The sequence below is a fragment of the Leptolyngbya sp. FACHB-321 genome (assembly GCF_014695975.1).
GTDB lineage: Bacteria > Cyanobacteriota > Cyanobacteriia > Leptolyngbyales > Leptolyngbyaceae > Stenomitos.
Map to the genome: position 1 here is coordinate 1 of NZ_JACJPI010000060.1, position 57,671 is coordinate 57,671.

General features: G+C 48.7%; 49 protein-coding genes and 3 pseudogenes (1 of these 52 running past the window's edge). 27 read left to right on the plus strand and 25 right to left on the minus strand.

Features of this window, described 5'->3' with window-relative positions; translation table 11 throughout:
* Positions 1-150: 150 nt before the first annotated feature.
* Positions 151-501: a response regulator gene (locus H6F76_RS14260; protein ID WP_190509139.1), complete on the minus strand. Its 351-nt coding sequence runs from the start codon at positions 499-501 to the stop codon at positions 151-153.
* A 488-nt stretch (positions 502-989) separates the two neighbouring features.
* Positions 990-1,703 carry a Crp/Fnr family transcriptional regulator gene (locus tag H6F76_RS14265; protein ID WP_190509141.1) on the minus strand — a complete coding sequence of 238 codons (714 nt, stop codon included), beginning with the start codon at positions 1,701-1,703 and terminating at the stop codon, positions 990-992.
* Between the two features lie 545 nt (positions 1,704-2,248).
* Here H6F76_RS14265 and H6F76_RS14270 point away from each other — a divergent pair.
* Both H6F76_RS14270 and H6F76_RS31520 read left to right on the plus strand, forming a co-directional pair.
* Positions 2,249-2,485 carry a hypothetical protein gene (locus tag H6F76_RS14270; RefSeq protein WP_190509143.1) on the plus strand — a complete coding sequence of 79 codons (237 nt, stop codon included), beginning with the start codon at positions 2,249-2,251 and terminating at the stop codon, positions 2,483-2,485.
* Complete coding sequence (locus H6F76_RS31520) at positions 2,473-2,583, plus strand: NAD synthetase (RefSeq protein ID WP_190449369.1); 111 nt, start codon at positions 2,473-2,475, stop codon at positions 2,581-2,583. Before H6F76_RS14270 ends, H6F76_RS31520 begins: the two co-directional genes overlap by 13 nt.
* Positions 2,584-2,619: 36 nt before the next feature.
* On the opposite strand, the gene H6F76_RS14280 is transcribed toward H6F76_RS31520, so the two are convergent.
* From H6F76_RS14280 to H6F76_RS14300, 5 genes are all read right to left on the minus strand, one after another.
* Positions 2,620-5,058, minus strand: a complete 2,439-nt coding sequence (locus H6F76_RS14280; protein ID WP_190509145.1) for an acyl-CoA dehydrogenase — start codon at positions 5,056-5,058, stop codon at positions 2,620-2,622.
* Positions 5,059-5,176: 118 nt separating this feature from the next.
* Positions 5,177-6,358, minus strand: coding sequence for an acetyl-CoA C-acyltransferase (locus tag H6F76_RS14285; protein WP_190509147.1), 1,182 nt, complete (start codon positions 6,356-6,358; stop codon positions 5,177-5,179).
* A gap of 103 nt (positions 6,359-6,461) precedes the next feature.
* Entirely contained in the window at positions 6,462-8,804 is a 2,343-nt protein-coding gene (locus H6F76_RS14290; protein ID WP_190509149.1) for a 3-hydroxyacyl-CoA dehydrogenase/enoyl-CoA hydratase family protein, read from the minus strand.
* Between the two features lie 20 nt (positions 8,805-8,824).
* Positions 8,825-11,002, minus strand: coding sequence for an AMP-binding protein (locus H6F76_RS14295; protein WP_190509151.1), 2,178 nt, complete (start codon positions 11,000-11,002; stop codon positions 8,825-8,827).
* Positions 11,003-11,934: 932 nt separating this feature from the next.
* Complete coding sequence (locus H6F76_RS14300) at positions 11,935-14,526, minus strand: cache domain-containing protein (RefSeq protein ID WP_190509153.1); 2,592 nt, start codon at positions 14,524-14,526, stop codon at positions 11,935-11,937.
* Positions 14,527-14,793: 267 nt separating this feature from the next.
* On the opposite strand from H6F76_RS14300, the gene H6F76_RS14305 reads away from it, so the two are divergent.
* The 7 genes from H6F76_RS14305 (at position 14,794) to H6F76_RS14335 (ending at position 21,932) form a co-directional block, all read left to right on the plus strand.
* Positions 14,794-15,585 carry a pentapeptide repeat-containing protein gene (locus H6F76_RS14305; RefSeq protein ID WP_190509155.1) on the plus strand — a complete coding sequence of 264 codons (792 nt, stop codon included), beginning with the start codon at positions 14,794-14,796 and terminating at the stop codon, positions 15,583-15,585.
* Positions 15,586-15,973: 388 nt separating this feature from the next.
* Positions 15,974-16,468 carry a hypothetical protein gene (locus tag H6F76_RS14310; protein WP_190509156.1) on the plus strand — a complete coding sequence of 165 codons (495 nt, stop codon included), beginning with the start codon at positions 15,974-15,976 and terminating at the stop codon, positions 16,466-16,468.
* A gap of 1,038 nt (positions 16,469-17,506) precedes the next feature.
* On the plus strand, positions 17,507-17,866 hold the full coding sequence (locus H6F76_RS14315) for a hypothetical protein (protein ID WP_190449361.1): 360 nt from the start codon (positions 17,507-17,509) through the stop codon (positions 17,864-17,866).
* Complete coding sequence (locus H6F76_RS14320; protein ID WP_190449360.1) at positions 17,863-18,771, plus strand: SPFH domain-containing protein; 909 nt, start codon at positions 17,863-17,865, stop codon at positions 18,769-18,771. Before H6F76_RS14315 ends, H6F76_RS14320 begins: the two co-directional genes overlap by 4 nt.
* A gap of 835 nt (positions 18,772-19,606) precedes the next feature.
* Complete coding sequence (locus H6F76_RS14325; RefSeq protein WP_190509159.1) at positions 19,607-20,344, plus strand: hypothetical protein; 738 nt, start codon at positions 19,607-19,609, stop codon at positions 20,342-20,344.
* Between the two features lie 41 nt (positions 20,345-20,385).
* Positions 20,386-20,943 carry a YtxH domain-containing protein gene (locus H6F76_RS14330; protein WP_190509161.1) on the plus strand — a complete coding sequence of 186 codons (558 nt, stop codon included), beginning with the start codon at positions 20,386-20,388 and terminating at the stop codon, positions 20,941-20,943.
* Between the two features lie 221 nt (positions 20,944-21,164).
* A complete protein-coding gene (locus tag H6F76_RS14335; RefSeq protein WP_190509163.1) occupies positions 21,165-21,932 on the plus strand; it encodes a hypothetical protein in 768 nt (255 codons plus the stop codon).
* A 323-nt stretch (positions 21,933-22,255) separates the two neighbouring features.
* Here H6F76_RS14335 and H6F76_RS14340 read toward each other — a convergent pair whose 3' ends face one another.
* Positions 22,256-23,065 (minus strand): SDR family NAD(P)-dependent oxidoreductase, encoded by an 810-nt coding sequence (locus H6F76_RS14340; RefSeq protein ID WP_190509291.1) that lies wholly within the window; start codon positions 23,063-23,065, stop codon positions 22,256-22,258.
* 416 nt (positions 23,066-23,481) lie between these two features.
* On the opposite strand from H6F76_RS14340, the gene H6F76_RS14345 reads away from it, so the two are divergent.
* Positions 23,482-27,114 (plus strand): NB-ARC domain-containing protein, encoded by a 3,633-nt coding sequence (locus H6F76_RS14345; protein WP_190509165.1) that lies wholly within the window; start codon positions 23,482-23,484, stop codon positions 27,112-27,114.
* A gap of 44 nt (positions 27,115-27,158) precedes the next feature.
* On the opposite strand, the gene H6F76_RS14350 is transcribed toward H6F76_RS14345, so the two are convergent.
* Positions 27,159-28,214 carry a transaldolase family protein gene (locus H6F76_RS14350; RefSeq protein WP_190509167.1) on the minus strand — a complete coding sequence of 352 codons (1,056 nt, stop codon included), beginning with the start codon at positions 28,212-28,214 and terminating at the stop codon, positions 27,159-27,161.
* 386 nt (positions 28,215-28,600) lie between these two features.
* Positions 28,601-29,749 (minus strand): hypothetical protein, encoded by a 1,149-nt coding sequence (locus H6F76_RS14355; protein ID WP_190509169.1) that lies wholly within the window; start codon positions 29,747-29,749, stop codon positions 28,601-28,603.
* 318 nt (positions 29,750-30,067) lie between these two features.
* Between H6F76_RS14355 and H6F76_RS14360 the strand changes: the two genes are divergently transcribed.
* The 4 genes from H6F76_RS14360 (at position 30,068) to msrA (ending at position 34,442) form a co-directional block, all read left to right on the plus strand.
* The gene (locus H6F76_RS14360; protein WP_190509170.1) at positions 30,068-31,258 is read left to right on the plus strand and encodes a GUN4 domain-containing protein; all 1,191 of its coding nucleotides are present in this window, start codon (positions 30,068-30,070) and stop codon (positions 31,256-31,258) included.
* A gap of 72 nt (positions 31,259-31,330) precedes the next feature.
* The gene (locus tag H6F76_RS14365; RefSeq protein ID WP_190509172.1) at positions 31,331-32,896 is read left to right on the plus strand and encodes a hypothetical protein; all 1,566 of its coding nucleotides are present in this window, start codon (positions 31,331-31,333) and stop codon (positions 32,894-32,896) included.
* Between the two features lie 365 nt (positions 32,897-33,261).
* On the plus strand, positions 33,262-33,885 hold the full coding sequence (locus H6F76_RS14370; protein ID WP_190509175.1) for an NUDIX hydrolase: 624 nt from the start codon (positions 33,262-33,264) through the stop codon (positions 33,883-33,885).
* 101 nt (positions 33,886-33,986) lie between these two features.
* Positions 33,987-34,442 (plus strand): peptide-methionine (S)-S-oxide reductase MsrA, encoded by a 456-nt coding sequence (msrA, locus tag H6F76_RS14375; protein WP_190509177.1) that lies wholly within the window; start codon positions 33,987-33,989, stop codon positions 34,440-34,442.
* 3 nt (positions 34,443-34,445) lie between these two features.
* Here the strand turns inward: msrA and H6F76_RS14380 are convergent, their stop codons facing one another.
* The gene (locus H6F76_RS14380; RefSeq protein ID WP_190509179.1) at positions 34,446-34,841 is read right to left on the minus strand and encodes a hypothetical protein; all 396 of its coding nucleotides are present in this window, start codon (positions 34,839-34,841) and stop codon (positions 34,446-34,448) included.
* 98 nt (positions 34,842-34,939) lie between these two features.
* Positions 34,940-36,289 (minus strand): guanitoxin biosynthesis MATE family efflux transporter GntT, encoded by a 1,350-nt coding sequence (gntT, locus tag H6F76_RS14385; protein WP_347276030.1) that lies wholly within the window; start codon positions 36,287-36,289, stop codon positions 34,940-34,942.
* A 90-nt stretch (positions 36,290-36,379) separates the two neighbouring features.
* Here gntT and H6F76_RS31525 point away from each other — a divergent pair.
* A pseudogene (locus H6F76_RS31525) lies at positions 36,380-36,852 on the plus strand (Coq4 family protein); the annotation flags it as partial.
* A 115-nt stretch (positions 36,853-36,967) separates the two neighbouring features.
* Here the strand turns inward: H6F76_RS31525 and H6F76_RS14395 are convergent.
* The 7 genes and pseudogenes from H6F76_RS14395 to H6F76_RS14425 form a co-directional block, all read right to left on the minus strand.
* Positions 36,968-37,345: a nuclear transport factor 2 family protein gene (locus H6F76_RS14395; protein ID WP_190509181.1), complete on the minus strand. Its 378-nt coding sequence runs from the start codon at positions 37,343-37,345 to the stop codon at positions 36,968-36,970.
* A 166-nt stretch (positions 37,346-37,511) separates the two neighbouring features.
* A complete protein-coding gene (lepB, locus tag H6F76_RS30515; RefSeq protein ID WP_190509184.1) occupies positions 37,512-38,606 on the minus strand; it encodes a signal peptidase I in 1,095 nt (364 codons plus the stop codon).
* A gap of 205 nt (positions 38,607-38,811) precedes the next feature.
* Positions 38,812-39,192 carry a hypothetical protein gene (locus H6F76_RS14405; protein ID WP_190509186.1) on the minus strand — a complete coding sequence of 127 codons (381 nt, stop codon included), beginning with the start codon at positions 39,190-39,192 and terminating at the stop codon, positions 38,812-38,814.
* A 162-nt stretch (positions 39,193-39,354) separates the two neighbouring features.
* Positions 39,355-39,740: pseudogene (locus H6F76_RS14410) on the minus strand (type II toxin-antitoxin system VapC family toxin); the annotation flags it as partial.
* Entirely contained in the window at positions 39,730-39,957 is a 228-nt protein-coding gene (locus H6F76_RS14415; protein WP_190509188.1) for a hypothetical protein, read from the minus strand. The gene H6F76_RS14415 and the pseudogene H6F76_RS14410, both read right to left, overlap by 11 nt.
* Before the next feature lie 188 nt (positions 39,958-40,145).
* Positions 40,146-40,532, minus strand: coding sequence for a type II toxin-antitoxin system death-on-curing family toxin (locus tag H6F76_RS14420; RefSeq protein ID WP_190509190.1), 387 nt, complete (start codon positions 40,530-40,532; stop codon positions 40,146-40,148).
* Positions 40,529-40,726 carry a DNA-binding protein gene (locus H6F76_RS14425; protein WP_190449345.1) on the minus strand — a complete coding sequence of 66 codons (198 nt, stop codon included), beginning with the start codon at positions 40,724-40,726 and terminating at the stop codon, positions 40,529-40,531. The genes H6F76_RS14420 and H6F76_RS14425 overlap by 4 nt, the downstream gene beginning before the upstream one ends.
* Positions 40,727-40,961: 235 nt before the next feature.
* On the opposite strand from H6F76_RS14425, the gene H6F76_RS14430 reads away from it, so the two are divergent.
* Both H6F76_RS14430 and H6F76_RS14435 read left to right on the plus strand, forming a co-directional pair.
* Positions 40,962-41,180, plus strand: a complete 219-nt coding sequence (locus H6F76_RS14430) for a hypothetical protein (RefSeq protein ID WP_190449344.1) — start codon at positions 40,962-40,964, stop codon at positions 41,178-41,180.
* Positions 41,173-41,565, plus strand: coding sequence for an aspartyl protease family protein (locus H6F76_RS14435; protein ID WP_190449343.1), 393 nt, complete (start codon positions 41,173-41,175; stop codon positions 41,563-41,565). The genes H6F76_RS14430 and H6F76_RS14435 overlap by 8 nt, the downstream gene beginning before the upstream one ends.
* A gap of 193 nt (positions 41,566-41,758) precedes the next feature.
* Here H6F76_RS14435 and H6F76_RS14440 read toward each other — a convergent pair whose 3' ends face one another.
* A complete protein-coding gene (locus tag H6F76_RS14440; RefSeq protein WP_190509192.1) occupies positions 41,759-43,357 on the minus strand; it encodes a hypothetical protein in 1,599 nt (532 codons plus the stop codon).
* Positions 43,358-43,698: 341 nt separating this feature from the next.
* On the opposite strand from H6F76_RS14440, the gene H6F76_RS14445 reads away from it, so the two are divergent.
* The 6 genes from H6F76_RS14445 (at position 43,699) to H6F76_RS30520 (ending at position 48,246) form a co-directional block, all read left to right on the plus strand.
* On the plus strand, positions 43,699-45,207 hold the full coding sequence (locus tag H6F76_RS14445; protein ID WP_190509194.1) for a thioredoxin-like domain-containing protein: 1,509 nt from the start codon (positions 43,699-43,701) through the stop codon (positions 45,205-45,207).
* Positions 45,208-45,736: 529 nt separating this feature from the next.
* The gene (locus H6F76_RS14450) at positions 45,737-46,162 is read left to right on the plus strand and encodes a hypothetical protein (protein ID WP_190509196.1); all 426 of its coding nucleotides are present in this window, start codon (positions 45,737-45,739) and stop codon (positions 46,160-46,162) included.
* 186 nt (positions 46,163-46,348) lie between these two features.
* Complete coding sequence (locus H6F76_RS14455; RefSeq protein WP_190509197.1) at positions 46,349-46,879, plus strand: NUDIX domain-containing protein; 531 nt, start codon at positions 46,349-46,351, stop codon at positions 46,877-46,879.
* A gap of 58 nt (positions 46,880-46,937) precedes the next feature.
* The gene (locus H6F76_RS14460) at positions 46,938-47,411 is read left to right on the plus strand and encodes a hypothetical protein (protein WP_190509199.1); all 474 of its coding nucleotides are present in this window, start codon (positions 46,938-46,940) and stop codon (positions 47,409-47,411) included.
* A gap of 199 nt (positions 47,412-47,610) precedes the next feature.
* A complete protein-coding gene (locus H6F76_RS14465; RefSeq protein WP_190509202.1) occupies positions 47,611-47,838 on the plus strand; it encodes a hypothetical protein in 228 nt (75 codons plus the stop codon).
* Between the two features lie 207 nt (positions 47,839-48,045).
* Positions 48,046-48,246: a PIN domain-containing protein gene (locus H6F76_RS30520; protein WP_242036663.1), complete on the plus strand. Its 201-nt coding sequence runs from the start codon at positions 48,046-48,048 to the stop codon at positions 48,244-48,246.
* Between the two features lie 111 nt (positions 48,247-48,357).
* Here the strand turns inward: H6F76_RS30520 and H6F76_RS14475 are convergent, their stop codons facing one another.
* A complete protein-coding gene (locus tag H6F76_RS14475) occupies positions 48,358-50,022 on the minus strand; it encodes a GUN4 domain-containing protein (protein WP_190509204.1) in 1,665 nt (554 codons plus the stop codon).
* A gap of 247 nt (positions 50,023-50,269) precedes the next feature.
* Between H6F76_RS14475 and H6F76_RS14480 the strand changes: the two genes are divergently transcribed.
* Both H6F76_RS14480 and H6F76_RS14485 read left to right on the plus strand, forming a co-directional pair.
* Positions 50,270-50,515, plus strand: coding sequence for a hypothetical protein (locus H6F76_RS14480; protein ID WP_190509295.1), 246 nt, complete (start codon positions 50,270-50,272; stop codon positions 50,513-50,515).
* Positions 50,505-50,882: pseudogene (locus tag H6F76_RS14485) on the plus strand (type II toxin-antitoxin system RelE/ParE family toxin). The gene H6F76_RS14480 and the pseudogene H6F76_RS14485 overlap by 11 nt, the downstream one beginning before the upstream one ends.
* A 5-nt stretch (positions 50,883-50,887) precedes the next feature.
* Here H6F76_RS14485 and H6F76_RS14490 read toward each other — a convergent pair.
* Entirely contained in the window at positions 50,888-51,553 is a 666-nt protein-coding gene (locus H6F76_RS14490; RefSeq protein ID WP_190509206.1) for an SDR family oxidoreductase, read from the minus strand.
* Positions 51,554-51,685: 132 nt separating this feature from the next.
* On the opposite strand from H6F76_RS14490, the gene H6F76_RS14495 reads away from it, so the two are divergent.
* On the plus strand, positions 51,686-52,195 hold the full coding sequence (locus tag H6F76_RS14495; protein ID WP_190509208.1) for a nucleoside deaminase: 510 nt from the start codon (positions 51,686-51,688) through the stop codon (positions 52,193-52,195).
* 25 nt (positions 52,196-52,220) lie between these two features.
* Here the strand turns inward: H6F76_RS14495 and H6F76_RS14500 are convergent, their stop codons facing one another.
* The 3 genes from H6F76_RS14500 to H6F76_RS14510 all read right to left on the minus strand — a co-directional run bounded on the left by H6F76_RS14500 (position 52,221) and on the right by H6F76_RS14510 (position 56,109).
* Positions 52,221-54,698, minus strand: coding sequence for a prolyl oligopeptidase family serine peptidase (locus H6F76_RS14500; protein WP_190509210.1), 2,478 nt, complete (start codon positions 54,696-54,698; stop codon positions 52,221-52,223).
* A gap of 140 nt (positions 54,699-54,838) precedes the next feature.
* A complete protein-coding gene (locus H6F76_RS14505) occupies positions 54,839-55,108 on the minus strand; it encodes a hypothetical protein (RefSeq protein WP_190449330.1) in 270 nt (89 codons plus the stop codon).
* Positions 55,090-56,109: a ParM/StbA family protein gene (locus H6F76_RS14510; RefSeq protein ID WP_190509212.1), complete on the minus strand. Its 1,020-nt coding sequence runs from the start codon at positions 56,107-56,109 to the stop codon at positions 55,090-55,092. Before H6F76_RS14510 ends, H6F76_RS14505 begins: the two co-directional genes overlap by 19 nt.
* Before the next feature lie 343 nt (positions 56,110-56,452).
* Between H6F76_RS14510 and leuS the strand changes: the two genes are divergently transcribed.
* A protein-coding gene (gene leuS, locus H6F76_RS14515) for a leucine--tRNA ligase (RefSeq protein ID WP_190509214.1) crosses the window boundary here: on the plus strand, positions 56,453-57,671 show its start. 1,394 nt of this gene lie beyond the right edge of the window; only the first 1,219 of its 2,613 coding nucleotides appear in the window; its start codon is at positions 56,453-56,455; its stop codon lies off the right edge, out of view.

Here is a 57,671-nt window from a genome sequence, read left to right on the forward strand (position 1 = left end):
AAGTTGAAGGAGTTCCTTAGAGAGGCTGAAGCTCGTACCGCTGCAACCTTACATCAAGCCATTGCACAAGGCTTAGGGCAGATTACCTTAGACGATGTACGCAGTTGGTTTACCCATGCCTGCTACTGTACTTGATTAACCTGCTCACCGCTATAAGTGCCGACAAAATCCCGCCGTGAGCGCATGTATTTGATCATGCTCAGTCGTGCAGACGGTCAAGGCGATCGTTGGCAGTTGCACCTGATACATTGCTTCCAAGTCTTTTACCTGGCTTATGAGCGCGTAGCCATCTTCACCTGGCAGCAGCAGTTCGCTAATCAAGAGGTCGGGAAACGCTTGGTGCAGGCTGGCGATCGCCTCACGGACGCAGGTAGCGGTAGTTGTTTCAACCCCATAAAGCTCAAATAAGTTTGTCAGTAAGACTCGAGAATCGGCATGCCCATCAACGACCAGCACGCGTAAGCCTGACCTTAAGGAGGCAGCATCAAACATAGCAATCATCGCAAGCAGAGAAGGATGTAAGGCAACAGATAGCCGACCAGAGCTGCTTGCTTTATCCTCGGAGCCAGAGGCAAGGCGTTTCGTCCTAGCAAACTAAGCTCCAGCATAAGGGTTATGGTGCTGGCATTCAGTACGGTCTCGTACGATGACGATCCTATCTGGATTGTGAGCAAGGATTCCACTGGAATCCTTGCTCACAAAGCCCCTCAATCTCATACCAACTTAAACAGACCCTACGACAGAACATACCTCCAACCGATCCCCCTCAGTTCCCCTTGATAAGGTGGAGCTGAAGGCAGGGGGTTCGCCTCTGTCGCATTCACAAATCAAATTGGTATCACAACTGATTTAGGACTGCTATATAGAAGTAACGTAGGTGCATTTAGGGTTGGTAGTGCTGCAAGCGCTCAAACTGAGCCACATTTGTGCTCAAGGGAAGTGCTTTAAGGTGCTTCCCTGACTAGCTTTGGCTACCAACATGAGTGAGGTTACGGGAGTGCTCCAGGCTTTGTGCCAAGCAAGCGATTGTATTCCGCCTTGATCGCTTGAAAACACTCACAGGCTGAGCTTTCTAACCCTGTTGCCTGCAAGATGTGAATGTGCCCACGACGGTAACGCAGCAAACCGCGCTCTTGAAACCTGTGGGCGGCTAGCGTGATGCTTGAACGCGGTGCCCCTAACATGGTCGCCAGGAAGGACTGCGTGAGGATGACTTCATCCCCTGCTACACGGTCATGCACTTCCAAGAGCCAGCGAGCTAAGCGCCGTTCGAGCGCATGGCGGCTGTTACAGGCAGTGTTTTGAGCCATTTGCGCAATTAAGGCTTGCGTATAACGCAGCAGCACCGCACGCACGGCAGGATAGCGATCAAAGGCAGCTAGTAAGACCCGTGCCTCGAGCTTGATGGCGCTGCCTGTGACCTGCACCATGTAGGCAGTTTGTGTCATTGCGCTACGCCCCATCACGGCGTTTAGACCAATCATTTCACGGCTGCCGACAATCCCTATAGCGGCGCTAACACCATCACTCATGGTCAGTGTGATCGCCAGTACACAATCTAAAGGAAAGTAGAGTGCAGCGATGATGTCCCCTGGCTCGTGCAGGCGATCGCCTTTTGACAACACGACTGTTTCCATTGCAGGAGCCAACTCAGTCACGATCGCTGGTGGCAAAGCACTCAGCAGGTGGTTGGTCAAAGTCATGCTCAACTACTTCTTGGTCTTGCTTGGCATTGTAGGACTAACCAAGTACCTTGTCTACAAGAGACCTTCTGCACAAAGCATCGAGGTCTATTAACTGAAATCAGGGCTACATGAGCAAGATGTGCCTTGCATACTAAAGCGCTGCTATACCAATTCCCTTTTGGCACGCTATAGCAACAGGATGAGGGATGCATAGAAGCCCTTGCTTGAAGGACGTTTCAAGATTTATGTCTGTCCTAACGTTTTCTCCGACTGCGACAACACTCGAAAAGATAGGTTTCGCTTTCAGAGAAACAAGTCTGAGCGTAATTTGTAGCAAACTGACAACTATGCAAACGCTTTGATGTCCGGGTTGGTTGATGGGCTATGAGTGTGCCGGGCAGTCGAGACCCGAATACTGCTGTAGACAGCTACGAAGATCCACTGGTACTGCTGAAACAATACAATGAAGCGACAGTGTCGCCGACCAGTCACGGCTAGCGTTAATGCTCAATGATCGTTGGGCTGCACGCTTGATGCCGCGCGGTAAAGCCAGGTGAAGAGCCTTGACAAGCTCGCTTCATAACGGTTCGGCTGGCTGTCCTGTTGTCGTTTTGGTGCCGCTTGCGATCGCCCTTACATTAGGATGCAACGCGTTTTTGACTCATGACAAGCTCAAGCAGGTGACTCACTGGTTAGACCACTCGATCGCACAACGCCCAACGAGCCTCAAAACGTCGCTCACGCATTTGATTAGAACAGTTAACGTAAGGCACAACGGAGAGAACCGATGGAACCACTGAATAGCATGGACATGGTGTTGGGAGGCTTGGCGATCGCCATTTTTGCAGGTGGACTGGTGATGCTGGTGTCGGGGGCGTGGTCAGCACGGGATAAGTAAGCACTCTAGCTCGTTCCCGTTGCAGTCCGCTTACAACTAAACCAGCATCATTGTGGCAGGAATGGGTTGTGTACCCGTCTGGTAATCCTCTAGCGAAAAGGCATCAACCTGAATGGCATCATTGCGGGCAGCCTCTGCTTCACGCACCAACTGTGTCTCCGCTTGGGTAATCACACCCGCACTCAAGGCGGCATCCAGCAATGTCTCTGGTTTCGCTTGAGGCAACTGTCCCGTATGACTGGCTGCTTTGATGGTTTTGAGGATTGCTTCGGCTTGCAGTGATAGGCGCAAGGCTTGCTCTAACCGTCCTAATGGTTCATCAGGATGAGATGGGATGTAGATGTTTGCCGTCAGACGATCGCGCGTTTCTCCCGGAGTCTGCAACAGGTGGGCAAGTTCATGCCCCAGGTCATCGGAGGGTGGAAGACCGATCGGATTGAGCCGCCACCATGCCATCACCAATCCTCGGAAGATACCGCCCAGTATAGGAATGGACAGATTGGCAAAAATGCCTTCAAAGGCTTGCTGGATCTGAGCAAAAGCATACCGCATCGACCAATGCACCAGAGGCAAGTCTGCTGGGTTGCGACCCTCTGCCTCAAAACGACGTAACGTCGCCATGCCCAAATACAGCCAGGACAAACTATCGGCAAAGCGTCCAGCCAGCTTTTCGCGCCGCTTTAAACTGCCACCAAAGGACAGCAGAACGAGATCGGTGAGAAAGGCAAATGTTGCCGATGCCCACGCCAGCTTACGGTAGTAGTTTGCTGTTGCGCCTCCAACCGGAGAACGAATCAATCCTCCATGCGAGAGGCTGAGCAGCAGGGTACGAAACCCATTGCGTACCATAAAACCAATGTGGTTCCACAAAGCCTGATCAAACGCGATCGTGTCTCCATTGTTTAACGCCTGCACTTCTTGATAAACATAGGGATGACACCGAATGGAGCCTTGCCCAAAAATCATTAACGTGCGGGTGAGAATGTTAGAGCCTTCCACCGTGATGGGAATGGGCATGGCGGTGTAAATATTTGCCAGCAGGTTGCGCGGACCCCGACAAATACCCGACCCACCCAAAATATCCATGCCATCATTCGTGATTTTGCGAGCGAGTTCCGTGAACTGATATTTGGCGATCGCCGATACCACTGATGGTTTTTCTCCCTGATCCACTGCTCCAACGGTATAAAGACGAGCCGCTTCCATCAAGTAGGTCAACCCACCAATCCGTGCGAGCGGTTCTTCAATGCCTTCAAAGCGACCGATGGAAAGCCCAAATTGTCGTCGTACGGTGGCATGAGCGCCAGTCACTCGCGTCACTAATTTAGCCACGCCTGTACAGGTCGCCGGAAAGCTAATGCCTCGACCCGCCGCCAGTGCCTGCATCAGCATTTTCCAACCCTGGCCCGCTTGCTCAATACCACCAATAATTTGATCGATCGCAATAATCACATCACGCCCTTCAATCGGCGAATTGTAGAAAGGAACGCCCATCGGGTCGTGCCGTTTCCCTAAAATAACACCGGGGGTTTTGGCTGGCACCAGAGCGCAGGTGATGCCAACGTTTTCAGTGTCACCCAGGAGATGGTCTGGATCGCGCAGTTTAAAGGCAAGTCCAATTAAAGTGGCGATCGCGCCGAGCGTAATGTAGCGTTTGCTGAAATTCAAGCGCAGGTACAGCTTGCCATCGTCGCCGCGAAACACCACTCCGTTTGATGTAATACTGGCTGCATCGGAGCCAGCGTTGGGTTCTGTAAGGGCAAAGCACGGAATTTCGTCGCCACTGGCTAAACGCGGCAGGTAGTAAGCTTTCTGTTGCGGCGTGCCGTAGCTGAGCAAGAGCTTGGCAGGACCCAGAGAATTGGTCACGCCAACGGTGGCTGTATGGGTAAACGATCGTGACGCTAGTTTTACCATCACTGCACTGTATGCCAAGTTAGAGAAACCTAACCCGCCATACTCTTTGGGAATCATCATGCCAAAGAAGCGTTCTTGTTGCAGGTAAGCCCAGACCTCTGGTGGCAGGTCTTTGCGACGCTGAATGTCCCAATCCGTTGCCATGCGGCAGACTTGCTCAACAGGACCATCTAGAAATGCCTGTATTTCGGGCGTTACTTGAGGGTAGGGTTCCTGGAGTAACCGCTGAAAGTTTGGTGCACCTGAGAAAAATTCACCTTCAATCCAAACGGTGCCAGCGTCGATCGCGGCTTTTTCTGTAGCAGAAATGTTTGGTAGAAGATGGAGTGTTTGAATGCCCTTCATGATGGGTGCCGTCAGCAGGCGACGACGGAGCATTGGCACGTTTAACATCAATGCCAAAACAGCAAAGATACCCCATCCCCAAAGGGGGCTATGAAAAGTCATCAGGGTTGCTGCACCGTACAACGTCCACACCCAAAGTGGAACCCCCACATACCCCAACAGGAGCAACAAGAAAAACAGACCTGGAATTGCGATCGCCAATGGTAGAGACATGATCGTTCACCAAATCAATAACGGATTTATGGTCAAAGAGGCAACTTTGCGTAGAGATGGGTTTTAACCAAAAATTGAGCCTTTAAGCGATGTCATGGTCATCAAACCCACCCTTGCGTCAAACCATCAAATTCTCGAACACACCAGCAGCACCCATGCCACCGCCCACACACATGGTGACCAGTCCATAGCGAATGCCCCGTCGCTTCATCTCATGCAGTAACGTAGCGGTGAGCTTTGCGCCGGTCATACCTAGTGGATGCCCCAGAGCGATCGCGCCACCATTGACATTGGTGATGTCTTCGTTCAAACCCAGCTTACGAATGACCGCAAGGCTCTGTGCCGCAAAGGCTTCGTTCAGTTCAATCAACCCAATGTCATCAAGCGTTAAGCCGACCTGCTGCAACACTTTTGGTATAGCGGCTACAGGACCAATGCCCATAATTTCGGGTGGTACGCCAGCGACAGCAAAGCCCAGCAGTCGCCCCATTGGCTCTGCACCCAGTTCATCCACCATCCGCCGATTCATCATGACAGTCGCGGCGGCTCCATCCGACATTTGAGAAGCGTTACCTGCTGTCACGGAGCCTCGGCTGTGGAAAACGGCAGGCAGTTTGGCAAGGGCTTCTAGACTGGTATCAGAGCGAGGACCCTCATCAACCCGCAGCACCGTTTCAATGGTTTGGGGTTTGCCATCAACATAAAGCGTTTCCTTTACCGCGATCGGAATCACTTCCTCATCAAAGCGTCCGGCTTGAATTGCTGCCAGTGCACGTTGATGCGATTGCAGTGCAAAAGCATCTTGATCGGCACGAGAAATGTGATATTGCTGCGATACATTCTCCGCGGTGATGCCCATCGTGCAATAGACTTGGGGCGTTTCTGCCAACAGCTCTGGGTTTGGAGCCATCCCATGTCCCCCTATGGGAATCAAGCTCATGGATTCCGCTCCTCCTGCCACCATCACTTCCGCCTGCCCTGTTTCAATCGCCTGTGCTGCTAGGGCGATCGCTTGCAGCCCAGACGCACAGAAACGATTAACCGTTGCTCCAGCAACGCTGTCGGGTAGCCCAGCACGTTGGGCAATGACTCGTCCAAGATTGAAACCCTGTTCAGCTTCAGGGAAGGCACAACCCATCACGATGTCATCAATCAAGTCAGGTTCTAGCCCTTTGACGCGATCGATGGCGCTTTTCACGGCGATCGCACCCATATCATCGGGGCGCATAGTGTGAAGTACCCCACGCGGGGCTTTACCAACCGCCGTCCGAACACTGCTAACAATATATGCATCTTTCATGACGCTCTCCTAATATGTGTTGGGTAGAAAGGGCAATGAGAAGTTCTAAGTTGGTTGAGTGGTCAGCTTTTAGCCTTCATCCTTTATCCCCCTCCCCCATTTCCTAATTCCGCAATGGTTTTTTGGTCTTCAACATATGAGCGATCCGCTCCTGGGTTTTGGGCTGGCTGAGAAGGGGCAAGAAGTGTTCCCGCTCCAGTTGCAGCAGGTAGTCTTCATGAACCAACGCAGGAGCTGTGAGGTCTCCACCCGTCATCACGTAAGCCAACTCAGTGGCGAGGTGGCGATCGTAAGCACTGGCAAACCCACCTTGTTCAAACACGTACGCCATGTGTTCTAAGACCGCTCTGGCAGGACGACCGAGCACCATGATGGCGGTCTGTTCGGGTGGTGGAGTATAGCCCAGACGATCAAGGTGAAGCACTTCGGCTTTCGCTGCAAAGAGACGGCGATTGCCATTCATTAAAATCCGGGTATCGCACGGCAGATAGCCCATTTCCTGTGCTTCATAGGCACTCGAAGAAACTTTCGCTGTGGCGATCGTTTCAAACGCTGATTGCAAAAATGGCTGAATTTGGCTGGCTGAAAGGCTCGCAGTTCGTTCAGACACACGCGCAACCGTTCGCATGATGCCACCGGCACCCGGAATCAGACCCACGCCTAATTCCACCAAACCAATGTATGTTTCTGCGGCTGCAACCACGTGTGGACACGCCATCACCAATTCACAGCCTCCGCCCAGCGCTCGCCCTTGAATGGCTGCCACGATCGGTTTGGGTGCATAGCGGATACGCTGCAAAATGGCTTGAAACTGGACAATGAGATCTGCGATCGCATCGAAGTTGCCAGACTGCGCCATCATGCCGATCTCGGCGAGATTAGCCCCACCCGAAAAATGAGCGCTATCGTTTCCAATCACCAGCCCTTTGAAAGGTTGGGTTTCCAGCAGATCTAGGACTTCGGCTAAGCCTTCAACTACCTTTAAGCTGAGCGTATTTCCTTTAGAGCGAAACTCATACAAAACCACACCATCGCCCAAATCCAATAGCGCCGCTTCTGAGTTTTGCCAGAGTGTATGGGTTGGATTCGCTTTGAGGGCAAGCAAATCGATTTCATCCGTTGGCATTTCCATCGGCACATAGTGTTGTCCAGGCTCATACACATGATGCTCATGCCAGTAAAAGCTTGTAGCACCGTTGTGATGCATCGTTTCTACCCGTGAGGGTACGCTCATATCTGCCGCTTTCATGTCAGCTAGCACCGTCTCAAAGCCTAAAGCATCCCATAGCTCAAAGGGACCTAGTTCCCAACCAAAGCCCCAACGCATGGCGCGATCGATTTCCACCGGGCTATCGGCAATTTCAGGTAGGCGGCGCGCACTATAACTTAACAAGTCCAGGGTCATTTGGCGGAAGAGGGTTCCGGCACGACCAGTATCCTGGTACAGGGCACAAAGGCGTTCCTTCAAAGGCAATTTGCTCAACGCCTCGATCGCGCCCAAAGCCATAGGTTTTGCGGGTTCATATGCCAGCGTTTCAAGATTCAAGGAAAGCAGTTCACCCGACTGTTTTTTGTAAAAGCCCTGTCCTGACTTAGCGCCCAGGGTTCCGGTTGTCACCAATTTTTCCAGCACAGGGGGAACACGGAATAGCTCTCGGCTTTCATCATGGGGAATTGCCAGATACAGGTTTTTGATGACATACAACAACGTATCCAGACCTACCAAGTCGGCAGTACGGAAGGTTGCAGATTTTGGGCGACCCACAAGTGTGCCAGTGAGCGTATCAATTTCCTCGATCGTATAACCCATCTCAGTCCAGGCTTTTAGCCCCAGCATGATGGCATAGGTGCCAATCCGGTTGCCAATAAAGTTGGGCGTATCCTTAGCAACCACTACACCCTTACCCAGATGCAACTGTCCAAACCACCGCAGGCGCTCCAAAACCTGTGGATCAGTGTCCGCCGTGGGAATGAGTTCCAGCAACCTAAGATAGCGTGGTGGATTGAAAAAATGCGTACCTAAAAAGCGTTGTCGGAATGATTCTGAGCACCCCTGAACGATCGCGTGAATCGGCAAACCACTCGTATTGGTGGACACGATTGTGTCCTCGCGGACTACTGCTTCCAGTCGTTCCATCAACTGTTGCTTCACATCAAGCTTTTCCACTACTGCCTCAATGACCCAATCAACCGTCGCTAAGCGATCGAAGTGGTCATCAAAGTTACCTAGAATAACGCGATGGGCAACCTTGGCAGTAAAGAAAATGGGCGGTGAAAGTTTGAGCGCTTTCTTAAACGACGCTTCTACCAGAGCATTTTTGTCACCCGCTTGAGCAGGAAGATCCAACAAATGGACGGTAAGGCCCGCATTCGCAAGGTGAGCGGCAATTTGGGTTCCCATCACTCCGGCACCCAGGACAGCGGCGGTTCGGAACGGTTTAAACATGGTTCTAAAACCCATTTTTGTTAGGTGGTTAATCGTGGATTTAACGATTGGGCAAAGGCAGGACAATCCGATGTGGAAACAGAAACGATCGCCACGGCTGCGGTATCGCGCTCGTTGACCCGTCGTTCCAAATCATCTTGATAGAGGGCAGCTATGTCGGTGACGAACATGGCGATCGCATGCGCCCGATCAATGTTTCCGTTTGATGTGAGCAGCCCATTTTCCACAGAGACTGTGGCGTTGATGAGCCGAAACCGTTTCACAGTAGCCCAATACGGCAAATGACAATTAGCAGCATCAACGACGGCTCGATACAGTGCCAGAATGGCTGGATGCTGCAACAATGTTTCCAGCGACCCATCAATACCGTTTTCCAGGGCCTGCACATGCAACGCCTCTAGATTCGGTACAAGCAGCACGGCACAGAATTTTTGCTCAGAGCCAACGACGACCGCGTGTGCCACCAGTGAGGATCGTTTCAAGCGCTCCTCGATCGGCTGTGGCACAATATACTTGCCTGTTGAAAGCTTGAACAATGCCTTCTTGAGACCTGTAAGCTTGAGCATTCCTTCATCGGTAAAGGTGCCCAAGTCACCCGTATGGAACCAGCCTTCAGTGTCAATGGCTTCCTGTGTCATAGCAGAATTCTTGTAGTAGCCCTGCATGACATACGGACTACGCACCAAAATCTCACTATCGTCTGCGATCGCCACTTCCACTCCAGCAATGGGAACACCCACTGTTCCGGCTCGATTCCACTGCCCACGATTGCAGCAAACGACAGCACTTGTTTGCGTCAAACCATAGCCTTGAAAGATCATCATGCCTGCGGCTGCAAAGGCATTGACAATCTCCGCGCTAAGGAACGCCCCGCCACAGATAAGATACTTCAGGCGATCGCCAAAGGTTGCCCGCCACTGGGAGAGCACAAACCGGTCGGCAACCTTTAACAAAAGCGCATATAGCCCGGTCGGTGCCTGTCCTAATTCATAGCGTTGAGCTAGTTTCAGCGCCCCCTGGAGTAACAACTGATTGCATCGCACTGGTACCAATTGCAGTAAGGATAGAGTAAGACGAAGGTACGCTTTGAGCGAAACAAGGAGCGGAAAAAGTAACGATGTGGTTCTGTCGTTAATAATCCCTTCGCTGTAAGTTTGCTCCTTCACTATGATTTGTGGCGATCGGTAGCTTCTTTCTAAAATCTTGTCGTAAATCTTCTCCAGAAAGAGTGGCACAGTGACTAAAACAGTGGGTCGAACATCTTTGAGATGTTTAAATACGCGCTTTGGATTTGAGAAATAGATGCAATGACCATAGTGAATGTGCCCATAGAGCATGACTCTGGCAAGCACATGATTTAGGGGCAAAAATGAAAGCACAACTTCCTGTTCGCCACGCTTTAAGTTCTCAATGCCTGAAAATGACGCGATCGCGTTAGCAGAAAGGTTTTCGTGACTGAGCATTACGCCCTGCATCTGCCCCCTTTCATCTGGAATATAAATGATGGTGGCAAGGTCATGGGGCTTTAATGCCGCACGCAGTTGTTGTAGACGATCGACTGAAACGTTAGTCTGTCCTTGCTGTTTGACAGTTTCAAGTACCAGCACTTGAATACACTGGGGCACCGTTGCTAACGGTTGATCAGCATAAACCGAATGAGACACTAACGGAATTTCTAGACAAGCAGATTCAGGAATCGCACTGCCGCTTGCCAAAGCGCGATCGTCCGTCGTTGTACCGACTGATGACATCACACAAGTCAACTGCGCTGGCAGCCAGCCGGATGGTGCTTCAGCCACAATCACCGTCTGCAAATGAGGTGTCTTGCCAAGATAGGGCGCAATTTGCGTCAGCAGATCCACATTCGAGACAATGAGTGCTTTCGCTTCACTGTGCTGTAGAACAAAAATAATGTGTTCCAGTGTTTGGGTTAAATCAATGGGCACGTCAACTAAACTTGCTAAAAGACATGCCATATCAAGCAGGCAAAAATTGAGATCACTATGCATTAAAAACGCAACGCGATCGCCCTTCTCTAGCCCCAAATCTAACAATCCCACTGCCACCGCTTCAGCAAGCGAGCGGAAAGCCTGATTTGCCAAAGGTTGCCAGCCTGTTTCTGTCCATTGATGGAATGCATGTTCATTCGGAGTGTTATTACACGCTTCATCCAATAAAGAGGACAGTGTTCGACCCAAAATGACCGCCCCCGAGTGCGGAGGCGCTGCGTAAATTCTTTCAACGCATGACATTTCTTTAAAGTACTAAAGTGTATTGATGTCAATTTCGTGGAGATTAATTACTCCTCCACGCAACGCACTGGGCACAAAGCCCTTGCTATGAAAGATCAATCTTTAAGACAAAAACCTTCTCTGCGCTGTTTCTTGCACTGGGGGATGCTCAAATCTTCCAGGGTAGCGATCGATTAAAGAGACATTCATGTAGGGAGAGAATGAGCAAACGAACGCCTGACTCGCTTCAGTTACTCTAGAAGCTAGACATCCAATTAAAGTTAGATCAGTATGGGCAATGAACAGTTCAACCTCTAGATGAAGCGCGAAAAGGAAGGTTGATAAATCTCTAGGAACAGAAATTAAATCAGTTGGAATTTGTTAGAACCACAGCACTTCGGCAAAGCTCGCTGGGATAATTTCAAGTTGGCTTGCCAAAGGTTACGCTCCTACAGCCAAATAGCCGATGTGATTTAGTTTTCGCTCCTCAAAACGCCAAATTTTCAGAGTAAAACCTTACTAATTTTTTGTGCCTCCTTTAATAGGAACACTAGCCTCACACATTGCAAGTCAACAGTCTTCGGGAAATAACCACCCCTGCAAGTACTAGCTGAATACTATTAAGTGTAGCCAACTGAAAATTGAGTTTGTTGATTTTTATACAATTCTTGAACAAACCAGGTGCAGGTGAGGTGTTAGCCTGCCCTAGGAAACTTTAGCCTGTAAGCGTTGTGATCGCACTACGGCACAAGTTTGTAAGTAGCTGGGCGTAAATCTATAAGACGCATTGAGCGAAGTCGAAATGCTCTCAGTCTTGTGTGACGGCAGGTTGAGCGCAGTCGAAACTCGGTCTCTCAGTAATACTTAATTTAGCCCTCCTACTTAGCTAACATTAAGAATTACAGCAAGGCACTTCGGAGGCTTACTTTAAAGGTTGTCCAACCATCTTCGCTGTTGACTGTTATTTCGCCCTCCAGTTGCTCAACCAGCTTCTTTACTAAAGCCAGCCCCAAACCAGTGCCACCTTGATTCCATAAATCCGAATTGGGTATGCGGTAAAACTTCTCAAAAATGTGGGAAATTTCTGCTTGGGGAATCTCTGCCTGGTTACGAACTTCAAATTGTGTGATCAGCGAAGGAGGTTCATCAGCATGAGAGGCATCGAGGTCTTGGTGAAGCGTGAAGCAAATTTCGCCGTGAGACGGAGTATATTTGCAAGCATTGTTGAGTAGTTCTGCTAAAAGCCGTCCCAAGTTGTCAGGGCTGGAGTGGAGGATGTGTGTTGTTGGAGGTAGATTTAACGTGAAGGCTTGCTGACGATCATGCAGTCGCGATTGAAACGATTGGATGATGGGAGGCAGCCACTCTTGTAAATCAATGGGTTGTAGAGTGATTGATTGAGCGCTGGCTTCCAAGCGCTGTAGGTCGAGTAGATCGTTAATCAGGTCAACTTCTCGTTTACACTCTGTTTCTAAAATGTTGAGATATTTCTGTTGCCGCTCCAAATCGGGTGCCAATCGCAGCATATAGATAGCTAATTTCATATTAGAAACGGGGGTTCGCAGTTCGTGAGACACCGTACTCAAGAAGTCATCTTTAAGACGATGTAATTTCTGCAATTCTTCAACTTGGCTTTGGGCTGCCTGGTACAGTCTTGCCTGACGCATGGCGATCGCACATTGATTTGTGACCTGTTGCACCAAGCGAATTTCCAGATCGCTATAAATATGATCGGATTGCTGGAATAACCAAATATCTGCCAAAATGCTTTGTTCGTCAAAAATAGGGCAGGCGAGGATGCTGGCGCGGGAGCGACCAAAATTGGGAAACAACTGACACAATTGGAGATCCTGTCCTCGCATAAGGGATTGATGGATGCCAAAAGGATCAGTATCTAGCGAGATCCGCTGCCCTCGACTAGCAGCCCAAGTGGGTTTCGCATATTCGTAAGTGATGTTTAAAACATTTTGCTCCAGGTCATAAATAGCTGTTGAGCAACATTCCACCCTAAGTACGGCGGTTAATTCCTGCATAACAGTTTGCAAAATTTGCGACTCGTCCAGGGTGTCACGCACACGATCAGTAATGCGTTTGAGCGTTGCCTCAAAATCAAATGCTTGCTTCAGTTGTAGCGATCGCTCCTGTAACTCTGCCGTTCGCTGTTCGACCCGCACTTCAAGTTCCTCATTGGCAGTTTCCAAAGCGGCAAACGAGGCTTGCAACTGCATGGACATCTGGTTAAAGGCTTGAGTGAGGCTATCTAATTCCTCAATGTTTCTAGCCGTGATGGTTTGATTTAACTTGCCATGTGAAATTTCTTGAGCTGCTGCAATCACACGGGCAATGGGACGGGCAATACATTGGGATGTGAGGATACCCATCAAGGTGGAGACCACTAATGCCATCAAACATAGCAAAATTGTAGTTCGGGTATTCGCCTCAATGTGTTCCATAAAGTCGGCTTCTGGAACGCCTACCACAATCAGCCAATCTAATCCATAGCGATCGCTAAATGGAGCGACCTGAATCAAGTATTGTTGCTGGTTAATAGTGTAGGCAAGTTGCTGACTAGCCCTGATATTACTGAAGTTGCCGAAATAATGTTCAAGGTATTGGGCAGTTTGTCGGGTGACTGGATCTCGACTGGCGATCGCTGGTATCCGTTCCCTCTTTTCCTCTCCACCCGCCCGTCGTGAGCGAAACGGTTGCTCAGAGGTAGAACTCGCGATCAGGTTACCCGATCGATCCACAATGAAGGTTTGCCCCGAACGTCCAATCTTCAAGTTGCTGAGAAAGTTGCCCAACTCTACTAGAGACAGGGTGGCATTGGTCACTCCTAACAGCTGCCCCCTTTCGTTATAAACAGGTCGGGTCGCACTGATTGCCAACCCCAACGATGAGAAGTAGGGATAAACGTTAGTCCATGTTGGCTGTTTGGCTTGAACAGCCTCGACATACCAGGGGCGGGTACGTGGATCAAAGGTAGTGTTGACCTTAAGCAGGCGATCGCGGTTGCCCTGTTGGTCGATACTATAGGTATGATATTTGCCATTCGTAGATGCATCAATCACCCGAATGACCAGCGAGCCATCACGCATACGATCGATCGAGTGGATGGTTCCTTGTTCACTGCCAAAGGCGATCGGTTGTGTGGCGTTAAAAATGTGCATTTGCTGCCAGAAATGTCGTTCCAGGCTCGCTGCATTCTGCAAATCTAACGTGCCAAATTGAGCGGCATTTGCATTGATTTGGGTCACAAGTTGGGGCTTTGCGACATAATCTGCCAGGTGTTGAGAGATCCGTGCTGTTACTTCATTGCGTAACTGTGATGCAACATCATTGACTGCCTTCTGACCATTGCGTAACGAGAAGAAAGCGGTTAATCCAACTGCAATCGAAATTTGCAGAATAAAGGGGATAATCAGGACAGCACGAAGCGGCACTCTAAGGCGAGGCTGTGATGCTGGAGGTAATGGTTCTTGCAGCCGCATTAATGCTCTTCAGCAGATTAAGCTGGGAAGTACAACTATTCCCTAGCGTACTTCTTAAAACATAGCCAGTGATTTTGTTTGAATAATTTCTCAAATAAAGAATAGAAGCTAATAAGCATGAGTAAACTCTAGAAAGACAAATATAGACTTGTGGTGTTGCCTCTTAATAAGTAACCTATAACCCCTTTTGCTGTACGACGATTCCTTTCCCCCCATTCTTGACCACTGCCTTGTAGCATAAGGAAGAACCCCACTTGTCTCGATCGCATGAGTGACTTTGATCGTTACTATCGAGTGCTAGGACTAAAACCTGGAGCGTCCCTTGAGGCAGTCAATCAGGCTTATCGCCAGTTGGCGTTTCAGTGGCATCCTGATCGCCTGCCTAAAGACGATCTAACGCTACAAGCGGAAGCGCAAGAAAAGCTCAAAGCACTTAACCAGGCACGGGATCAGTTGCGTTCGCGCCCGCTTCACCGCCAAGCGCAGACTGACCGCGATGCCGACAGAAAAGCAGACCGAAGCTATGCTGATCGGAGACAGGCTCGTGCTTACTATCACCAGCCACCACGTCCAGAGCCATCGCAAACTCAATCTTCTCAAGCCGCTCCACCGCGATCGTCTGCTAAACAGCCCTCCAATTTTGCGTCTTGGCAGCAGCCGTCGCCTCGACCTGCCTCAGCAAGCCGTCGGGCTACAACCGATTTAAGCGGTACTGATTGGCAAGGAGCCGATTTGCGAGAGAAAGATTTCTCCGGTCGTAATTTGAGTCAAGCCAATCTAAGCCACGCGAATCTCAGCGATGCTTTTTTGCATAAAGTTAATCTTTCCAATGCCAACTTAGCGAGTGCCAATTTATTTCGTGCCAATTTGCTGCAAGCTGATCTCCGCCATGCCAATCTTCAGGGTGCCAATTTAATTGGGGCTGACTTAAGTGGCGCTGATTTAAGCGGCGCTGACCTTCGAGGAGCCAAAGTTGGCTTTGCTGAGCGCATCATGGTCAAATTCACGGGTGCCATCCTTACGGGGATGATTATGCCAGATGGCAGCATTCACACTTAGGCTGCTTCAAACACCAAAACCTGGTCTTGTGAGGTGCTGCCATCTGGCTCAGCTTGCTAAAAACTGTATGAAGGGGATAACACCGTTCCTGACCATGAAGGAACACAGCACTAAAACCTTGATGAGGCAATGGTTTTAGGGAGTGGGACGGCGTAATGGCTGACGTGTAAAGCTTTGAGAACTTGTGCCAGTCGAGAGTAAGTTTGGAAGGGAAAGGCGATCGCCTGGTTAGCCGTGCTGATCAAAGGGCACTTTAGAACAAACAGAGCTATCGCCAACCTGTCACTGTTTGCCGTTGCTTGCGTTGTCATTAAGTGCAGCGTGTGTGGCAGCTTTGTCTGGGTATTTTAGGCAGACAGCCTTTTAATCAAAGTAGCACCAACAGCTTATGACAGGCATGATCGACAAGCTTTACGAAGAAACCTACAACGGGCGGTTGCTTGAAATTTATCGTTTTACGCAGTCGATGCCGGGTGTCGTAACTGCTTCTTCCATCACTGCCAGGGTAGATGGTTACGAATTGCCCAGCCAATTCGCCTGTTGCACTTATGAGCCTTTTAGCGAGTCTACGGCACGCGGCGGACTGCCCACTCTAGAATATGCGTCGGCACTCGCAGCCGCCAAAGCTTATTGTGATCACGAGGCGGAAACCCTGGCACAACGTGGCGACGAACAACTGGCGCTCCCGCTCACCTACCGCGAAGCGAAAACCTTGCTGCATGCCCTGGATGCTGCGCCGTGGCAAGAGCGCCTAGCGACGCGCGAACTGCACGATCGCCTGGACGCTTTACTGCAAGCACCAGCGGCTGTCAGAGAGACATATCCAAATAATTTACTCGCGCGTGCCCTTACGAAACTACGGCGTTTGGTGGGTGGCGAGTGACGTTATACGGAATCGTAGAAAGCAAGCTTTAGTAGCTATCGATCGGTTCTAAGTCTTTGCTGCAAACCATAATTAGCAAGGCTTATATGTACACTCATCGCCGAACCATTCGCTTGCATACCGACCGTCTTAAGATGATTAGTTGATTCCCAAAAACTACTAGCTGCGGGTGAAGTGGGTCGTTAGGTTGTCGTACGCAGTGTAATCCCATACCTTACTTTTAAGATGAGAAAGACACTAATCATTCTTTTCATATCTTCTCTCCACTTCGTAGTTACCGTAGTTGTCTTTTTTATTTCATTTGGTATAAGTTGGACGCGTCTCGCTGGCGCTCCACCTAGCGTTCTCGAGATTATCATTAATGCCGCAACAGCAATTCTGCACTTTCCACTTGTCATGTTGCTAGCTCCCATTTTTTCAAACTGGGAATCTAGCTTACTAATACAGTTTTTGCAATTTGTCCCCAATAGTATTTTGTGGGGTATTGGTTTGTATTTCTTAACTGCATTTATCAAAAAAAGAAGCCGAAACCGCTAAACAGCAAGCTAATAAATGTGTCGCAGTGGAATATTGTTTAGCTCTATTAATCTATTTGACGCTTACATTTTGGATGAGTATGCTTCTCGTGCTCCTTTAATCAGGAGAGCCTTATATGGGTAACTAAGAATGGCTTTCTCCAGCAAAGGTGGTGGTAGCGAGAGTACCTGTGAGTTGGCAATCGCCCTAACGCCTGCCAACTGCACTTTATGAGCGCCAAGGCCACCACTCTGTTGGTGCGGACGGAGCAGCGGTTATTGGTAGATGTTCGAGGTTAGCTGCAACCACTAACTTTTATCATTAGACCTTCAGTGGTAACGCTTTAGATCCGTAAGTAGCGTGCAAATTGTCCTTCGTAGCATGCTGTGATAGCGCTACGATCGCGCCACATTCTCAAGAAACTGGGTGTTAACAGTCGTGCTCATGTCATCGCGATCGAATTTTAGGTTGTGCTGTTAAAGCGAACCGGAATAGACCTACCGAATCTTGTAGTTCACTCTTATGCAGAAAACACTCAAAACCTGGATCATAACCGGATTGATTGGTGGTAGTTGTTCAATCGCTTTGTTGTGGAATGCGCCACAGGTGATCAACTCCAACTACTGGTGGGTCGGCTTTCTGATGGACGGTGCCGCGATCGTCTTTCCCATTGCTTTTGGTGCCAGAGTTTTCACTCGGTTGCAGCGAGCTACGAAAGTCGCCATGCTAATCCGTCGTGAGACGAAGGTACGGGTTTCAAGCTGGGAATGCTTAGATGTGCCCCCAATGTCTAGGGATGAGTGCTTAGAGCGGTTGGAAGTGTTTAAGTCCGATCGCCAATTGTTTGAATCACCACTAAATGTTCTTAAAGAGGAAAAATGAAATTGAATCTCGGTAACGTTGCGATCGGTGGTCTAGCTTTGGCTGCTACCGTTGGGCTGTCAGGCTGCAACGTGATTCTTGGTGAGTTGGTCGATCCTGGCTATGTTGCTTTACTGGTCGATAGCTACGGGCAAGAGAAGGGCATTGAGAACGCTCAAATCTTTGAAGGTGGGCGTGTCCGTTACAACACCGCTACACAACAGTTCTATGAATACCCAGTTTTCTTCCGTACTTACTCCTTTGCCAAAGAGGATGATAAGGATCAATCAGTCAATTTCTCGATCGGTGGTTCCTCAGTCAGCATGGACTTAGGCGTGACCTACCGCTTCCGCTACAGTCCCGTTAGCGACGATAAACCGAAGTACACTCGTCTACATGAGTTTTTTCGCTTGTACCGAGTCGCTCCAGATGAGTTTAATAATGGTGCCTTGCGAAATGCTTTGCGAGATTGTGCAAACGAAGCAGCCAGCGGTCTTGACCCTGTAAAACTGGCAAGCAGTGCGGCAACATTTGCAAAGCCTGTGCAGACGTGTCTCGCTAACAAGTTTCCCCAGCTAGACATTAAAGAAATCTCGTTGCTCAATCCACCACGACTGCCAGAAAACATTCAGGCTTCCATCAACCGTGCTTTTCAGTCGCAGCAGGATGCACAAACGGCAGTCGCTAACAAAGCGAAGGCAGAAGCAGAAGCAGGCGCTAACAAGGCGAAAGCGGAAGGTGAGGCTGGCGTAAAACGGGTGCAAGCTGATGCTGATGCTTACGCCAATGAGAAGCTGGCGAAGTCAGTCACACCTGCATTAATCCAATACGAACAACTACAAGTGGAGAAAGCCAGAGTTGAGAAGTGGAATGGTCAATACGCTCCCACTGTGCAAACTCCCAACGTGCAGTTAGGCAACAAGTAAAAGCAGGGCAGCGCAAACCAATCGTCAGCCAGCCAACTCAACCGCTATATTCTCTGATTACCATTGACGGGCAATTCTAGATTAGAAGCGGTTGTATCACTTCAATGTTGGAATAACTTTACCCACTCGTTGCCTCAATTAAATTAGACCTAGTAGGACTTTTAAGCGGTTCCATCTTTGGAGCCGCTTAAAAGTCCTACTTTAATAGATGGAATTGATTAGAAACACGTTTGAGTGAAAAGTTGCTCATCGTCACTTGTTGCAACTTGGCTCACACATTATTTATACTAATACTTCTTTTTTGGCAGCCAATGGCTTTCAATAGTAGACGATCGCTACCGAACAAAGTGAAGCAACTAACAAGCGACGCCCGAACCGCAGGCTGAAAACAACAAGTGAGGTTTTATAACCTGCTGCATGACTTGCTCTTTTACCCTTATTGTTCTCTTCACCATTCATAAAACGCACGACCACTTTATCAATTCAAACAGAAGCTATTCGATGGTAACTCTGTCAGCAACTCAAAGAGCCACTACTTAAAGTTTGTGCATAAGCCCTAATTAGATAACACCTACCGATGTGCTTCTATAGTATGAAGCTAAGTATACTACTCAACTACATTTGAAGCTGCAACTTTAGGTATACTCTTGCCTTAAAGATCTACATCCACAGATAAGGTAAGTAGCTAGTTATAAGTGCTTATATAGCGGGTATGCCACGCTTTGCTTCAGGTTAGGCTGAAGGCATTTTTAGCCTGAAGAAAGTAAGTTTTGATACCGAATTGATTTGCTTTCAAAATAACTAGTGAACCATCTTATATACAGGGGAAGCAACGATGATCAGTAACCAGCAGCCTGAAATGCAGGGTAGCGAAAAAATGCAGGATAGTACAAGTTTTGTACCTGATAGTACCAGCTCATCCTATGCTCCTTCAAGTACGACTGTAGAATCTGCAACCGTAACACCGTCGAAAGAGCCTATTATGCCCAACAGCAAAACTGAAACTAAATCAGCGGGAAAAGGCTTTAATCCTACCCTTGCTAGAGCATTAGTAGGAGGGCTGATTGGTGCAACCTTAGGAACATTAGCGGGTGCTTTAGCCAGTAAGAAAACGTCTAATGGTGTTAACCATGCCGTTGAAGGTGTAGGTAATGCGGCTAAAACAGTAGGTTCAGGGCTGAATCTCGCTGCTAGAGGTGTAGGAGATGCAGCTAAGAGTATTGGCGAAGGCGTCGGCTATGCAGTAGTTGGTAGCAGTGTAGATACCGCAAAGGGCATTGCTGATGGCGTTAAGCAAGTAGGAACTGTTACTGCTGAGGTAGCGCAGAGCGGTACAAAGAGCATTAACCAAGCGATAAAAGGTATGGCGAATTCAGTAGAAGCTTCCAGTGAAGCAGCCAATCAATCAATTGTTGAGGCAGCAGAAACAACTAAAGCTGTGGCTGATGATATCGAAGCGTCTATCAACCACGGGCTAGATGAAATGCAGGTCGAAGCTGATATCTCGACTCAAACTGAGTTTAGTGATCAAACTGAATTTAGCCCAACCCAAGGATACATCTCCAGTATGTAAGTCAGCTATTCCAAGGAGAAAAGAACGATAAGGAGATTAGGATGGCAAGTAGTAGCAAGCAGCGTTCTACAGGAGATGAAACCGCCCTTGATGAGCCTGCAAGAATCCCTTACGCTGACCCAGATTCTGAGATAACAGACAATGGCTTTGCTAGGGTTGCGCTCGGGGTGCTTATAGGAGCCACTTTGGGTGGAATTGCAGGTGCTTTAACAAACAAAAGGGTAGTCGATCGCATCAACCGCACTGTAAAAGACGTTGGCAATACCGTTAAAACGACGGCTGTAAGTGTCAATGATACTGTTCAGGAGGTTGGGGATGCCGTTTACAGTGTTGCTACAAGTGTTAACGACACGGTGAAGGATGCTGGTGGCACAGTTAAGGAGACAGCCGAAGGTGTTAGTGGCACGGTGCAACATGCGCTAGGTGCTATTAGAAACACAAGCAAGGATGTTAACGGTACTGTGCAAGAGACATTGGAAGCAGTCAAGAAAGTTTCTGAAGATATAAACACCTCAGCGCAACCGAAGGTTGAAAAATCAAGTGGTGAAACGCTCTACAAGCTAGTTCCTATCAACTCAGCTGATGAAGCAAACCTCTAAAAACTTTGAGAAGCCTAGAGTAATTTAGATGCTTCACGAGTTTTATCAATGTACAAAGGGGGTTTCATAATTATGCTACCTATTAACATAATGTTAATAGGTAGTTTCTATGAGTAAGCTTTCGATTAACCTACCTGAAGCCCTTAGCTTTACTCAAGGCTAGATCTGATGCAGACACTTACTAACAACCAACTTAATACTAAAAGAAGCAAAGAATAATTATGCATTGGCTCCAAGGACTACTGAATAAAAACAGATCTGAGCCTCCGCAGGTCACAAATATTCCAGAAGAACAAAGCTCTACAACTGTGCAACAAGTCATTGTTGAAGAAACAGTTATGGCTGTAGCGCAATGGTTAATTACTTTACTTAATCGGAGTATGAAATCAAAGCCCACTTCTGACAGCAAATCTGAGGAGAGCCCACCTACGGATCGCATTGCTCCGATCGAGGATTTGTTATCAAAGTTTGGTAATTTGATTGAACAATTACATAAACGTGACCAGGAAACAATTGCCTTGCAAAACCGCTTGGCTGCAATCGAAGCATCATTACAACAGAAGAGTAATTTAGAACAGGTCAAGGAACTTAATCAGCTGGTTGCAGGGTTAGATAGCCGTCTAACTCGTATTGAAGCCTTTGCAGAGTCTATTAATATTAATGCGATCGAAGCGCTTCTAAGCAAAGACACGAGCTTGGAGCAGCAAGTTAAGGAAACTAGCCAATTAATTGCCAATTTGGATAGCCGTTTAGTTCAAACGGAAACTTTGATAGCACCTGTCAATTTTTTGGTAGAGCAAAAAGAGCAAGACAACCGAACCTTGATTACTTTGAAGGAGCGCATCATTCAGCTAGAAGGTTTCATAGCTCGCTTTCGAGCTGTTCCCAGAATTGTGGAAGGGAACTACCGAGCCATTGCTTCATTACAAAATTACCTTGGTACTTCAAAGGCTCACGAAAATGGAAACTACAAAACTCCTCATCTTTAGAAAGGATGCTTCTCTTCCATTGGGTAGCCAGATGGTTTGTACTAAGAATCAAAAACAGTTAGCTAGCGATACCTGAAGTAGCCATTTTGTGAACATTAAACCTACTTGTGAAGAGTAAGAGCAGGCTTTTAATCTGGGATTGATGTGAAAGACTGGGTATTAGCTCATAGCAGCAGTTGCAACGGTCTTAACCGTGTTGATGGCTTCATTGGTAGGAAAAAGACAAGACACATGGCTCTTCAATCTCGGTCATTTCGGCATCGATGTGTCTTACCATAAAGCCTCAAGTTTAAGATTGAACGTGGCGATCGCAACTGCAAGGATTACTCCTGGATAGACGTTACAAGGCGATAGCGATTTGCGGAATGTACCTGGTTGAGATTGGGCAGCATGACCTGCCGAGCCGCGTCAAAGGTATTCCACTGCTCCGCATCAGGAAGTGATGGAATGGTAACAGTTTCGCGGCGATCGAAGCCAACTAGGGCGGCATCTACTAGATCATCCACTTCCATCACAGGCGGTAGCGCATTCAAATCCCAACCTGAGCGCTCCCAGATTTCCGTTCGCGTTGATGCTGGTAGAACAGCCTGGACATAAATTTCTTTCGGTCCAAGTTCGGAGTGGAGACCTTGGCTAAGAAAGAGGACGAAGGCTTTGGTTGCGCCATAGACCGTCAGACCAAATTCCAGTACTAACGCAACTGCCGAACTGATGTTGATAATCGCGCCATCGCCTGCTTCGACGAACCGTGGAGCAACGGCACTGGAGAGCCGCGTCAATGCTGTGATGTTGAGGCTAATGATTTTAGCTATTTCGTCCGAGCTTTGCTGGACGAAACTGCTGGCAACGCTGGCACCTGCATTGTTAATCAGGACACTGATGCGTGCATCAGTGCGTAGTCGCTCTTCTACCTGGGCGAGTTCACCCATTTCGGTAAGATCTGCCTGAAGGATGTCAACTGTCACCCCGGTTTCCTGGCGCAGTCGGTTGGCTAGAGCTTCCATTCGAGTGCGATCGCGCGCTACCAGCACAAGATTGTAACCACGCTTTGCAAAGCGATCGGCATAGACGGCACCAATGCCACTGGATGCTCCAGTAATAAGTACGGTCTGATTAGCTAGGCTGTTCGTGATTGATCCTGAGTAATGTGTGTAAGGGTTTATAACGTTTGAATGGTTTAGAAATACCTGGTTGTTCTAACTGTCTTGTCACAGGCAGCAAACGTTTGATACCTAGGTATTGGCTTCGGGGTCTCTTCAATCTCTATTAGATTGGTGAGCTTAATGCCCGCTTTGGTTACACTTCATTCTTCAGCGATCGCTTAATCCAGAACAGTCAAGTTCTTTGAGTTAAAACGCGATTTAATTGTTCTGCATTGAAGAGCAAGCAGTAGGAAGTGAGCCAGGAGCCGTCAAACCTGATATGCTTCAGATAAAATAAAATCATTTGCTGATTAGGCAATGCTTCCAAAATCCGTTAAGCTTTGATTGAAGAAATGCTTGGTATTTGAGGAAAGACTTACTCTGTCCTTTGCACCCTTAGCTGCTTTATGGATTCCAACCCATCAAAATCTGGACGGGGTCGATCGACTGGACGAGTGCGGGGAGTCATCCTCTCGCCTCAGGGGTGGCAGAAGTTTCAAACGGCAAAACAGCAGGTAGAAGCGAACGAAACCTGGGGTAAACACTTGACGCAGGAAGAACTGAGCGATCGCACCGGACTTTCGCTCAATACCCTGACTCGATTGTTCAAGCGCGAACAGGGGGTCGATCGCCAGTCGTTGGAGTATCTCTTTAAGACCTTTGGGCTGGAGTTAACAAAGGCAGACTTTACATCCCCGGTTGCAGCCAATGAAGCATCGGAAATTCGTCAAATAAATCCCCAACAGGACTGGGACACTGCGGTGGATGCCTCAGTGTTTTATGGGCACGAGGCAGATCTGGCGCAACTATGGCAGTGGATTGTGTCTGAGCGCTGTCGTGTCATTGGGCTATTGGGCATGGGCGGTATTGGCAAAAGTACGCTCGCAGTCAAAGCTGCACTTCAGATGCAAGCAGAGTTTGAAATCGTCATGTGGCGATCGCTTGCCAATGCGCCACCGCTAGATGAACTCCTGTCGAGCCTTTTGAGGTTTCTCATGCCGCTCTATGGGGAAGATCCCATCATTCCTACCACGCTCGATCAGCAGCTTTCCAAATTGATGCAATATCTGCGATCGCGTCGGTGTTTATTGCTTCTGGATAATGCTGAAACCATTCTGCACCGTGAGCAAGCAGGACAATGGCGATCGGGCTACGAAGGTTATGGACAGTGGCTCAGAACCATTGGCGAAACATCTCACCTCAGTTGTTTGCTGCTGACCAGCCGAGAAAAGCCACGCGAAATGGCGCTGATGGAAGATGAACGTGTGGTGCGAACGACTGGGCAACGCGCTTGTGCTTCGCTGCTTTTAGGTGGATTATCACCTGATGACGGACGCGCCATTATGCGGCAAAAAGGAGCGTTTACAGGCTCAGAAGCCGAATGGCAGACCTTGATCCATCACTACGGTGGTAATCCTCTAGCGTTGAAATTGGTAGCAGCCGCTACGCAGGATTTGTTTAACGGCAGTATTACAGAGGTGTTGCCGTATCTTAGTCAGGGCGTTGCTGTTTTTGAAGACATCTGCGATTTGCTCGATCGTCAGTTCAATCGCCTCTCTGAAGCTGAACAGAAAACACTGTGCTGGTTTGCGATTTTGCGAGAGCCAGTCCCGATCGCAGATATTCGAGCGAACGTGGTTGATTCTGTGGCTCAACAAAGTGTCCCTAATTTAATCAATTCACTACTGAGGCGATCGCTCATTGAAAAGACTGATGGCTTATTCTTCTTGCAACCTGTGGTGATGGAATATGTCACAGAGCGCTTTGTACAGAAACTTTGCATCGAGTTTGAGACGCAGCAGCTTAGTGTTTGGCAAACCCATCCCTTATTGCGAGTTCAAGCAAAAGATTATATTCGAGAGATTCAGACGCGCTTAGTTGTACAACCGGTGATGGAACGATTGCTGTCTCGCTTTGGCAGTGTGACAGCGATCGAGGCACAAGCTAGGCACTTATTGATACAACAGGGAAAAAAGCCAGGATATGTAGCAGGCAATTTGATTAATCTGCTGGTGCAATTCCAAGTGGATTTGCGCGGTTCTGACTTTTCTAATCTTGTAGTGCAGCAAGCTGATTTCCGACAGGTCGATTTAACCGGGGTCAATTTTCAGAATGCTGACTTAGCGAATTCTCTCTTTTCAGAAACCCTCAATGTTGCGAGGTCGATCGACCTAAGTCCAGATGGCAAGACCATTGCCGTTGGTGATTCTAATGGCAACATCTATCTCTGGAACATTAGCACAGCCCAACTTCTAGAGACCTTTTCAGGGCACAAAGGCTGGGTTTGGTCGGTGAGTTTTAGTCCCGATGGCAAAACGTTAGTCAGCAGCAGTAGCGATGGTTCCATGCGCTTGTGGGATAGCCAGAGTGGGCGCTGCTTGCAGGTGCTGACAGACCATAAAGGCTGTGTTTGGTCAGTGAGTTTTAGTCCTGATGGTCAGCAATTCGCGAGTTGCAGCGATGACAAAACGGTGCGCGTATGGAATTTGCAAGGGCAGTGTCTCCGTGTCTTGAAAGGACACACCCAAAGTGTTTACGCCGTCCACTTCGCTCCGGATCAGCAAACCTTAGCTAGTGGCAGTAGTGATACAACCATTCGGATCTGGGATGTGAGCAATGGAAATTGCCTGAGTATCCTACAGGGGCATACCAGCGGTGTGCGGTGTGTGCGATACAGCCCAGATGGTCAACGGCTTGTCAGTGGATGCCGAGATGGGTCGATTCGATTGTGGAGTGGTTATTTCGCTAGCAATCGATCGTCAAAGCCCGCTTTCAAGTTGTTGCAGGGGCATGCCGATTTTGTTTGGAACATCGCCTTTAGCCCGGATGGTTGTTTCTTAGTGAGTGGTGGTCGCGATAGCACTCTGCGCGTTTGGAATGTGCAAGACGGGCAATCTGTTCATGTACTTGAGGGGCATACCCACGATGTTTATGGGCTTGCTATCAGTGCTGACAGTCAGTTGTTGGTCAGTACAGGAGAAGACCAAACAGTACGGCTGTGGCATTTACAGAGTGGACGAAACTTAAAAACGCTGCGTGGATACACAGGTGGGGTTCACTCTCTAAGCCTCAGTGCCGATGGTCAACTGCTTGCCAGTAGCGGTCAGAATGAAACGATTCAGGTGTGGCGTTTGCAGTTAGATCGCAATCTGTCGCAACTTCACCCACACAAAACGTGTCCCAGCCCGTCTCGCCGGATTTCATCATTCAGCAACGTCAGCTTTAGTCCAGATAATCAAACTCTCGCGATCAATCGACATGATGAGTCGATCGCTCTATGGAATATTCAAACTGGGCAACTCACTCAATGGTCAGCGCATAATGCATCCATCTGGACAGTGTTATTTAGTCCAGGAGGACAAATTTTAGCCAGCAGTAGTTATGATTGCACCGTGCGGCTATGGGATGTGCAAACGCATCACTGTTTGCAGGTATTAAGCGGACATGAGAGCGCTATTCGCGCGATCGCGTTTGACCCCAGTGGTCAACGGTTGGCAAGTGGCAGTTTTGATTTCACCATTCGCTTATGGGATGTGCAAACTGGAGCCTGTTTGAAAGTTTTGCAGAAACACACGGGAGCCGTTTTCGCACTAACATTTTCTCCCAACGGTCAACACTTGGTAAGCGGCAGCCATGACCAAACCATTCGCTTGTGGGACGTACAAACTGGAACCTGTTTAAAGGTTTTGCACGGGCATACAGGAGCTGTGTGGACGGTTGCCATAAGTCCAGATGGTCAAACTTTAGCAAGTGGCGGCGTTGATCAAACCATTCGGCTGTGGAATCTGCAAACAGGTCACTGCCTTCATGTCCTGGATGCACATAGCGGTTGGGTTCACTCAATTATCTTTAGCGCTGATGGTCAAATCTTGTTTAGTGGGAGTGACGATCGCACCACAAAGCTCTGGGACGTGAAAACAGGACGCTGTATCAACACGTTGACGGTCGATCGTCTCTATGAAGGTATGAAAATTCCAGGCACAACCGGGTTGACAGTGGCTCAAAAGTCTACCCTTAAAGCCTTAGGAGCAACTGACTAAAAGTTCGCCCTTGGCGGGCATTCCGTACCATTGGATGTCCAGACTCAACGCTTTCTCTTGTGCTCGATCGCGTCTAATAACTGATGGAAGTCTTTGAACGATCGCGCTATGTCCTCATTCGCAAAGTCAACTTGCTCATCTAAAGAAATTTTAGTCTGCGGTTCGTTTGCCGGAATTTGTTTAGCTCGTTTATTGCCAGTAAAACTTGTGGGCAGCAGAGAAACCTCACGATACATTTCTAGCATTGATGACGATAGCATTATCACCGTTCCAGGAACTACTAGCGTCTGAAGATAATGCCATGCGGATGCAGGTGAAATCTCTGTGTAATCCCACACTAAACGCAGTGGCTTTGCCCCTTTAGGAAGCGATCGCCAGCGTGCACTTTGACCGAGCTTGTGATAGTGCTCGTACAGCAGGTTGGCTTGCATCACGCCGCAAGATGTTTTTGAGTGAGCAATCAATGGATTGATCGCTGTGTCCAAATGACCCATTGGAACACTGGCAAAACAAGCAACCTCACCGACCGCTCCTCGCTGAATCAGTCTCTCTAGCCCCTTGAGATAGCGAGCGAATATCTGCTCATACACGATTGGGGAAGACACTAACGTTGCATTAACATTGATGCGATCGCTAATTAATTGTTCAATCACTGGCAGCATGATTTGAGTCGCTGGGATTCTCAGCAACAAATTGCTCCACCCAACTGACCGCCAAATTTTTTGCGCTGCGGCGATCGCTGTTTCGGGCTGAAGCAGCGCATCAGGGGGCAGATCCATTTGCACATAGCCACCGCGTCCCTGCGTCTGAGAATGAACTTGTTTCAGCAAATCAGCCGCTAATTGCAGATCTCGTACAATCAAATAGTCATAATTCGATCGTGCAGCCCGGCTCATCCCTTGCTGCGCTAATGCCGTGAAATCGCAATCGTACTCCTGCCCTTGAATAGCAAGTTTCAAACTTTCAAAGTTCGATCGGACACCCGTTAAACCATCCTCTTCAATGTACCGTTGTAACTCACCACGGCTAATCCAGCCTCGCTCAAACCCATTGAGCCAAACTGATTGTCCATCTTGACGGAGTAATTGCAACAGATTCATCGCTGACAACTTTTACGAACGATGTTCAAACGTTCACTAAACCAGTCTGCGAAATTGCTTCAATTTGTGCCACTCAAGATCTAGTAGTTAAGCGTCAACTTAAGCAAAGGGTTAGCTACACCTTGATCAATCTCCCCAAACTCCTATAGCGAAAGGATGAAGGATCAAGGATAAATAGAAGCCCTTACTCAAAGGAAGATTCAAGGTTTGTGTCTGTCCTAGCATTCTCTTCAACTGCTACATTTGGTCCACGTTCTGTAAAGCTTCTCAAACCTGTCCGTTGTTCCATAAATTGCCAGAGTCCATTTTGGATGAGAGTTTGATCCCCTGTGCATCACTTGAGCCGTGGTATCCTCTTTGGCAACCAGCCCCTTAACTCCACACATTTAGCGGGGGTTGGTAATACGGTTCCAGGCTTGAATAATCTGTTGGAGTTTGGGAGGCGTTTGATCCTGAACCATATCGACATACTGTGTGCTCTGTGTTGCTCCAGAAGCCGTAAGGGCGATCGTAAAGTAATCTGCCCCTTCGATCGATGCATAGTTAAAGCCTAGAAAGTCTGAAAATTCATTCTGCTGCAAGGTTGCGACAAACGCTTGCACTTCCTGTGATGTAAGTTGGCGGATTAACGTTGATGCCGCCGGGGTCTGTTGCCGCAGATCAATTCGCATCACTTTTCCATCTTTCATGAGCAATGTTTTGTAAGCTAGCCCTGCAATGCCGCCACTTGTCATTGATTGAAAGATGATATCTCCGGTGTTTGACCCGTCCATGCTTGGGTCGGGCTGCAAAAAGGTTGGTACCAACGTTCCTTTGCCGCTCGTAGTGGGATTTTGTTTGATTAATGTTGCTGTTTGATTCAGGTGATACACTCCATACTGCTGGGGTGCCGTGACAATGACCTGCCATCCAGGAATTAAAATCATCGTACACCCTGTTGTTGGATCGGCTACACCCAGGCAGCCATCCCAGCCGCGTGCTCGTGCGGCTGCAAGCTTAAGTTGGTTAACGGGAACGCCCATATCTTTAGCGGCGATCGCCAATACTTTTTGCTCGATCGCCCGGGGAAGAGAACTAGCGTTATTGGTGTTTTCCATCTGTAGATTGCGCCCCGTACGATCGGTGCGATAGAACCAGCGCTTAGCACCGTTGCTAACTTCGACTCGCCACCCACTAACCAGTGCTAGTCCACAAGTTGCTTCTGGTCGACCCAAGCCTAAACAGCTATCCGGCCAGGTTTCTTGGCTAAACGACACGACACGTAGCGTTTTAATTGACATCTGAAAGTCACGTGCATGAGCCCGCAAAACGGCAGTTTTTACTGAACCTGGTAAGCGAACTGCTGGCGCTGGGCGGGGTGGTGCTGTCCCCTTTTGTGTTGGCACAGGCTTTAGTGTTGGTACTGGTGGGCTGGCTTCAGTCTGAATTGGCTTTGCACTGAGACTTTGCATTCCGATCGTAAGGAGACTCAAAAGGGCGATCGTTGCGACACCGGGTTTGAGCCATTGAGCCATTTTTTGTGACGTGCTTTTCATACAAGCTCCAAAGAAGAACTAGATCAATCGTTTTAAGCTTTTCTTACCGTAACCAGGTCGAAGGGCTAACCCATTTGCGGTTGCAGAAATGCGAACAAGCTTTCAGACGATGGATTGCTCAGAACGGTTTCAAATTTAGGAACACTTCCCTGGCAAACCCGGCAGTGACGCTACTATCGGTTTACAGTCGGTCAGCCAAAAACCTTTAAGGAATTGCCCGATCGCCCGTTGAATTTAAGCCTGTCTGCTGCAAGTCTGTTTACTGCAAGTCTTTCTGCTGAACCGTCTTGCGATCGTCACTTTGTTTAAGTCAGCCCCATGAAACGCACTCTTACTCTTAGCTTTCTAGCCTGTTTGGTGGTTGGTAGCGCTGCTTCCTTGCTCTTCTTGCCGACACAAACACAGGTAGACAAGGTGGTTGCTGCCAGTCCGTCAATCACTTCTAAGCCTGTATCTAAGCCCAGACCAATTCGCGATGTTTTCTACCTGAGCGATCGCTTTGGCTTTCGTATTGTGGTTCCTAGTGGTTACACCATTGAACCCTTCGGAACTAAGTCAGCAACACCAGTTCCGTTAGACGTGTTGGAACTGTGGCAAAAAGCCGACTTTGTGAACCGCACGTCTTTGCCTGAAACGCCTCCTATCATTAGCATTGCCGTTTACAACAATGCTAAACGGTTGTCGCTTACCCAGTGGAAAGGCGAACTTAGCCGGAAGGACGATCGCCCCCTTACTGTCGCTGGGCAGGCTGCGATCGCCTATACATCCACCGGGCTTTACGAGTCTGATAATGTGCTCTTCAGCAGCCCCGATGGGCGGTATGTTTTTCGCTTAAAAGCAGGGTATGCCGATGCCAAAGCGCCGATCCGACAAACGTTCCAGGACGTTCTTGCCAGTTTTAGCTTTGATGTCAGTCCTGATTCCACTGCCTCAAAATGGCGGATCAACTACAGCCGTTTGCAACGTCTTTTAGCAGCAAAAGATTGGCAAGCAGCCGATATTGAGACGCGCGCAATTCTTCAACGGTTAGCCGGACCAAAAGGCGATTTACTGTACAGCAGCAAAGAAGTCTTGCCTCGCTTGCCGTTGGCAGACCTGAAAACCATTGATACGCTCTGGTCAAACGCTAGCGGTGGGCGCTTTGGCTTTAGTGCTCAACAACGGCTCTGGCAACAAGTGGCAAAAGGCTCCAAGAATGCCAAAGTACAAACAGAACGCTTTGCTCAAAGAGTGGGATGGCGCAGAACCCAGCCCTTGCCTCAAAACAATCCCGTTGGTATGGAGATCAGCGGCACCCTATGGCGCTTAGACACGGAACTGAATTACACAACAGCCGGACCACCGGGGCATTTTCCCTGGGCGGGTGTCTCCTCCTACGTGTTGACTAATTTGCTGAACGATCGCTCTCAAGGCTGTGGTAGCTGCACCATTGATGCCATGTACCTGTCTAACGATCGCTATGAAGCCTATTTGCCTGCGCTTTTTACCCGCTTGAAAGCCATTAAATAACATTAGGATCAAGAATAGCTATGACTGAGCAGCAAGAACGGCGCGATTCGCAAATATATAGGGTGGAAGACTATGAATTACAAAGTTTTGGCGATCGCTGCACTGGTCCTACTAGCAAACTCAGCTTGCACACTTTCCCTCAAGCCCTTACAAAGCGCCAACATTGATCCACAGGCTATCTATGAACAAAATACAGGAAAACGCATTACTCAAGCAAAGGTGCTAGCTCAGGTTGCTGTGGGCTATAGAAAGCTTGGACAGCAGGATATGGCTGCGAAGCTACTGTCTCCAGCCATGCAAACCGCCAAAGTCAACTCATCTATTCACTATCAGGCTGAAATGTGGGGTGAGGTTGGTGCCAGTTATGTGAAGATGGGTCAATACGACCAGGCACTTCAAGTCGCGAAATTACTGGCAACGCAGAAGTATCAGGATAACATAAACGGGCTACCTGCTTTAGATCGAATGATCAGGGAGTTAGTAGCCGCGAAACAACTTGATAAAGCCACTCAAGTGGCTCGACTAATTTCATCTTCTTCAACTTCACATGTAGTTGATGTGGGAGAAGAATATGAAATTAGCCAACCGATGGCACTCACCAGACTTGCAGGTGAATACACGAAGGCAGGACAAAGGGAGAAGGCGTTGCAGGTATTGGATCAAGCCCGTCAACAGAGGACTGATCTTGCTGCGATCGCCCTTGCCTATGCAGCAGTCGGACAGCAAAACCAAGCCTTGCAGTTTTTGTCCCAAGCCACTCGGATCGATACCGACGAACATACCTCCCTCTATAGCAATGACTTTATCAAAGCGGCTGTTGCCTATGCAGCAATGGGACAAAAGGACCAAGCCTTGCAGCTTCTTGCTCAAATCAAAGAGAAGGTGAAGCAACAAGAAGCGTCTAATCCGATGGGACGTCACTCTAGACACAGTGTCATGATGGAAATTGCGGTTGGCTATGCTGAAATTGGAGAGTATAAGCAAGCCCTTCAGATCGCCAAAACCATTCAACCCCCCTATGATCTCGCTGAGGAAGCGGGTAGAACCCCGGGCGGGCTGATTAGTGGCAGCACTAGCAATGAAGTCTTTACCCAGCTTGCGGGTCGGTTTGCGGAAGCCAAGCAATACAACCTGGCACTTCAAGCTATCCAAGAGATTAAATGGGCAGGGAACATATCAATAGCTAGGGCTAAACTCGCCGTTGAGTATGCCAGGGCAAAACAGTATGACCAGGCGTTTCAGCTGCTGCGCCAATTTAAACAACTTACCGTCTACGGAGCATATACTCAAGTGGTTGAGACAGTGGTACAAGCGGAGCGGGGAGATAGGGCTGTCCAGCTACTGACTCAAGCGCTTGAAGTCGCCAATACTCCAGACAAACCGCCGATTGTTAGAGATGCGAGGAAAGACCTTGCTTTGGCGGCGATCGCCAATGGGTATGCCGAAATCGGGCAAAGGGAACAAGCCGAGCCCTTACTGGCACAAGCCCGTCAGATTGCGGCACAAATCCAGGGCGATGCCGAAAAGGCAGTGGCCTTAGCGACGATCGCCAGCGGGTATGCAGAAATTGGGCAACAGGAACAAGCTGGGCTACTGCTGGCACAAGCTCGCCAAATTGGTGAAGGAATTAATCGCTAACGAACCATAAAGGCTGTGATCAATCTGGCTTAATTTATCCAGTAGGGAAGACTCCTCGTGTACAGTGACTTTTTAGTTGTCATGGAGACACATTAGTGTTGTTAAAGCAGCAAAACCTGGCTTACTTTGCTGCCGGAAGTGAACGGGGTAAGCTAATGACCTGCTGCTAGCTCATTGAGCAAAACTCTCCCAATCCTGCCACAGAGAGGGTTTTATCTGACGACATGAATCTGCTCGATGCCATTTAATTTGGCACTGTACAAATAATCAGGCACCCTCAATGCAGGTACTTGTTTCAGTTAATAGTATTTAACTGAGAATAATGGTTGTATGTCACCAAAGAACGTCCTGTAGGGAGAGTAACAATGGCTGTGAAGTGGCTGGAGTGGGCACAGAAACTACAGGCGATCGCGCAGACGGGGCTTGCTTACAGTGAAAACCCGTTTGACATCGATCGCTTCCAACAGGTGCAGCAAGTGGCGGCTGAAATGATGGCAACAAGCTCTCACCTTGAAGCAGCCGAGATCCTCGACCTCTTTAAACAAGAGACTGGCTATGCAACCCCTAAAGTCGATGTCCGAGGTGCCGTGTTTCAGAATGACAAAATTCTACTCGTCAAGGAGCGGTTTGATGGTTTATGGACGCTACCAGGTGGTTATGTGGATGTAGGAGAACCACCAAGCCAAGCCGTTGAACGAGAGGTTTATGAAGAATCAGGTTATCAAACACGGGCTGTAAAGTTGATAGCACTGTACGATCGCGACCATCCGCGTCACCAGCATCCACCCTTTGAATACCACGTCTACAAGCTGTTTTTTCTGTGCGAGTTGATCAGTGGCTCACCCGTGAATAGCATTGAAACAGAAGACGCAACCTTTTTTGCAGAAGCCGAAATTCCAGCTTTATCAGTATCGCGTGTGGTGCCAAGTCAGATTACTCGCTTATTTGAGCATTATCGTCATCCAGACTGGCAAACTGATTTTGATTAATCGTCAGGAAGGTTAACTGAGCGCTGTACCATTTGCAACACTACCCTGCAACAACGTACAAACTCATGGTCAAAATTTAAGGTGCAACTGAGGATAGCAAGATGAAAGCGACGTTTGGAGCTGGATGTTTTTGGGGAGTCGAAGCGGCTTTTCAGGCAGCGAAGGGTGTTGTCTCCACTTCTGTAGGCTATATGGGCGGACACTTTGAAAACCCCAGCTATCTAGATGTGCTGTCTCGCATTACGGGTCACGCTGAAGTGTGTCAGGTGATTTATGATCCTGCCCTTGTCCGTTATGAGGACTTGCTCAACACGTTCTGGCGTATTCACGACCCAACCAGTTTGAACCGGCAGGGTGCAGACCGGGGAGAACAATATCGCTCCGTGATTTTCTACCACACACCGCAACAAGCAGACATTGCCAGACGTTCTAAAGAGCAACTAGAACGCTCTGGCAAGTACAACCAATCGATCGTCACGCTCATTCAACCAGCATCCAACTATTGGTTAGCAACGGAAGATCACCAACAGTATTTCGAGAAGAAACAGTGCCGTTAAACGCTACGAAGCTGTCTGCTCGGCTTTGTGCTCGTAATAGTTAGAGATATGCTCGTACACGTGGTCGGGAAACTTCAACTCCCGGTAAACGTTGCAGGTATCAGGATCGTCTGGGTTTGGGCAAATGGGAAAATCTTGCTGCTGCTGCCACTCCAGAATGCGATCGCGTTTCGGTGGGTTATAGTCTTTCCCCTCCACCTGCAACACTAACGCTTTTGCCTCAGCTTCACTGATATCTTTGTCTTTCTGCAACCACTCAATTAATTCCGCTTCTTCAAGAAAATGGTGAGCTACCATTGCAAACGTGAGCCGTCCATAGTGCCCAATATCGGTTCCCTTCTCTAGAGCATCTAATAGATATGCCATCATCTCGCTCTTTCGTAATTCTTGCAGCGCCATTGAGACTACTCCTGGTCTTACAACATCGTTCTTTTCTGTTGTAGAATCCGGTGCAAAAACTGCCCTCCATCGAAAGGCTTGTTATAGTTCTAATGTACTTAATCAGCTTCAGTTGCTTCAGTTTTATAGTGGTGATGCAACCAGCGCCATCCTAGAGCTAACGCTCGCACTGCCATGAAGAGCGTAAGTGCTAACCAGAGCCAATGATTGTTGTGGCGATACCAGGCAACGATCGCGCTCGGCATGAATCCAAGTAGCACGGCTTGCAGTGTCGCCTGCCGCAAAATCCGTCCTTCGGTCAGCCCTAGAAAATAGCCATCGAACATATACGCAAGGGAGCCAAAACCCAGCACCGGGAGCAGCCAAGCCACGTATTGCTTCAGGTAATGTAGCACCTGGATGTGAGAGGTGAGCCGCCCAAACAAGGGATCAGGGTAGCCGACGACCGCGATCGCAAACAGCACACCAATGCAGAGGCTCAACCCGCCCGCGATAAGCACCAGTTGTTTCAGTTGGCGCACGTTGCCTTGACCCCAAAAGAGTCCTGCTAGGCTTTCAGTGGCAAAGGCAATGCCATCAATAAAGTAGGCTGCCAGCGTTACCACCTGCATCAAAAGCGCATTGGCAGTGAGAGGCACGGTGCCAAAAGCAGAGCCAAGATTGGTGAAAACGGCAAAGGTAGAGATGAGTGCAAAGGTGCGGATCAGGATGTCTCGGTTGAGCACCCAGACTGTGGTTAAAGCTGATGCATCCCATAGTTGCTGAGTGTTGACCCGCATCTGTTTGGGCTGCACTTCCTGGATGAGCATAACTAGACCCACCAATAGCATGAGATATTGACTCAGTGCCGTGGCGAGCCCGGCTCCAGCACTTGCCCAATCGAGACGCACAATGAACCAATAATCCAGCGCGACATTCGCACCACTGTTAACGGCAGCGAGGATAAGGACACGATCGCTCTGAGACCGTCCGAGCAGCCACCCGATGATGACAAAGTTGATCAGCGTAGCAGGCGCACCCCAAATCAGAGTGTTGTAGAATGCCTCGCCTGCGGTGGCTACCTCGGTTGTGGCACTGAGCATGGCAAAGCCGATCTGTCGCAGGGGCACTTGCAGGATGACGATCGCCACACCCAATAGCAACGCCAAAATGCCATGCCGCAGACCAATTAAAAACGCTTCTTCCTCATCGCCGCGCCCGATTGCCTGTGCTGTCATGCCTGTTGTACTCATCCGCAGAAAGCCAAATGTCCAGTACAGGTAGTTGAACACGACCGTTGCCAAGGCGACACCTGCGAGATGCCGGATGTCGGCCAGGTGCCCCAGAAAGGCGACACTCAGTAGCCCCGCGATCGGCACCATCACATTTGAGAGAATGTTAATGGCGGTCAGTTTGAGGAACTGCCGTAGAAACGTAGGTGGTTGGAGGGTGAACAAGGGCTGACGCACGCTAATGTTTTTAAGTCCGCTTCTGTTTGTTTCGCCGTATGGTTCGTGTAAGAGCGCCCGCTTTAGATCATGCTGCCCTGGTTGAACTGCGATCGCTACATTCCTCCTGCCCATGATCTTGAAACTCTCCTCACTTATCCTCCCGATTCTCTGGGGTACATTGACGCAACCCAGATGAAGAAAACGGGGTTTGAGCCCAACCTCCATGTTGGGGTGATGGCAGCATCTGATGCCCATTACATCGAGCTGCAACTGAGCCAGACCCACGACCTCTAGCACGTTGTGACAGGCTTTGACACCTCTGAGATTAGTGAAATTGGCTTACAGGCATTCCATTTGCCGCAGTTTCCCTATTCGCTGGCAACCAGGTTAGTTGCTAATAGTTTGCTCGCCAGCACACTGATGAAGCTAGAAATGTTGCCTGAATTGCTGGCAGCGATCGCACAGGGATTTCAAATGGGCAAAACTGCCAAATCACTCTTTGCCCAGAAGTGGGAGGAGGGTTGGGAAAAACCCTGACGCAATGGCAGGCAGAGTTAAAGATTCAGCCAGTTCGAGCATAGGCAGACGAGCGACTGAATGGGCGAATTACACAACATCATCCAGCCTTCTACCCTCTCCTAGCCATACAGTGGAACGAATATTGTGCTTCCAACTTCAAGCACCTTATCAGTAATTTCAAAGTTCAGATGATGGAAGTGGACAGACTTCCATCGCTTGAATCAAGCCATGCTCAATAGTAAAATGGTGACCAACGTGCTCATCAGCAAGCACGGCTCCGGCTAGATCGCGCACGACCTGATGCACCTCGACCAAGACTTGCCCAGCGTTCTCTGGGTAAAAGGCAAGCGGTTCGACGTGTGGATTAATCTCACTCCACTGCTCTGTCCAGTAAGCGCGGACTGCCTCAGACCCACGGACAAAACCGCCTTTGAACGCCCTTGGCCAAGCTACATCGGGAGCCATAAGGGAAAGGGCGGCATCAATGTCACGCGCGTTGAAGGCCGCATACGCTGTGCGTAGCAGTTCGCTTTCTGGTACAGGATGATTTGGCATATTACTTCAAGATAAAAGGTCGTGCGCAAGCTGCCGAACGACTTGGTTCAGCGGCTATAAGTAAGATTGAAACGAAGCGTAGAATATCTCATTCATCCACTGCAACTGAATTGTTTGACTGCTGACCATAACAGTTAGCTACCCTACTCGATTGAGCTTTAGCATTTCATTTTCCTACAAGTGAACCAGCGCGATCAAAAGGATAAAACCGCTGAGTTGCTTTTCCAATGATATTCTCGCGCGGCACGAAGCCCCAATAGTGGCTATCATAACTGTTGTTTCGGTTGTCACCTAGAACAAAGTAAGAGTTTGGCGGAATTATTGCTGGTCCCCATTTGTACTGAGGCTTATCGCTGATATAAGTTTCAGTCATTGGCTGGTCATTGATATATACCTGTCCGTCCTTGACTTGGACTTTATCACCGGGTAGACCAATGATGCGTTTAATAAAGGCATCGTGAAAGTTCTGCTTCTGTAAAGTCTGTGTCGGCGAAAAGACAACGATTTCACCTCGTTTTGGTCGACGAAATCGATAAGCCAGCTTGTCAATTACGAGTCGATCGTTTATTTGCAAAGTGGGCAGCATCGCACCCGACGGAATGTATCGTGTTTCCGCTACAAACTGTCGAGTTGCAGCCGCTAAAATTGTACTAAGTACAACTGAAATACCAACAAATCCTGCAATAAACAGCATAATTGTTCGTTGCGATTGCTCTCGGCGCCCAGGCGCAGCATTATAGACATGGTAAAGAACAATCAAAATTAATATAATCTGCAACAAATTTGCAATTAGAGCAATTACCGAATTCTTTGATACTGCTACAACAGCAATTGCGATGAAAGTAATAAAAAAAAGAGTACTAGGTAACCACTGCTTAAGATAAGCATGTCCTAATCCAGGGATGAAACTAGATAAAAAGACAGCTAACCAAGCATCTTTACTTTGCTTCCGAGTTGATTCAAATCTCAGAGAATTTGCACTTCTTGCTGATTGATGAGCATCAAACAGGTTCCAAATTGGCAAAACTAGCAATGCTGCCGTCAAAACTGCAATTCCGATTAGAGGATTATTAATAGAACCAAGGATGAGCCAACCTCCAATGCCAATCAAGAGAAGATGGCTCAACAAAATAATATATCCCTTGAGCCGCTTACCAGCATAAATCTGCCCAATACCTGGCAAAAGTCGAGATAAATTAACAGCAAGCCATGGTTCTTTACGACTTGTTTCTTTAGCTGAATGCTGCTCAGATGGATACATAGACTGACACAACCTTAAAACTGAATTAATAGTAGAGGGAAGAGGTAGCCTTACCCAAATTCGACACCTTAATTTAATGAAGCAGGCGAACGCTGTCCAACACTCGCTGTAGAATCTTCTCGACCTCAACAGATAAACCTTTGACGATCGCTGTACAAGGGCATTGTGAGGCAGCAATTTTATAAAGATGATTCATCCATCGAAGTTATTGCAAATTAGCTTTTCTTTGGCAGGAGAAGTAACGATTTAGCTCTTTACTACTGACCATATAAACGGCAATAGCAGCACTGAGAATAGCCATAACCAAACTTCCAACAATCAGGGCAGCAGGAAGCTTTGAACTCAGTGCAAGAACGATTGTGATCAAACTAACGACTAGTAAACTACAGATGCCTACCAGAAGCCATTTTGCCCATTTCTTTCCCTGGATGACGAAGTACATCACGCCAATGGTTAGTAAGATCCGACCGATCGCCCAGCGATCTTGTGCTGCAATGACTAAGGCAACATCTAGAATGCAGAGCAGCAGAAACATCGCGAGTAACCTGTTGCGAGCTTTCAATGCAGATTGATCGGGTTGAATCATGGGTCTATCAATGAGGCAGAGACATTAATACTTACTGTATGACACTTGCACTCAGCGAGACAGCCTCACGTTCCGGTTGAGCGGCTGCCAACAATCTCTGCATTCACACCGGGGACTTTCGGCAGTTCGCTCCGACCGGGTTGTGATGCAGCGCTTTACTGACCACACTGCTGTTTTCAGACTCTCCACTTCTTGAAAATGAGCATCGCGTGTTACCAAGATTAGAGCGTGTTGCAGTGCAAGGGCTGCAATCCAAATATCATTCTCAGGTAACGGACGACCTTTGAGCCTTAACTTGTTTTTGACCTCACGTATTGCTGTGCGGCTTCAGCATCACATACCAATGTTGTGCTGCCAGCAACTAATTCATCAACTCTTGCTAAGTTTGCTTCAACTCGTCCTGACTTTCTAGCTCCATAACACAGTTCACTAATGACAATGCTTGGAATGAAAACTTCACTGGCTTGAGCAAGATGGTCTTTGACGATCGCCTCGTCTGAAAAAAGCGCAATAACGATGTTGGTATCGAGCAAGAACCTACCACTCATTAATATCTACCCGCGCACAATCTTGCTCGATCGCCTCACGCATTAACTGAAGGTCGTCAGAGGGAATTGAACTAGCGAAACGCAACAATTGCTGCCCTGGTGTACCTCGAACTTCCGCTTTTACCAGCGATCGAACGAATTCAAGCACCTGCTTTTGCAAAGGCTGAGGCATGACTTTCAACTGTTCAACAACTTCGTCGATGATAGGAATATCCATATTGCCCTCCTTGTTACCATCCTACACCGCTTACCTAGAGAGGCAGTAGGAGAACAGGCTCTAATGCTGACCGAGGGTTACAAGGATTGCCTTTACCAGGGACTTTAGCCGCATAACGATCAAGATAAGTGGCGACAAATGAACTAGAACGGCTCGAAAAGCTTTCAAATAGCTGCTTCGTGGGCTTGTTAGCTGGTGATTGTGTTCCTTTGCAACCATTCCACAAATGCCTCGCGCCCTAGCTCACCCGCTGCGATCGCCAACACCACATGCTCTTGTTCATCCACAGAGGCATTAATTTCCATTCCATTCAGGACAAGAAAAGTTTCCACCGCAGCATGACCTGTACGTTTGTTTCCATCTAAAAATGGATGGTTCATAATGATGGAAAACCCTAATGCTGCTGCTTTCTCTAGCAAGCTTGGGTACAGATCTTCTCCGCCAAACGTCATGCGGGGCTGAGCGATCGCTGACTCTAATAAACCCATATCTCGGATACCTGACGCTCCACCAGATTGCTCAAGAATTCTGCGATGCAGTTCTAGTATCTCTATTAGCGTCAGATAGCGGATCATGCCAAACGTCGATACAGTTCAGCATTCTTCATCAGCACATAATCGGCTGTATTAACAAAATCGCCTTTTTGCAGATTTAGCCAATCATCCAGGCTTGCCCTCAAGAGCACTTCAATCGCAATGCCATGTACTTCTGCTAAATCCTGTAGCTTTTGGTATTGGCTGTCTGAAAGATCAATTGTGATGGAAGTCACAGCGATCGCTCTCCTAGTGTTTCTGAGTCAAGTTTAACACCCATTCCTAACCGATAACCTCGCCGTACTGTCCCAGCCCAAAAACGAAGCCAGCTAACGCTCCCGTTCACCCGCCGCCGTAACCTTTTGGATTCACCAACAAAATTAATACGATCGGTGTGCAACGGACTTGTTAGACCGTACCTCACAGATCGCTTATGATCAATATATTCTCGTAGGTTCGGAGGGTTCAACCATGTCTCTCGCTGAGTTGCTTTCTTTAGTTAACAATCTGAGTCAGACAGACAAATTATCACTCTTCAAACTCCTAGCCGCACAAATCCCAGATGCTGAACTACAAGTCATCTTTTCTGCATCAGAGTATCCAATTGGGTCGCCCTACGACGCAACGGAAGCTGCAAGCATCTTGATGCAGATGATTCAGGATGACCAAGAGACCTCTACTCATGCTTAGTACAGTTGAGTTTCCTTTTGCTGACGACGAAGCATTACCCACAATTCCCATCATTCTGAGTCATGCAGGCTTTTCTGTCTCCACAAATGCATTGTTAGATACGGGGTCTACGGTCAACCTCCTACCTTATGACGTTGGGCTGCAATTGGGTGCAATTTGGGAGGAGCAAACTGTCCGCTTGCCATTAGCTGGAAATCTTGCAACAGTTGAAGCACGAGGTTTGTTTGTGCATGTTCAAATCGGGAGTCTGGAACCAGTTCGCCTAGCCTTTGCTTGGGCAAAAGTCTCTCAGGTGCCCTTACTCCTTGGGCAAACAAACTTCTTTCGAGCATTTGATGTCTGTTTTCAGCGATCGCGACGCACAATCGAAATTACTCGCTTTTAATAAGCGTCGATGGCGATCGCATCATTTTGTAGGTTAAGTTTCGTACCCTCTATCCAACAATCCTCAATTCTTCATCGATCGCCTTTAACTTCTAACGTTGCCCATCACCTGCCGCAGATAGCCTTTGCATCATAACCAGTTGAGTCTCGACAGTCGGTGTGCATGGGCGTTGTTAGGCTTTTCCCCTCATACGTCATTCAGATTTACTTGTATCAAGTTTTATTATTTCATCCAGGAGATAAACCGTCCCAAGTAACAATTGATCAAATTCAGAACGGTAATCTTCGGTATCAATATTAAGTTTGGCTATTGTCTTTTCGTACTCTGTTCCCTTTCTGTGAGCAACTCCCGTTGATCTTACCGATTGGATGCCTCGGAGTAGAGATGTTAGAGCCACTAAATGCTCTGATTGTAATTGTCTAAGCAACTCTTCCACTAAAGAAATTGACTTTGCGTTCGGATCTGAGATGCCAAGATAGGAGCGAAGAGACTTAACATTTACCGAATCAATTGTGACCTTGGTCAAGGCTAACACTTGAGAGTCAAATTCAGACTGCTCATTAGTAAGCATAGATCTGAGGGAACCAAGAAAGTGTTCATCTTTCTCACAAAGTGGCAAAAATAACTGCCACCCATATTTTTTCTTCCAGCGTTTTTGAATTTCTTTATATTTGTGTTTGAATCTATGCTCCGGATTTTCTGGATCATAGAAGTTTCCTATGAAACTGCGTTCAAAATTAGTCCTGCTAATTTTTCTTCCATCCGGTATTAAGTTAAAGCTTTTCCAGTAGATTTGCTCTTTTTCAGGCAAGTCTCTTCCTAGATCACCTAGGAAAACAGAAATGTGGTTTGGAGAATTATTATCAAATCGAAGGCTCCAAGCACCTCTCCTACGTAAGTAGCTATCCTCAATTTCATACTCGGATGATCCATAGTATTTCTGCATCACTTCAGCCCGAAAAAACACTGGTGTTAAGTAATGGGGAGCGTCAGGGTTAGCACCAAAGTAATTAGCTAGCAAGTCCGGATTGCATGTAAACTTTTGAGGCTCATCACTGTCACCACCAATAATAAATTCTTGATACTCTTTATCTTGTTCAAACGGCCAAATATTGCATTTTTCAACTGGCTCACAAAATATGAGCTTCTTACCTAGAATCCTTGAAAAGGATAGAAAGCCATCTGAATAGGAGTCACCAGAATAGATCGTATAAGTTAAAGTGCCATTTTTTTGATCGCAGGAAAAAGTTTCACGATGTTTAAAGTGCCTCGTCAACTCAAAATAAAGCAGTAGATTCATCTGTTTTGCTGCCATAAAAGAACGAAGGAACCTCCTTCTGATTTTTACTTCATTATTAGTAACTTTGATGACCTCAACCTCGTCTCCAGAATCATCAAAACTAATATATGAGCTATTCTTTATCTCATAATATAGATTGTGAAATAAACGGAATTCTTCCAAAATTTCAACGTAGTCTTTTTTCCTTCCATGAAAGTCTCGATTTAATACAAGCCTCAAAAATCTCTCATCTGGATTTGTGTAATATGTTGTAGCCTCTTTCTCTGCCTCGTAGGATATGCAAAATCCAGGACCACCACTACCGCTCATCAGATCCCAACCTGGTTGATCGATTGCTTTTTCAGTACTCTCCTGAGTTATAAGAGCGCAATACATTCCACCATCATGAGCACTATTATTTATAGGCTCATGTTTGTAGGCAGTGACCCAGTTCTCCTCACCATGTTTGTCAGAAATAAATTTAATAAAGTCTTCAAAGGGGTTTATTGACATGCTTTGAGGAACCTTTCTTTAATATATTCCCTTGATCAGCCTAACGATTAATAGACTGAAAGTTTCCGCCTAAGATTTCAAACTGAGTGGATAGGCAGAATGATTCGGCATAACACTCAAAATTTAGTGCTTAGGTAAAATCTTTCCGTGTAATACCCTCCTGAAGGTGGATAGACAAAATCTTTCTGTCTATTCTGAGGTATGCTACGGCGATCAGCAAACGTGTGATTAAATACACGGGGTCAGTTTGAGGAATTGCCGTATAAATGTGAGCGCTCGGAAGGTAAACAAGGGCTGACGCACGCTAATGTTTTTAAGTCCGCTTTTGTTTGTTTCGTCTTATGGTTCGTGTGAGAGCGCCAGCCTTAGATCCTGCCTTGCCCTGGTTGAACTGCGATCGCCCACTGTCGCTCAAAGCGTTGCGTGGGCAAATGGTGCTTCTGGATTTTTGGACGTATGGCTGCATCAACTGCCTGCACGTAATACCTGATTTGCAATATCTAGAGCAGAAGTATGCAGGACATCTCACCATTATCAGCATCCACACGGCTAAATTTGACCATGAGCAGAATCTAGAGAGCATTCAGCAGGCAATTTTGCGCTATGGCGTGACCCATCCCGTTGTGGTGGATCGCGATCGCACTCTTTGGGATCAGTATGCTGTGCGTGCCTACCCCACCTTTGTTTTAATTGACCCGCAGGGCTACATTGTGACGACGCTGGCGGGTGAGGGACGACGACAAGCACTGGATGACCTGATCCAACGGTTGCTTGAGGAACATACAGGCAAGGAGACACTCAGTGAGCCTTTTTTACAGGCAATCACGCAGTCTCAAGCTTTGCTGATCACACCGTTAGCTTTTCCTGGCAAGGTGCTAGCAGATGCCGCTAGCGACACGCTTTTCATTGCTGATACAGGATACCATCGGCTAGTGCTAACGACGCTAGATGGAACGCTCAAAGCCACGATCGGCACTGGAGCCGCAGGGTGGCAGGATGGTGATTGGGAAACGGCGCAATTCTCTGCACCGCAGGGCATGGCATGGGATGCTGCCAGACAAAGCCTCTACGTTGCCGACTCGGGTAACCATTTGCTGCGTCGGCTTGATGTGTTGCAAAAAGAGGTGAGTACGCTGGCGGGAACGGGCAGCCAGAGCCGCTTTATCTTTCCACACAGCGGCAAAGCGCTGGACGTTGCCTTAAATTCACCCTGGGATTTAACGTTGCTTGGCAATGAACTCTACATCGCGATGGCAGGTTCCCATCAAATCTGGGTGATGAGTTTGGAGCAGCACACGATCCAAACCTTCATGGGCACAGGTGCAGAAGGTTGTGTAGATGGAGCGCCGGAGATTGCTGCGTTTGCTCAGCCCTATGGTATGACAACGGATGGCAAGCAACTGTTTGTAGCCGATAGCGAAACTAGTGCGATTCGTGCCCTTACGTTAGAGGCAACTCCCATCGCCCGAACCGTGTGTGGGCAGGGTCAACTGTTTGCCTTTGGCGATCGCGATGGTGTTGGCTTTGATGCTCAGCTTCAGCACTGTTCTGGTGTTGCGTTTGCCAACGGGTCTCTCTGGCTTGCCGATACCTATAACCACAAGCTGAAGCAGGTTGACCCAGCGACCCGAACCTGTCGGACTGTTGCGGGTGGGGTAGCAGGCTTTGAGGATGGTATGGGAATGGCTGCCCGTTTCTCAGAACCATCTGGAGTCGCCTATGCCCATGATCGACTGTATATTGCTGATACCAATAATCACGCCATTCGCTGTCTGAACTTAGCGTCTCTAGAAGTCACCACGCTGCTGCTACCCCAGCTTTGCTCTCCCTACGTGTGCGCTCCTACTTGATCCATCAATGCCTCTGTGATGCTCTCTCGCCTTGTTTTAATTTGACGTTCTCCCTTACCTAAAGGCATTCAGCCTGTTGAAGAACGTAACGGCACTGTTTGAGAACGCAAAAACGATCGTTAGGAACCCAAACATTATGTTGAAGTACCTTAATTCAATATTTGGGTACTCAAACATAGTTTTTGGGAACCTCAACACGATATTTGCCTACTGCAACATGATTGTTGAGTACTGCAATACGATCGTTAGGAACCCTAACACGATCGTTGGGTACTCAAACACCGTATGAGGGAACCTGAATGCGATCGTTGAGTACTGCAACATGGCTTTTGGGTACTCAAACGCGATCAATGCAAACGTTTTTGTAATCCACAAGGCGTTTCATACCGTGTTGCGCCACTGCCCTGAGTAGAATCAACCAAAATTGAATGGTTTGGGCAGTAAAAGACTCAAATTTTTGCTCAGGGTGGTACAGCGAACGGCTGGTTAAAGTGTGAACGTAATGCTCAATATTTTGTAGGGGGTCTCTATGGCACGTCTAAAACGCAGTTCTAGTGTGTTGGAAAAGGGAGTGCGTCGGCTGGCAGGGATGCGATCGATCCACGACCCGCTAGAGTTTGGTTCTGGGCTAAGTTTGGCAGAGTACGATGTCCGCCTTCAGGCGTTGCAAGGGCAATTGGCTAGCTACAACACGATGCTTTCGACGCTAGATGAAATGGCGGGAACGGTGAAGCGGATGGAGCAAGAGTTACGCAGCTATTCGGAAAAGATGCTGATGGGTGTGGTGACGCGCTACGGCAAGGATAGTTTGCAATATGTGCAGGCAGGCGGCAAACTGCGTAAGCGCACGACACGCCAAGCGACGATCGTGATGCCAACTGCAATAACGACTACCCCTGCCACAGTACCCAGCGTAGAAACAAATGGGAATGGAGCCAAGGCGACGGTAAGTTAGCTCTGTTTAGTTGAAACGCGCGATTCGCCTATTCTCCTCACTTGTACTCTCTAGCTGTGAAGGTGCAAGGAATTTAAGAGATGGGCGATCGTGCTAACTTTTTGCCAACTAACACCGCGATCGCCTACCTGCTTAACTATGCTGTCATTGTGCAGAACGATGTACACAAAGCATAGGACTCAAGCAGTGGCTACGGATCGGATAATCTTTCAAACGCAGTGGATAGCTGTAAAGGAAAGCCTCAGAGGGTTTCAATATCTGGAACGCAAGGGTAAAGACTCTGTTGCTGTCTTTTTGTTGAGAAAGTGCAGTGTGAACTTGCAGCAGTATGAAGTCCTGATTCGACAGCAGCATCTCTGTGTTGACAATCGAGAAGTGGATGGAACGTTAACTCTCTTTCCCTGCCCGATTACTGGAGCGCTGGAAGAGGGAGAGTTGCCAGAAGCCGCTGCGCTGCGAGAAACCTATGAGGAGACGGGGTATCGCGTGCAGGTGCAATCATTCGGCAAGTACATCGTAGGTACTCAAGTAAATGAAATTTGTTATCTCTACTATGCCGATGTTACGGGCATAAAGCCTGATGCCGCACAACAGGATGGCACCTATTTAGAGTTGATCGCGAAGAATGAATGGCATCCATTGGAGTACTTAAAGGATTGTGACTACGCAGCCTGCCAAATTGGCTACTTTAAGCTCCAAGCGCAACTCTTCCAGTAGAATGAGTGAGCTTCGATTGTGAAGCGGTGAGCGCCGATCGCAAATAATATCAGACGATATGCCAACCCCAAACGCAGAAAACCGGGACTTCTGGATCAAGCAAAGCGAGATGTTGCAAAGCGCGATCGCTCGTATGGCAAACAATTCACTAGAAATCAAAAAGGTTGGTTTAACGGTCTGGGCGGCGATCGCGGGCTTTGGATTTACCACGACCAATCGTTATTTATTTCTGCTGGCGTTTGTGGCGTTTGCTTTATTTGGTGTTTTAGATCTTTACTACTTGTATCTGGAGCGAAAGTTTCGCGCTAACTCTAATCGGCTCACTCGAATGATTAGTGGTTATGGCACCAATGACGATGATGCATGGATCGAAAAGGTGCAAGGTAATTTTCTCAAGCCGGATGGATCAACTAAATTCTTGGGGCAACTTCCCAGCACACTTAAGTCCTGGTCAAATTTGCCGTATTTGATTACGTTTTTGCTTACAATTTTGCTGCTGGTTGTGCCACTGCCAGCGTTGCCAACGAAGTAGGTGGCTGCAATCCCAAGCTTCTTGAGGTTTGAATAAGTGGGCTTTGCCAATCGCGCCACCACCTGCACCATCAAAGTCGCATGAAGCGGTGCGATCGTCCTAGAGGCTGTTCTGAGAAGTGTTGGGCAATGCCCACCCTATTTACTAATTGCTGGCTTTGAGGCAGTAGACTAACATTAGAACGCTTTTATCATCAAAGATGGAAACTATTCGTCAAGTAATTGAGGTCAAGGGCGATCGCAAGGTGGAAATTACCTTGCCGGATAGCATTCAGCCTGGTTTAGTCGAGATGGTCGTTGTAGTGCAGCCGATGCCGCAGCCTGATTTTGAAACAGCACCTCCATCAAGCAGTCTCTTTGGCTTCTTGCCTCAACGCATTGACCCACTTCAGTTTCAGCAACAGGTGAGAGATGAGTGGAACCAGTAGACGGTATCTACTTGACACCAACATCTTCATCTACTATTTCAATGATGATCCAGTTGTTCAACCGCTTGTAGAAGACATTTTGACTGAAACCTTGTAGAAGACATTTTGACTGAAACCGCGACAGGGTTCTATTGTCCTGTGAGTTAGGTCGAACTGCTGTGTTACCCAGCATTAACAGAAGCAGAGGCAGAGCAAATTCGTGCGTTTTTGCGATCACTGACTTGTGTTGCTCTTACAGAAAGCATTTTGGATCAAACCGCTCAAATTCGTCGAGCTTATCGAACTGCTCTACCCGATGCCCTCATTGCAGCGTGTGCTTTGGAAACGACAAGCACTCTAATCACACGCAATACTCAAGATTTCCAGCAAATCAACGAATTAAGCATTGTCAATCCCTTTAACTCATGAAGACTTGAATCATAGCGGTATCCACAACTTCTGAGTGAGGATGTGAATATGGGGGAGAGATCAAAGCCATTGCTGTTGTGGGCACTGCTAACCCTACAGCTTTGTATCTTTTCACAGTTCCCAAGGCTGAAGGTGTAGCAAAAGCGCCCACCACCACAGTTTCACGCGTCGGCTTTGAATTATGACAAACCGAGGAGGTTGCCCTAGAAGAGGCAAGTACCCTTCAGGCTTATTTTCTATTCCGTGAGTGTAGTCAATTTTCATAATCCAAACATCTTGCTTGCACCACCCCAAATTTCCCCCAAATATACGCCAACGCTCTCTTAGGCGGTCAAATGTATCTTCAATACGGTCAAGGCTTTCATTATCATTGAGGCAAGTTTCGGGAGTTACCTTGCTGTTACTAAATGCATCATCCAGAATACGCCTCTGTACACTAAAGCCAAACTTGCCGTAGCTATACTTGACCCATAACTGGTCAATAGTGTGAAGATCAGTGAGTGGAAAATTTTGAATATCTTGAGAGCCTATTAAAATTCTATTTTGTGAATTCATTGCTTCAAGCATTCGCGTAGCTGTCTCATTATCTGCTTCTTCCCACTGCCCAGCTTTTAGCAAATCTCGCAGTCGAGTGTAATCAACCCCTTTTTCAGACTTAAGGTCATCATCATCGGTAACGGTCGCCTCAACTTGAGTTAAACGCTTAAAGATGTGCTTCTGAAACTCCTCTAAATTGCTCCAAGCTTCTCGAAAGGTCGAAAAACCAGAACCGTTTAAAGCATGAGTGTTGCCGTCAGCATATCTCGGACTAAACCCTAAAATATCTTTTTGGTGAGGAAGCTGATGCCAATCTTGTTTAGGAAGCCATACAGCTCTTACCCAGCGAAAAAAGCCTGCCTCTGTTTCGCGAACCTGATCGTCTAGAAATTCGACAACATGGGTCACTTTTGCACGTTGATGCAAAATCATTAAGTCTCCGGCTTTGGGTTGATTAACTCCGTGACTACTTGCCCGCCACATTAACTCAAACGTTCTACTTTCTGGTTGCCGCACTCCCTCTAAAGAATAAGCCCATTCATTTGGATCTGGATGTTTAACATTTTTGATAAAAAGAATCCTAGCTGAATTGCATTCCTGTAATTCCTTTCGGGTGACTTGCTGAAGTAGCTGTTCTTGGGCTGCCTTTCGCTCCGCTTCTTTTCGATCGAGAAGCTCTTTTTCCAAATCTTCTGACGATTGTTGCTCTCGTTCAGCGTGTTGTTCTTTTTGCTTTTGAACCAATTTCTGTATACGCTGTGCTTCCGCTTGCCGCTGCTGGTAGCGTCGTTTTTTAATCTCTGTTGCTGCTAGATAAACACCATCCACCACATTTGTATATGCTTCATCGATATCGCTCCAGCTTTTGATCGGCTTCGCCTTTTCGGGATATGCCTGAATTCTTGCTAGAGGGGTATATTGCCAACCGCACGATCGCAAGATCACGGGCATCACGATCGCGTCGTTGGTTTGATGCCGTCGCAGCGCCTCCGGAATCTCAACTTGAGTGCAGTAGTCTGTGTCTAAAAAGTCGGCGCTTATCAGCAGCAAAATAATGTCTGCGGCATTTAGACGTGCTCTAATCTCGTCATCCCACTCTGTGCCTGGCAAAATCTGGTGATCGTGCCAGGTGATAATGCCTTCTCCTTCGAGCGGGCGTAGATGGGACAGCAACCCATCACGCAGCTCTTTGTCTTGCTTTGAGTAGGAGATAAAAACTTCGATAGTATCATTCGGCATCGGGAGACGGGCGAGGAAACAATTTTAACCAGGCTTGCTGAGTCGATTATAGTCTTCTGCCACAGGTTAACGGAAACGCCTTTGATGGGCACTCCCAGCGGGAGGAGTGGGGCGATTGCCCTGCATGACAATTCAAATTTGTTGTAGTCGATCGTTTTCTGCTCTCATCTCCTGCGCGAGAATGAATCTTAAAGCAAGAGCAAAAGAGAAGTGCGATCGGACAACATCTCCAATGGATCAACACCCTATGAAAGCGATCGAAACCACTGCCACCATTAATGATCTTGGACAGCTCACTCTGGATACTCCTCTCGATTTAGCCAAATCTCGGCGTGTTCGGGTCATCGTCCTCATCTCCGAAGACGACGAAATCGACCCAGACGATACTCCCAACGAGGTTATCCTTGAAGGTATCCGCCAGGGCTTACATGAGGCTTTCACTGGACAAACCATTCCTTTAGCTCAACTGTGGGATGGCATTGATGCCGACTGACCCAGCCTCTATCCAAATTGATCTCACCTCTCGTTTCAAACGCGGCTTCCGCGACCTTACTAAACGCTACCGCTAGGTTCGCTCAGATCTCCAACCCCTGATCGAGCAGCTTCAAACGGGTGAGCTACCGGGCGATTGCATCACGGGAGTGAACTACACCGTGTTCAAAGTCCGTCTCAAAAACAGCAATATCCAGAAAGGCAAAAGTGGTGGCTATCGTGTCATTTACTACATCAAAACTGTTGACAGAATTATTCTTGCAACGATCTACTCTAAGTCTGATCTCGCTGATGTTGATACTCAAGTGATCGAAGACGCGATCGCGCAATACGAGCAGCAAATTAACCCATTCGATCCTTCTTCATAATCGTCTTACCACGGCAACACCTCACCATTGGCGTGCCAAAACGTACCCGAATTCTCTAGCGTCAACTCGTCAATGCGTTGCAGCAACCCCTTCACAGACGCTTCTGGCGTGATGCCCCCCGCTGTAAAATTCGTCATCTGCGTTTGCACCAACCCAGGATGCAGTATTGCCACAGCAATCCCACGCGGTTTCAGGTCGTGCGCCAGAGACTTACCCGCCATCGACAACGCCACCTTCGACATCCGGTAGCCATAGGAACTACCAGAGGTATTGTCTGCGATCGACCCCATGCGGCTTGTCATCAGCACCAGCTTAGAACCTGCGTTGAGTAAGGGCAGGAGTGCCTGCGTCATCCGCAACGGACCCAGCGCATTTACTTCAAACTGTTCTCGAATGCTGTCAAAATCCAGGTCTTCCAACGTCACACGCTTAGCAATGCCAGCGTTGTTAATCAATCCATCGATCGCAGTATTACCCAAGCGAGTGCGTAAAGCTGCTACCGAAGCATCTGAGGCAATATCAATGCCCTCCTCAACCTGCACCCCAAGCTGCTTCAACTCCTCAGAGGCAGTGCGACAGACCGCAATCACAGTCTCTCCCCGTGCTTGCAGTTGGCGGCAGTATTCATAACCAATGCCCCGATTCGCACCCGTAACCAAATAAGTTGCCATCAGAATTTCACCTTCTGCTAAAGCGGAATGAATGGATCGCTGCTAACTCTCTTCTGAAGTCTAAAGACACTTGCTGTCTCAGTGTATGGTTGAAGCAAAGGAAACTAGTGTCATTCAACGAACGGAAGCGCCATGACCGATCGCGCGTTACCGCCAGGCTGCGACCCAACGCCAGCACAAAGGCTAAAGCATTTACAACGGGCGAATGAACTTGCCATCCGTGCTCGTGACTTTGGGCATCATCCATTTGGAGCGCTGCTGGTAGCACCCGATCGCGAAACCGTGCTGCTAGAGCAAGGCAATGTCGATACAGTAAATCATGCGGAAGCCGTGCTCATCCGTACGGCGTGGCTCAATTTTTCAGCAGACTATCTGTGGGGCTGCACGCTTTATACAACGGCTGAACCTTGTGCGATGTGTGCTGGCACGCAGTATTGGGCAAACATCGGTCGCCTTGTCTATGGCATTGCCGAAACGCGCTTGTTAGAGCTGACAGGCAACCATGAGCAAAACCCAACGTTGAACCTGCCCTGCCGCGAGGTGTTCGATCGCGGTCAAAAAGCGATCCAGGTTTGGGGTCCTGTCCCAGAGGTAGAGGAGGCGATCGCCAGCGTTCACCGTGACTTTTGGCATCATCGCTGACGTGCAATCGCAGAGAGTCATTGCTCTATCCTTTCAGATAGCGATCGCACCACTCCACCATTTCCCAAAGTACGTGCCCAACGGCTTCGCGAGACTGGTAGCCGTGGTCTTCTAGCGGCAGCATAACCTGGCGCACGGTTGCACCCTGCCCTTTAAGCGCGTCATAAAAGCGTTCCGTTTGCAGGGGGTAAGTGCCCGCGTTGCTATCCTCAGCACCGTGAATCAGCAACAGCGGTGCCGTAATTTTGCCCACGTGCGTAAACGGCGACAGGTGCATATAGGTGTCGGCGGCATCCCAAAAATGGCGCTGTTCGCCCTGAAAGCCAAAGGGTGTCAACGTGCGGTTGTAAGCGCCGCTGCGAGCGATGCCAGCACGAAAAAAGTTGCTGTGTGCCAGCACGTTGGCAGTGGTAAACGCACCATAGGAGTGTCCCCCGATCGCCAGCCGATCGCGGTCTGCCACACCCCGATCAACAACATAAGCGATCGCCGCTTCAATGCCTGCCAAAAGCTGCTCAACATACGTATCGTTTGGTTCCGCCTCACCTTCACCAATAATCGGCAGGCTGGGGCTACTCAAAACCGCATAGCCTTGCGTCAGCAAAAATAAGGCTGAAGTGCCGTGCGGGCGGCTAAAGGTGTGTTCAGCCGTTGTCACCTGACCCGCTAACTCTCGATCTTTAAATTCTTCAGGATAGATCCAGAAAATAGTGGGCAAGGCTCCATCCCGCGCTGGGTCGTAACCTGCGGGTAGATAGAGTTTGGCAGAAAGCTGCACGCCATCTGCCCGCTGATACCGCACTACCTCTTTGTGCATGCCTGCAAACTGCGGAGCACGATCGATCTCATGCGTCAGTTGCAGTGGCTGCCCATTCGATCGCGTGTGTAGGAAAAGGTTAGGCAGTTCTGTCTGAGATTGCCGCCGGGTGAGAAATTCTTGCGCCTCCTGATCCAGCAGTTGCACCACCGATTCAAAGTACGGGGGCTGGCATTGCCAGAGGCGTTCGATCACACCTGTTGCAAGGTTTCGGCGATCGAGAAATGGATAGACACCTGCTGGTGATGCGCCGCGACCGCTGAAATAAAGGCTGCTGCCATCGGCTGAAAACTGCAACACGTGCCACCCAAACGCGCCTGGTACGGTTAGGGGTGTACCCGGATCGCTGTACTGGTCTTCGTAACTGCGCTCGACCAATAGTTGCGGCGGACTCTCTGTCTGAGATGGATTCAGCCGCCAAAGTCTGGACTGTCGGGTATTGTGCCACCGTTCCCAGACCAGCGCTACATCGTCTCGACCCCAGCACACTCGCCGAAACCGATACTGCGATCGCCAGAGTGCCGTTGGTGGGTCACTAAAGGGTGCGTTTAGCTCCCATAGAACATCACGCTCAGGCACCTCCTTATCTGGATCACCACCATCCAGTGCTTCCACCCAGTAGAGCGTTGAGGGGCGATCGCACCGCCAACTAATCCGTCGTCGTCCCTCAATAACCGCATCAAATTGGGTCGAGAGGCTGTCTGCTAACGGCAGATCTGCTACGTCATACACAACTTGTCCGGCTGCATCCAGCACCTGCACCCGCAGAGGAAAGTGCGAACTGGGTAGCTGATATGAAAACGGACGCTGCAACGTTTTCAGCAGAATGTAGTTGCCATCTGGTGATGGCATGGCTTCATCCAGCAGGCACGGCTCAAGCAATCGCACGTACGTTCCGTCTAGCCGTACTCGCTCTAAGGTGGAAGTGACGTAGTACTCAAAAAGCGCCTCGTCATGAGGGTTTTGCAGCAGATTGGTGTAGGTACGGCTGGCAGTTTTACGCCCCAGATTCTCTTGAATGATCGGTCCTGTCGGCACAGCAGCTTTTACCAGAGGGGCACCGCGATCAGCTGGAATAAACTTGCACAGCAGCGCCTCATTGGGCAGCCAGCGATACGGAACGCCATAGGTTGCATTGAGTACAGGAGCCGTCAGCCGACGCGGCATACCGTCTGCCAACGCAAGCACCCATAGCTCTAACCCGTCGGCTTGCGTCAGCACAAACGCTAGCTGCTGACCATCGGGCGACCAGCGGAGATAGCTAATACGAGAGTCGTCGGGTAGCGCGATCGTGTTGCTAATGCCTGACCGCAATGTTCTTAGCCGCATCCCGCGATACGTACGGTGACGCGCTGGGGCATTGGTTTTAGGGTTGAGGCGAAAACCAGCCACCGCGACTACAGGTTCTGCCAGCTCGGCGATCGTTGGTAGAGATGCTTGGGTAAGCTCGACCAACCATTGCTTGTCGGGCGAAATGAGGATTTCTGGCGTTGATGGCGCATCTAGAATTTGGTTGATTGGCTCTGGTGGCGAAGCCCATTGTGGCACTGACTGAGGCGACAACCACTGCGGCGATCGCGCTTCAGTGGGTAAGTCTACTACTGCCTCTTCTGGTTGTCCCAGAACAGGTTGACCAGCTAAAGGAGATTCATTGCCATCAGGCTTGGCATTTGGAGAAGCAACCATAAAATGTTCAGCAATAGTCCGCAACGGCGGCAAATACGCCTATCCTAGCGGTACTTGCTGGCAGTGCAACCCAAAAACGGTTTGCATTTTAATTAAGCGTTCAGCAAAAAGCGGTTGGCTAATGGCTGAACGCTCAAGCACTACAGCCCCAATAAATCATCCAGTTCGTTCAGTGCTTCGCAGCGATCGGGCGGTGTGCGATCGGGCATTGTGGTAAAGGCATTCGTCATAGGCATTGCGTCGTGCGTTGCCCATTGAGGCGTGCGTCCGGTGCCATCCAGATACTCATCCGCATACTTACGAAAGACGGCTTCTACAGCAGCGCGGGCATTCTTCAAGCCCCACTCCGAGGCAATGAGGCTGGCTTTTTCCAGCACATCCTGGCTCAGTCTTACTTTGTTGTCATACATAGCTGTGCTCCATTCACAACAGGAAATAAACCACGCACATTGGCGAATTGTGGGTCAGTCATCACCGCAAACAGCCTACGCCCAGCCAACCGCTCTGAAATCAGGTGAGAACTGCCACCCGTGACTAAAAACCGAGTAACCCGCGCCATATAAGGCGTGTACTGAGCCTTGATGGTCTGAAAGATGCCCTTAAACCAGGAGTCAAGGTGCTCTTCCAGCCAGGGTTGCCAGGTTAGCTCTGTGTCGGCGTAGATGTGCCCTGTACGAAAGCCATCCATAATCAGGCTAGGGTCAGCAGTCGTGCCAAGCGCATTGGTAAGACGGCGATCGAAGCTAATGGAAGTGGCTAACTCATAAGCACCACCGCGATCCATCACGTTCTCGTCAATCACATCGCCCTCAGCATCTACCAGGCGTGTTAGCCAGGTGCCGCCACCAATGTCTACGACGATCGTATAACCAGTATCAGGAATCAGACCTAAGCGCTGGGCGTAGTGGTAAGCACCCATGCCTTCTCGCTCGACTTCAACACGCTCGACGAGTACCCGGTACTCCAGACCGTTACGCTTGAACTCATGCATACCCAGCAATTGTTGCCGAATCGCGTCTTCGTTTTTAGCGGGTTCGGGAGTTGAGGCATAAATATCAAGCGCAAACTCAGTATTGCCTTCCCAGGGTTCCATACAGGCATAGAGATGCAGCCGTGAAAGTTCGACTTTATTCTCAATAACTGTTTGCTGCTGGCGGCGGTATTTGTATGCCTGTGCGCCAAAGTGATACCGAGTGCCATCGGGTAGCTCAATCAACGGCGAGGCTTCAGTGTAGCGTACGGCATCCCGACCTTGAGGAAGCTGAAACCGAACGGAACGGATGGCTTTTGGATGCGCTTCCCCATCCCAAAACTTGAGGTCATAGTTGCCAGCATCCAGGGCAAGGATGCGGGTTTCAGTGGTCACAGCAGCGGGCTTCCTAATTTTTGTTTGTCGAGTGGCGGATGTCATGGGTTCCTCTCTATACTGAATCCGGAGCGGTGAGTCACGGTTTGTTCTCGTTTGTCCCCATTGGTATATTTGTACTATACGGCAAGCGAAAGTGAATAGCAACCCCTGAGACGATCGCAATTTGCAGTTGCTCAAGCCAGCAATGCGAGAAAGGCTTGACGATCGTTTTTAGTCCCTATCCGTCATCTGCTGCCATTAATGCTCGACGATGGCATTGCCCCCTTTTTTAGCTAGATCACAGACGAGAGCAAAACTGTGCCGCTACAACCGTCTAGCTCAAAAGATTTGGCAGTCAATCAAGTAGGGTAGAGTAAAGCAAAAGGACTGAGTAGGAGCCGTTTTCGTGGAGTCCCGTTATAATCCCGCTTCAATTGAGCAACAGTGGCAGCAAACCTGGGCAGAGCAGGGGGTAGACCTGACACCAGAAGACAGCAGCAAGCCAAAGTATTACGCGCTGTCGATGTTTCCCTATCCGTCCGGTAGCCTGCACATGGGGCACGTCCGCAACTACACGATTACAGATGTACTGGCGCGGGTGCGGCGGATGCAGGGTTATCGGGTGCTGCACCCAATGGGGTGGGATGCGTTTGGGCTACCTGCGGAGAACGCAGCGATCGATCGAGGCATCCATCCTGCTAAATGGACAGAACAAAACATCGCCCAGATGCGAACCGAACTGAAGCGTCTGGGGCTGTCGTACGACTGGAACCGCGAGGTGGCTACCTGTTTGCCTGCGTACTACAAATGGACGCAGTGGATCTTTTTGCAATTTTTTCAGGCGGGTTTGGCGTACCAAAAAGAGTCGGCAGTGAACTGGGACCCGATCGATCAAACCGTCCTGGCAAACGAACAGGTGGACAATGACGGCAAATCGTGGCGATCTGGTGCCAAAGTCGAGCGCAAACTGCTGCGCCAGTGGTTCTTCAAGATCACCGATTACGCCGAGCAGCTTTTGAATGACCTGGATAAACTGCCAGGCTGGCCTGAGCGCGTCAAGCTGATGCAGGCAAACTGGATTGGTAAATCGACTGGAGCCTACCTGGAGTTTCCGATCGTCGCCTCAGACGAAAAAATCGCCGTTTTCACCACCCGACCCGATACGGTGCATGGCGTGACGTACATCGTGCTGGCTCCAGAACATCCGCTTACGCAAGTGGTGACAACACCCGATCGCAAAGCCGCTGTGGAAGCGTTCGTCAAAGAAATTGCTAGCCAAAGTGAGCTAGAGCGTACGGCAGAAGACAAGCCCAAGCGTGGCATTCCCACCGGTGGCAAGGCGATCAATCCTTTTACAGGGGATGAAATTCCTATTTGGATTGCGGACTATGTGCTGTATGAGTACGGCACAGGTGCAGTGATGGGTGTACCCGCCCATGATGTGCGCGATTTTAAGTTTGCGAAAGAACAGGGGTTGGCGATTGTCCAGGTCATTGCGCCAGCAGGGGCGGTAGAAGGCAGGAGTCAGGAGGCAGAAGGCAGAGGGGTAGAGGCAGAAGGAACACCACTCACTCAGGCATATACTGAACCGGGAGTGCTGATCAATTCAGGGACATTCGATGGGT

Excerpts from the sequence above, each read along its gene's own strand:
- H6F76_RS14260 (WP_190509139.1), bottom strand. The coding sequence starts at position 501 with ATGATTGCTATGTTTGATGCTGCCTCCTTAAGGTCAGGCTTACGCGTG.
- H6F76_RS14265 (WP_190509141.1), bottom strand. The coding sequence starts at position 1,703 with ATGACTTTGACCAACCACCTGCTGAGTGCTTTGCCACCAGCGATCGTG.
- H6F76_RS31520 (WP_190449369.1), top strand. The coding sequence starts at position 2,473 with ATGGAACCACTGAATAGCATGGACATGGTGTTGGGAGGCTTGGCGATC.
- H6F76_RS14280 (WP_190509145.1), bottom strand. The coding sequence starts at position 5,058 with ATGTCTCTACCATTGGCGATCGCAATTCCAGGTCTGTTTTTCTTGTTG.
- H6F76_RS14285 (WP_190509147.1), bottom strand. The coding sequence starts at position 6,358 with ATGAAAGATGCATATATTGTTAGCAGTGTTCGGACGGCGGTTGGTAAA.
- H6F76_RS14290 (WP_190509149.1), bottom strand. The coding sequence starts at position 8,804 with ATGTTTAAACCGTTCCGAACCGCCGCTGTCCTGGGTGCCGGAGTGATG.
- H6F76_RS14300 (WP_190509153.1), bottom strand. The coding sequence starts at position 14,526 with ATGCGGCTGCAAGAACCATTACCTCCAGCATCACAGCCTCGCCTTAGA.
- H6F76_RS14305 (WP_190509155.1), top strand. The coding sequence starts at position 14,794 with ATGAGTGACTTTGATCGTTACTATCGAGTGCTAGGACTAAAACCTGGA.
- H6F76_RS14310 (WP_190509156.1), top strand. The coding sequence starts at position 15,974 with ATGACAGGCATGATCGACAAGCTTTACGAAGAAACCTACAACGGGCGG.
- H6F76_RS14315 (WP_190449361.1), top strand. The coding sequence starts at position 17,507 with ATGCAGAAAACACTCAAAACCTGGATCATAACCGGATTGATTGGTGGT.
- H6F76_RS14320 (WP_190449360.1), top strand. The coding sequence starts at position 17,863 with ATGAAATTGAATCTCGGTAACGTTGCGATCGGTGGTCTAGCTTTGGCT.
- H6F76_RS14325 (WP_190509159.1), top strand. The coding sequence starts at position 19,607 with ATGATCAGTAACCAGCAGCCTGAAATGCAGGGTAGCGAAAAAATGCAG.
- H6F76_RS14330 (WP_190509161.1), top strand. The coding sequence starts at position 20,386 with ATGGCAAGTAGTAGCAAGCAGCGTTCTACAGGAGATGAAACCGCCCTT.
- H6F76_RS14335 (WP_190509163.1), top strand. The coding sequence starts at position 21,165 with ATGCATTGGCTCCAAGGACTACTGAATAAAAACAGATCTGAGCCTCCG.
- H6F76_RS14345 (WP_190509165.1), top strand. The coding sequence starts at position 23,482 with ATGGATTCCAACCCATCAAAATCTGGACGGGGTCGATCGACTGGACGA.
- H6F76_RS14350 (WP_190509167.1), bottom strand. The coding sequence starts at position 28,214 with ATGAATCTGTTGCAATTACTCCGTCAAGATGGACAATCAGTTTGGCTC.
- H6F76_RS14355 (WP_190509169.1), bottom strand. The coding sequence starts at position 29,749 with ATGAAAAGCACGTCACAAAAAATGGCTCAATGGCTCAAACCCGGTGTC.
- H6F76_RS14360 (WP_190509170.1), top strand. The coding sequence starts at position 30,068 with ATGAAACGCACTCTTACTCTTAGCTTTCTAGCCTGTTTGGTGGTTGGT.
- H6F76_RS14365 (WP_190509172.1), top strand. The coding sequence starts at position 31,331 with ATGAATTACAAAGTTTTGGCGATCGCTGCACTGGTCCTACTAGCAAAC.
- H6F76_RS14370 (WP_190509175.1), top strand. The coding sequence starts at position 33,262 with ATGGCTGTGAAGTGGCTGGAGTGGGCACAGAAACTACAGGCGATCGCG.
- msrA (WP_190509177.1), top strand. The coding sequence starts at position 33,987 with ATGAAAGCGACGTTTGGAGCTGGATGTTTTTGGGGAGTCGAAGCGGCT.
- H6F76_RS14380 (WP_190509179.1), bottom strand. The coding sequence starts at position 34,841 with ATGGCGCTGCAAGAATTACGAAAGAGCGAGATGATGGCATATCTATTA.
- H6F76_RS14395 (WP_190509181.1), bottom strand. The coding sequence starts at position 37,345 with ATGCCAAATCATCCTGTACCAGAAAGCGAACTGCTACGCACAGCGTAT.
- lepB (WP_190509184.1), bottom strand. The coding sequence starts at position 38,606 with ATGTATCCATCTGAGCAGCATTCAGCTAAAGAAACAAGTCGTAAAGAA.
- H6F76_RS14405 (WP_190509186.1), bottom strand. The coding sequence starts at position 39,192 with ATGATTCAACCCGATCAATCTGCATTGAAAGCTCGCAACAGGTTACTC.
- H6F76_RS14415 (WP_190509188.1), bottom strand. The coding sequence starts at position 39,957 with ATGGATATTCCTATCATCGACGAAGTTGTTGAACAGTTGAAAGTCATG.
- H6F76_RS14420 (WP_190509190.1), bottom strand. The coding sequence starts at position 40,532 with ATGATCCGCTATCTGACGCTAATAGAGATACTAGAACTGCATCGCAGA.
- H6F76_RS14430 (WP_190449344.1), top strand. The coding sequence starts at position 40,962 with ATGTCTCTCGCTGAGTTGCTTTCTTTAGTTAACAATCTGAGTCAGACA.
- H6F76_RS14435 (WP_190449343.1), top strand. The coding sequence starts at position 41,173 with ATGCTTAGTACAGTTGAGTTTCCTTTTGCTGACGACGAAGCATTACCC.
- H6F76_RS14440 (WP_190509192.1), bottom strand. The coding sequence starts at position 43,357 with ATGTCAATAAACCCCTTTGAAGACTTTATTAAATTTATTTCTGACAAA.
- H6F76_RS14445 (WP_190509194.1), top strand. The coding sequence starts at position 43,699 with ATGGTTCGTGTGAGAGCGCCAGCCTTAGATCCTGCCTTGCCCTGGTTG.
- H6F76_RS14450 (WP_190509196.1), top strand. The coding sequence starts at position 45,737 with ATGGCACGTCTAAAACGCAGTTCTAGTGTGTTGGAAAAGGGAGTGCGT.
- H6F76_RS14460 (WP_190509199.1), top strand. The coding sequence starts at position 46,938 with ATGCCAACCCCAAACGCAGAAAACCGGGACTTCTGGATCAAGCAAAGC.
- H6F76_RS14465 (WP_190509202.1), top strand. The coding sequence starts at position 47,611 with ATGGAAACTATTCGTCAAGTAATTGAGGTCAAGGGCGATCGCAAGGTG.
- H6F76_RS14475 (WP_190509204.1), bottom strand. The coding sequence starts at position 50,022 with ATGCCGAATGATACTATCGAAGTTTTTATCTCCTACTCAAAGCAAGAC.
- H6F76_RS14480 (WP_190509295.1), top strand. The coding sequence starts at position 50,270 with ATGAAAGCGATCGAAACCACTGCCACCATTAATGATCTTGGACAGCTC.
- H6F76_RS14490 (WP_190509206.1), bottom strand. The coding sequence starts at position 51,553 with ATGGCAACTTATTTGGTTACGGGTGCGAATCGGGGCATTGGTTATGAA.
- H6F76_RS14495 (WP_190509208.1), top strand. The coding sequence starts at position 51,686 with ATGACCGATCGCGCGTTACCGCCAGGCTGCGACCCAACGCCAGCACAA.
- H6F76_RS14500 (WP_190509210.1), bottom strand. The coding sequence starts at position 54,698 with ATGGTTGCTTCTCCAAATGCCAAGCCTGATGGCAATGAATCTCCTTTA.
- H6F76_RS14505 (WP_190449330.1), bottom strand. The coding sequence starts at position 55,108 with ATGTATGACAACAAAGTAAGACTGAGCCAGGATGTGCTGGAAAAAGCC.
- H6F76_RS14510 (WP_190509212.1), bottom strand. The coding sequence starts at position 56,109 with ATGACATCCGCCACTCGACAAACAAAAATTAGGAAGCCCGCTGCTGTG.